Origin of the sequence: Rhizobium rosettiformans (assembly GCF_016806065.1) — a bacterium.
GTDB lineage: Bacteria > Pseudomonadota > Alphaproteobacteria > Rhizobiales > Rhizobiaceae > Allorhizobium.
The window spans coordinates 57,672-115,342 of record NZ_CP032407.1 but is presented as its reverse complement, the minus strand read 5'-3'; the positions used below and the strand labels follow the sequence as shown (position 1 = coordinate 115,342).

The 57,671-nt window shown below is 56.3% G+C and carries 50 protein-coding genes and 4 pseudogenes (2 of these 54 cut by a window edge); 31 read left to right on the top strand and 23 right to left on the bottom strand.

Annotation, left to right across the window (positions count from 1 at the left end; all coding sequences use genetic code 11):
- The 5 genes in view from D4A92_RS24420 to D4A92_RS24400 are tightly spaced (at most 10 nt apart) and all read right to left on the bottom strand, a layout consistent with a single transcriptional unit that may run on beyond the window.
- Positions 1–238: the beginning of a lytic transglycosylase domain-containing protein gene (locus D4A92_RS24420; protein ID WP_037093748.1), read on the bottom strand. Its footprint begins 854 nt before the window's first position; the window shows 238 of its 1,092 coding nt (coding positions 1–238); the start codon lies at positions 236–238; the stop codon falls past the left edge of the window.
- The gene (locus D4A92_RS24415) at positions 235–2,694 is read right to left on the bottom strand and encodes a VirB4 family type IV secretion/conjugal transfer ATPase (protein WP_203021028.1); all 2,460 of its coding nucleotides are present in this window, start codon (positions 2,692–2,694) and stop codon (positions 235–237) included. The genes D4A92_RS24420 and D4A92_RS24415 overlap by 4 nt, the downstream gene beginning before the upstream one ends.
- A gap of 3 nt (positions 2,695–2,697) precedes the next feature.
- Positions 2,698–2,997 (bottom strand): type IV secretion system protein VirB3, encoded by a 300-nt coding sequence (locus tag D4A92_RS24410; protein WP_081950740.1) that lies wholly within the window; start codon positions 2,995–2,997, stop codon positions 2,698–2,700.
- Entirely contained in the window at positions 2,997–3,344 is a 348-nt protein-coding gene (locus D4A92_RS24405) for a TrbC/VirB2 family protein (protein WP_120279301.1), read from the bottom strand. The genes D4A92_RS24410 and D4A92_RS24405 overlap by 1 nt, the downstream gene beginning before the upstream one ends.
- Before the next feature lie 10 nt (positions 3,345–3,354).
- Positions 3,355–4,263 (bottom strand): lytic transglycosylase domain-containing protein, encoded by a 909-nt coding sequence (locus D4A92_RS24400; protein WP_246754173.1) that lies wholly within the window; start codon positions 4,261–4,263, stop codon positions 3,355–3,357.
- A gap of 225 nt (positions 4,264–4,488) precedes the next feature.
- Here D4A92_RS24400 and D4A92_RS24395 point away from each other — a divergent pair, with 225 nt between their 5' ends.
- The 6 genes from D4A92_RS24395 (at position 4,489) to D4A92_RS24370 (ending at position 7,757) form a co-directional block, all read left to right on the top strand.
- Positions 4,489–5,097, top strand: coding sequence for a hypothetical protein (locus D4A92_RS24395; RefSeq protein WP_115672744.1), 609 nt, complete (start codon positions 4,489–4,491; stop codon positions 5,095–5,097).
- The gene (locus D4A92_RS24390) at positions 5,094–5,630 is read left to right on the top strand and encodes a thermonuclease family protein (RefSeq protein ID WP_203021024.1); all 537 of its coding nucleotides are present in this window, start codon (positions 5,094–5,096) and stop codon (positions 5,628–5,630) included. Before D4A92_RS24395 ends, D4A92_RS24390 begins: the two co-directional genes overlap by 4 nt.
- Entirely contained in the window at positions 5,627–6,331 is a 705-nt protein-coding gene (locus tag D4A92_RS24385) for a thermonuclease family protein (protein WP_203021021.1), read from the top strand. The genes D4A92_RS24390 and D4A92_RS24385 overlap by 4 nt, the downstream gene beginning before the upstream one ends.
- Positions 6,332–6,385: 54 nt before the next feature.
- On the top strand, positions 6,386–6,736 hold the full coding sequence (locus D4A92_RS24380) for a hypothetical protein (RefSeq protein WP_246754172.1): 351 nt from the start codon (positions 6,386–6,388) through the stop codon (positions 6,734–6,736).
- A gap of 178 nt (positions 6,737–6,914) precedes the next feature.
- Complete coding sequence (locus D4A92_RS24375) at positions 6,915–7,325, top strand: hypothetical protein (protein ID WP_348649902.1); 411 nt, start codon at positions 6,915–6,917, stop codon at positions 7,323–7,325.
- Positions 7,326–7,334: 9 nt separating this feature from the next.
- On the top strand, positions 7,335–7,757 hold the full coding sequence (locus tag D4A92_RS24370) for a hypothetical protein (protein WP_203021015.1): 423 nt from the start codon (positions 7,335–7,337) through the stop codon (positions 7,755–7,757).
- 26 nt (positions 7,758–7,783) lie between these two features.
- Here the strand turns inward: D4A92_RS24370 and D4A92_RS24365 are convergent, their stop codons facing one another.
- The 5 genes from D4A92_RS24365 to D4A92_RS24345 form a co-directional block, all read right to left on the bottom strand.
- Entirely contained in the window at positions 7,784–8,065 is a 282-nt protein-coding gene (locus tag D4A92_RS24365; RefSeq protein WP_203021013.1) for a hypothetical protein, read from the bottom strand.
- Between the two features lie 359 nt (positions 8,066–8,424).
- Positions 8,425–9,141, bottom strand: a complete 717-nt coding sequence (locus D4A92_RS24360) for a sulfite exporter TauE/SafE family protein (protein ID WP_203021011.1) — start codon at positions 9,139–9,141, stop codon at positions 8,425–8,427.
- Positions 9,142–9,143: 2 nt separating this feature from the next.
- Complete coding sequence (locus D4A92_RS24355) at positions 9,144–9,584, bottom strand: YqaA family protein (protein ID WP_246754171.1); 441 nt, start codon at positions 9,582–9,584, stop codon at positions 9,144–9,146.
- The gene (locus D4A92_RS24350; RefSeq protein ID WP_203021009.1) at positions 9,574–10,893 is read right to left on the bottom strand and encodes an MFS transporter; all 1,320 of its coding nucleotides are present in this window, start codon (positions 10,891–10,893) and stop codon (positions 9,574–9,576) included. Before D4A92_RS24350 ends, D4A92_RS24355 begins: the two co-directional genes overlap by 11 nt.
- Positions 10,894–10,903: 10 nt before the next feature.
- The gene (locus D4A92_RS24345; RefSeq protein ID WP_203021007.1) at positions 10,904–11,179 is read right to left on the bottom strand and encodes a metal-sensing transcriptional repressor; all 276 of its coding nucleotides are present in this window, start codon (positions 11,177–11,179) and stop codon (positions 10,904–10,906) included.
- 127 nt (positions 11,180–11,306) lie between these two features.
- Between D4A92_RS24345 and D4A92_RS24340 the strand changes: the two genes are divergently transcribed.
- The 3 genes from D4A92_RS24340 to D4A92_RS24330 are packed head-to-tail and all read left to right on the top strand — an operon-like array spanning position 11,307 to position 13,095.
- Positions 11,307–11,645 carry a hypothetical protein gene (locus tag D4A92_RS24340; RefSeq protein ID WP_246754170.1) on the top strand — a complete coding sequence of 113 codons (339 nt, stop codon included), beginning with the start codon at positions 11,307–11,309 and terminating at the stop codon, positions 11,643–11,645.
- Between the two features lie 48 nt (positions 11,646–11,693).
- Complete coding sequence (locus tag D4A92_RS24335) at positions 11,694–12,425, top strand: HupE/UreJ family protein (RefSeq protein ID WP_235818330.1); 732 nt, start codon at positions 11,694–11,696, stop codon at positions 12,423–12,425.
- 19 nt (positions 12,426–12,444) lie between these two features.
- Positions 12,445–13,095 carry a transmembrane anchor protein gene (locus D4A92_RS24330; RefSeq protein WP_203021005.1) on the top strand — a complete coding sequence of 217 codons (651 nt, stop codon included), beginning with the start codon at positions 12,445–12,447 and terminating at the stop codon, positions 13,093–13,095.
- A gap of 62 nt (positions 13,096–13,157) precedes the next feature.
- Here D4A92_RS24330 and chrA read toward each other — a convergent pair whose 3' ends face one another.
- The 3 genes from chrA to D4A92_RS24315 form a co-directional block, all read right to left on the bottom strand.
- A complete protein-coding gene (gene chrA / locus D4A92_RS24325) occupies positions 13,158–14,561 on the bottom strand; it encodes a chromate efflux transporter (RefSeq protein ID WP_203021002.1) in 1,404 nt (467 codons plus the stop codon).
- A 1-nt stretch (position 14,562) separates the two neighbouring features.
- Entirely contained in the window at positions 14,563–15,381 is an 819-nt protein-coding gene (locus D4A92_RS24320; protein ID WP_203021000.1) for a chromate resistance protein ChrB domain-containing protein, read from the bottom strand.
- Between the two features lie 288 nt (positions 15,382–15,669).
- Positions 15,670–16,224: a recombinase family protein gene (locus tag D4A92_RS24315; protein WP_203020998.1), complete on the bottom strand. Its 555-nt coding sequence runs from the start codon at positions 16,222–16,224 to the stop codon at positions 15,670–15,672.
- A 310-nt stretch (positions 16,225–16,534) separates the two neighbouring features.
- Between D4A92_RS24315 and D4A92_RS24310 the strand changes: the two genes are divergently transcribed.
- Positions 16,535–16,765, top strand: a complete 231-nt coding sequence (locus D4A92_RS24310; protein WP_203020996.1) for a hypothetical protein — start codon at positions 16,535–16,537, stop codon at positions 16,763–16,765.
- A 486-nt stretch (positions 16,766–17,251) separates the two neighbouring features.
- On the opposite strand, the gene D4A92_RS24305 is transcribed toward D4A92_RS24310, so the two are convergent.
- Together D4A92_RS24305 and D4A92_RS24300 are read right to left on the bottom strand one after the other, a co-directional pair.
- On the bottom strand, positions 17,252–17,455 hold the full coding sequence (locus tag D4A92_RS24305) for a cold-shock protein (protein WP_203020994.1): 204 nt from the start codon (positions 17,453–17,455) through the stop codon (positions 17,252–17,254).
- 881 nt (positions 17,456–18,336) lie between these two features.
- Entirely contained in the window at positions 18,337–18,660 is a 324-nt protein-coding gene (locus D4A92_RS24300; RefSeq protein ID WP_203020992.1) for a hypothetical protein, read from the bottom strand.
- A 207-nt stretch (positions 18,661–18,867) separates the two neighbouring features.
- On the opposite strand from D4A92_RS24300, the gene D4A92_RS24295 reads away from it, so the two are divergent.
- The 7 genes from D4A92_RS24295 to D4A92_RS24265 all read left to right on the top strand — a co-directional run bounded on the left by D4A92_RS24295 (position 18,868) and on the right by D4A92_RS24265 (position 27,808).
- A complete protein-coding gene (locus D4A92_RS24295; RefSeq protein ID WP_203020990.1) occupies positions 18,868–20,715 on the top strand; it encodes a methyl-accepting chemotaxis protein in 1,848 nt (615 codons plus the stop codon).
- Between the two features lie 14 nt (positions 20,716–20,729).
- Complete coding sequence (locus D4A92_RS24290; RefSeq protein ID WP_203020988.1) at positions 20,730–22,637, top strand: diguanylate cyclase; 1,908 nt, start codon at positions 20,730–20,732, stop codon at positions 22,635–22,637.
- Between the two features lie 63 nt (positions 22,638–22,700).
- Positions 22,701–23,024, top strand: coding sequence for an ArsR/SmtB family transcription factor (locus D4A92_RS24285; RefSeq protein WP_246754169.1), 324 nt, complete (start codon positions 22,701–22,703; stop codon positions 23,022–23,024).
- A 14-nt stretch (positions 23,025–23,038) separates the two neighbouring features.
- A complete protein-coding gene (locus tag D4A92_RS24280; protein ID WP_203020986.1) occupies positions 23,039–23,344 on the top strand; it encodes an ArsR/SmtB family transcription factor in 306 nt (101 codons plus the stop codon).
- A 156-nt stretch (positions 23,345–23,500) separates the two neighbouring features.
- Positions 23,501–23,785: an HU family DNA-binding protein gene (locus D4A92_RS24275; protein ID WP_203020984.1), complete on the top strand. Its 285-nt coding sequence runs from the start codon at positions 23,501–23,503 to the stop codon at positions 23,783–23,785.
- 441 nt (positions 23,786–24,226) lie between these two features.
- On the top strand, positions 24,227–25,225 hold the full coding sequence (locus D4A92_RS24270; RefSeq protein WP_203020982.1) for a flagellar motor switch protein FliG: 999 nt from the start codon (positions 24,227–24,229) through the stop codon (positions 25,223–25,225).
- 504 nt (positions 25,226–25,729) lie between these two features.
- Complete coding sequence (locus D4A92_RS24265; protein ID WP_203020980.1) at positions 25,730–27,808, top strand: sensor domain-containing diguanylate cyclase; 2,079 nt, start codon at positions 25,730–25,732, stop codon at positions 27,806–27,808.
- 128 nt (positions 27,809–27,936) lie between these two features.
- On the opposite strand, the gene D4A92_RS24260 is transcribed toward D4A92_RS24265, so the two are convergent.
- Both D4A92_RS24260 and D4A92_RS24255 read right to left on the bottom strand, forming a co-directional pair.
- Positions 27,937–28,605 (bottom strand): helix-turn-helix transcriptional regulator, encoded by a 669-nt coding sequence (locus D4A92_RS24260; protein WP_203020978.1) that lies wholly within the window; start codon positions 28,603–28,605, stop codon positions 27,937–27,939.
- 761 nt (positions 28,606–29,366) lie between these two features.
- Positions 29,367–31,163 carry a methyl-accepting chemotaxis protein gene (locus D4A92_RS24255; RefSeq protein ID WP_203020976.1) on the bottom strand — a complete coding sequence of 599 codons (1,797 nt, stop codon included), beginning with the start codon at positions 31,161–31,163 and terminating at the stop codon, positions 29,367–29,369.
- 297 nt (positions 31,164–31,460) lie between these two features.
- Between D4A92_RS24255 and D4A92_RS25185 the strand changes: the two are divergent.
- Positions 31,461–31,694, top strand: a pseudogene (locus D4A92_RS25185) (methyl-accepting chemotaxis protein); the annotation flags it as partial.
- Here the strand turns inward: D4A92_RS25185 and D4A92_RS25180 are convergent.
- Positions 31,684–31,830: pseudogene (locus D4A92_RS25180) on the bottom strand (IS3 family transposase); the annotation flags it as partial. The pseudogenes D4A92_RS25185 and D4A92_RS25180 sit on opposite strands and share 11 nt — an antisense overlap.
- Before the next feature lie 265 nt (positions 31,831–32,095).
- On the opposite strand from D4A92_RS25180, the gene D4A92_RS24245 reads away from it, so the two are divergent.
- The 7 genes from D4A92_RS24245 to D4A92_RS24215 all read left to right on the top strand — a co-directional run bounded on the left by D4A92_RS24245 (position 32,096) and on the right by D4A92_RS24215 (position 44,043).
- Positions 32,096–36,571 (top strand): PAS domain-containing protein, encoded by a 4,476-nt coding sequence (locus D4A92_RS24245; RefSeq protein ID WP_203020974.1) that lies wholly within the window; start codon positions 32,096–32,098, stop codon positions 36,569–36,571.
- 29 nt (positions 36,572–36,600) lie between these two features.
- Positions 36,601–37,791: a putative bifunctional diguanylate cyclase/phosphodiesterase gene (locus tag D4A92_RS24240; protein WP_348649903.1), complete on the top strand. Its 1,191-nt coding sequence runs from the start codon at positions 36,601–36,603 to the stop codon at positions 37,789–37,791.
- 162 nt (positions 37,792–37,953) lie between these two features.
- On the top strand, positions 37,954–38,676 hold the full coding sequence (locus tag D4A92_RS24235; RefSeq protein WP_246754168.1) for an alpha/beta fold hydrolase: 723 nt from the start codon (positions 37,954–37,956) through the stop codon (positions 38,674–38,676).
- Complete coding sequence (locus D4A92_RS24230) at positions 38,648–40,009, top strand: sensor domain-containing diguanylate cyclase (protein WP_203020967.1); 1,362 nt, start codon at positions 38,648–38,650, stop codon at positions 40,007–40,009. The genes D4A92_RS24235 and D4A92_RS24230 overlap by 29 nt, the downstream gene beginning before the upstream one ends.
- 226 nt (positions 40,010–40,235) lie before the next feature.
- Positions 40,236–40,751: a molybdopterin-dependent oxidoreductase gene (locus D4A92_RS24225; protein ID WP_246754167.1), complete on the top strand. Its 516-nt coding sequence runs from the start codon at positions 40,236–40,238 to the stop codon at positions 40,749–40,751.
- Positions 40,751–42,943 carry an ATP-binding protein gene (locus D4A92_RS24220; RefSeq protein WP_203020965.1) on the top strand — a complete coding sequence of 731 codons (2,193 nt, stop codon included), beginning with the start codon at positions 40,751–40,753 and terminating at the stop codon, positions 42,941–42,943. The genes D4A92_RS24225 and D4A92_RS24220 overlap by 1 nt, the downstream gene beginning before the upstream one ends.
- A 14-nt stretch (positions 42,944–42,957) precedes the next feature.
- Positions 42,958–44,043, top strand: a complete 1,086-nt coding sequence (locus D4A92_RS24215; RefSeq protein WP_203020963.1) for an HD domain-containing phosphohydrolase — start codon at positions 42,958–42,960, stop codon at positions 44,041–44,043.
- Positions 44,044–44,331: 288 nt separating this feature from the next.
- Here the strand turns inward: D4A92_RS24215 and D4A92_RS24210 are convergent, their stop codons facing one another.
- Positions 44,332–45,837: a sensor histidine kinase gene (locus tag D4A92_RS24210; protein ID WP_203020961.1), complete on the bottom strand. Its 1,506-nt coding sequence runs from the start codon at positions 45,835–45,837 to the stop codon at positions 44,332–44,334.
- A 445-nt stretch (positions 45,838–46,282) separates the two neighbouring features.
- Positions 46,283–46,870 (bottom strand): annotated as a pseudogene (locus tag D4A92_RS24205) (site-specific integrase); the annotation flags it as partial.
- 52 nt (positions 46,871–46,922) lie between these two features.
- Between D4A92_RS24205 and D4A92_RS24200 the strand changes: the two are divergent.
- Positions 46,923–47,649 (top strand): annotated as a pseudogene (locus D4A92_RS24200) (IS6 family transposase).
- Between the two features lie 59 nt (positions 47,650–47,708).
- On the opposite strand, the gene D4A92_RS24195 reads toward D4A92_RS24200, so the two are convergent.
- The 3 genes from D4A92_RS24195 to D4A92_RS24185 all read right to left on the bottom strand — a co-directional run bounded on the left by D4A92_RS24195 (position 47,709) and on the right by D4A92_RS24185 (position 50,063).
- On the bottom strand, positions 47,709–48,431 hold the full coding sequence (locus tag D4A92_RS24195; protein ID WP_069044346.1) for an LrgB family protein: 723 nt from the start codon (positions 48,429–48,431) through the stop codon (positions 47,709–47,711).
- Complete coding sequence (locus D4A92_RS24190) at positions 48,428–48,796, bottom strand: CidA/LrgA family protein (protein ID WP_069044347.1); 369 nt, start codon at positions 48,794–48,796, stop codon at positions 48,428–48,430. The genes D4A92_RS24195 and D4A92_RS24190 overlap by 4 nt, the downstream gene beginning before the upstream one ends.
- Before the next feature lie 103 nt (positions 48,797–48,899).
- Positions 48,900–50,063: a site-specific integrase gene (locus tag D4A92_RS24185; RefSeq protein ID WP_153763800.1), complete on the bottom strand. Its 1,164-nt coding sequence runs from the start codon at positions 50,061–50,063 to the stop codon at positions 48,900–48,902.
- Positions 50,064–50,140: 77 nt separating this feature from the next.
- Here D4A92_RS24185 and D4A92_RS24180 point away from each other — a divergent pair, with 77 nt between their 5' ends.
- From D4A92_RS24180 to D4A92_RS24160, 5 genes are all read left to right on the top strand, one after another.
- Entirely contained in the window at positions 50,141–50,419 is a 279-nt protein-coding gene (locus D4A92_RS24180; protein ID WP_069044349.1) for a type II toxin-antitoxin system Phd/YefM family antitoxin, read from the top strand.
- On the top strand, positions 50,406–50,837 hold the full coding sequence (locus tag D4A92_RS24175; RefSeq protein ID WP_203021136.1) for a plasmid maintenance toxin (PemK-like): 432 nt from the start codon (positions 50,406–50,408) through the stop codon (positions 50,835–50,837). Before D4A92_RS24180 ends, D4A92_RS24175 begins: the two co-directional genes overlap by 14 nt.
- Before the next feature lie 213 nt (positions 50,838–51,050).
- Positions 51,051–52,184 carry an RHE_PE00001 family protein gene (locus tag D4A92_RS24170; protein WP_203021134.1) on the top strand — a complete coding sequence of 378 codons (1,134 nt, stop codon included), beginning with the start codon at positions 51,051–51,053 and terminating at the stop codon, positions 52,182–52,184.
- A 265-nt stretch (positions 52,185–52,449) separates the two neighbouring features.
- Positions 52,450–57,312, top strand: a complete 4,863-nt coding sequence (locus tag D4A92_RS24165; protein ID WP_203021132.1) for a hypothetical protein — start codon at positions 52,450–52,452, stop codon at positions 57,310–57,312.
- On the top strand, positions 57,309–57,671 hold the beginning of the coding sequence (locus D4A92_RS24160; protein WP_203021130.1) for a hypothetical protein. The gene runs 1,041 nt beyond the window's last position; only the first 363 of its 1,404 coding nucleotides appear in the window; its start codon is at positions 57,309–57,311; its stop codon lies beyond the right edge, outside the window. Before D4A92_RS24165 ends, D4A92_RS24160 begins: the two co-directional genes overlap by 4 nt.

Sequence of the window (57,671 nt, the reverse complement as noted above, 5' to 3'; positions counted from 1 at the left end):
CTTGTGCTGCCGAGGGGGCGTCACCTCCGCGCCCCGGCCGGTACATCGAGCAGGTGACGCTCTTGCTCACGGAGTGCCGGCGACTGTCTGTTTCCTCGATCTGCTTCGTCGTTTCATTGCGCACTGCATCTGTTGAAGTGAGGGCGCCATCCGTAACAGGAACCTGCGAGGAGGCGGGGGGCGCTGTTCCCCAAGCCAAGGCTGCAACTAGCAGCGTTAGAGTCCGACTGTTCCTCATTCGGCCTTCTCCCATCCGCAGAATTTCGCCAACCAGTTTTCGGGTTCGTCTCCGTACTGCTCGCGAAGTGCCGCGCACTCCTCGATCGTCTCCTTGCGTCCTGAAAGCACCTTCACGAGATCCGGCATTGTCGACAGATCGAGACGCGCAATGACAGAGTCGTTGCCATGCTTAATCAGGAAGGTTCTCTTTTCAGGAGGCGTGTTCTTGATGAACTTGAACTCCTTCACTGTCAGGCCGAAGCGCTTGATGTAGCTCTCTTCGTCAGCCCGTGGGTTCGGGAAGTGGATGTTGGTCGCCGATTGCTCAATGAGCGTGTGCGACGCTTTGGATTTGGTAATGTCAGCAGCCGACTGCGTACCAAAGCCCACGATGCCGTTGAGCTTTCGGATCGTCTTCATCTTGTCGACGATGAAGGCGCTGAAAGTGTCATCCATCAGCAGCTGCCAGCCTTCATCCATGAAGAACATGACGGGGTTACCGTCCAGCAGCTCGTCCAGCCGATGGTAAAGATACATCAGCGCAGGGGTTCTTAGCTCCTCGTTTCCGAGGATGTTGGTCATATCAAAGCCAAAGACGCTGTGACCCGAGAAGGACAGGACGTCATGGGGCGCGTTGAACAGCCAAGCTTTTTCGCCTTCGATCCAAGGGCGAAGCCGCGAGTATAGATCGTTGGCATCGGCCTTGGACCGCCCCATCAAGAGGCCGGCAAGATTGGGGAGGTTCCGCTGAGCTGCCGGCTCCTGCATAATCCGGACGATTGCCTTTTCCAGCGTGTCCTCGTCCTCTTGCGTGAAGTCGGTGCGACGATCGCCGCGCAGCATGGCCTTGAGCAGACGGACCAGAAATTCCCGGTTCTCGCCGGTGTTTTCCAGTTGCAGCGGGTTAAAGCCCGTGGGTGTTCCTGGAGACAGAACCTCGTAGGCTCCGCCGATCGCCCTGACGAAGATCTCAGCCCCCCGGTCCTTGTCGAAGAACACGGCGCGAGGCGTGGGTGATACCCGCATCGCCTGAGCCAGCAGGAAGGTCAAACCTACGGTTTTGCCGGATCCTGTCGGACCAGTCACCGTGAAGTGCCCGATATCGCGACGGTGGAAGTTGAACCAGTAGGGGGTTTGTGAGGTCGTTTCCAGAATGGTGATCGGCAGGCCCCAATGGGTCCGATCCGCTTGTCCAGTCGCGAAATTATGCATCGAGGAAAGGCCGGAGAAGTTGGCGCTTGACAGCATGGCGATGCGGGAGATGTAGGAGCGGTTTCCCGGCAGCTGCGCCCAGAACGCCGCTTCAAGATTGAGATCCTCCCGGAGCCAGTTGATGTTCATGTCGGTGAGGCAAGCGCCAAGTTCCGACACGCAACGGCTCAATCCGTCGAGGTCCCGCGAAATGCACAGCAGCGAGAAGTGATGAAATCCAAAAACAGCCTCCTGATTAAGAAGGCTGTTGAGCGCATAGTCGATCTCGGACTCGACAGAGCTACCCGCTTCGTCGGAGGCCTTGATCTGACGCTGGAGACGGCTGATCCGTTCTTGTGCGATCGGCTTGTCAGCCAGCGTGAACGACTGTGTCAGGATGAACTCATGGTTCACCTGGAGCAATCCATCCAGCATGCCGGGACCAGTGAATGGAGGATATTCTTTGATCGAGAGTAGAGCGGCATAGCGGCTATCTTCTTCCACCGCCGCTTGTGCCTGCATAGTCCGCTTTGAAAAGTGAAGCCGTGAAGTGCCGACGTAGTTCCGAATTCCCATGCGCGGAAGCCGCATCTTTCGCGGCACACCGCAGGTCAGGATCGTGTTGAAGAACTCGCAGGGCTCCGAATACGGATCGCCCTTAGCGTCTTCTCCATCGATGTCCTTTTTCGCGGTATCGTCCGATTTCTTGCGATACGTAATGCCAAGCGGCTTTGCGCCGTACTTGTGCAACTCTTTCACGATGTTCCCAACCAGCTCTTCGAGGTCGGTCACGTCTTCACGGGTCGCTTGGGACCTGGCCTCCTTGTTCGAGCGTTCAAAGATCCGCTTCAGCGAGTCGCCGAGGCCAAGCGCCCCTTTCATGCCCGAACGCACGATCGTCAGGTAGATTTCGTTCGTGAACATCCGCTTCTTGCGAAGTTGGTCCATATAGCGGTCGTTCAGGATCTCGCAGAAGGAGGAATCGAACGAACCGCCGATTTCGGTCTCGACCTCACGACGGATTACAGTCGACCAAAGAGAATAGCGGCTCGAACCTAGAGCTCGGATCATGGTGTTCTGCACAACAGAACGCATGTTCAATTCGGCCTGGTCCTCCGTCTGGAAGAACAGTCCATCAAGCTTGATGACGCTGATCAGGGTTCCATTCTCGAGCCCGATGACCGTGTCAGACACATGCCGCATATAGGGGATGTGAACGGACATAGGCCGCTCGTTGCCGGCGACCACCCCAAACCCAAGCTCTTCCTTGACGACTTTCAGCATCTACTATGGTCCGTATGAGTTGGTGCCCCAAAAGCGTTTGTTGGGGGTCCTTGGCGTCTTGCGGGACGTGACCTGCAGGACGTCGAGAATCTTGCTGTCCCAGGCACAAAGCGAGAAAAGGACAAGATAGGCGGCTGGCGCGATCAGCAGTGCCGCCAGATGGTTCGTCACCAGCCACCCAATGATTGTCACGCCGATGATCAGGACGACCGCCATGTAGGGGACGCCCCATAGCGTCGGAGAACGGGTCAAGCCGATCACCAACGGCGTCAAAGCTGGCTTCTCGTCCTGAAAATCGCTCATCAGCCGCCGCCTACCGACGAAATCATCTGGTCAACGATGGCAGGGGCGCCGAACACGAGACCGATGCCAATGACGACGGCTCCGGCCGTGAACCACGAGAGCCTGCCGGCAAAGGCAAGGAAGCCGAGGCCAATCACGGCGATGATTGCCATCAGACGTCCGAAGGGTCCGGTGATGAAGTCAACGATCATCTGCACGGCTGTCTGAAGGGGGGCGAATGCACCGCCGCCGCCACCGCTAGCCTGTGCAAGCGCTTGATCAGCGCCTGCAACTTGCAGGGCTGCCACCAAGCCAATGACGGCCACTGCCTTCAATGCCCCGGAATGCCGGGAAACGACGTTGTTCATAGTTCTCTCCTTAAAAATGCATCACGCCGCCGACGAACTTGCCGGTCTTCTCCACAGCGATGACTCCGGCATCGCTGGTGTTCTTTGCCGCCATGTCTCGGACGATCCCGTTCGCCTTCCGTTTGCCGGTTGGCATCGGTAGGCCAAGCTGGAAATTCACGACCTTTGCGACATAGCCGACGGTTTCTTGGAATGGCGGAACGCCGCCATATTCGTAGATGCGAGCCTCCCCGCTGTTGTAAGCGGCTGCGACCAGAAGCGGGTTCTGAAACTCATCGAGCAGGAAGCGCAGGTACTTCATCCCGCCCTCGATGTTTTGAGCGGGATCGCAAATGTCCTGAACACCGAAGCGAGCCGCCGTTTCGGGGATAAGCTGCATCGGTCCGCGTGCGCCTTTCGGTGAATTGCGGATCTCATCGAAGCGGCTTTCGGCCCAGGCAATCGCAACCGCGAAGCCCTCGTCGACGCTGTATCGGCGCGCAGTGGATACAACCAGCGCTTTAATCTCATCAGGTGACAGGGGCGACGGCCCGCACTCTTCAACGGGAGTCCGTGCCCCTAGATTTTTGGGGGTATCACTAGATGTAGTATCTAGAGTGGGAGTCTGGACAGGCTCAATGCGGCCGGTGGCGCGCTCCGAGACATCAAAATACGCGCTGATAGACGCATCAATTTGATGCCATTTGGCTCCCGCGTCGTTCGACGCCGTTGCGCCCAAATCCTCGGCTCCGCCCTTCGTGACAACACCGTTTGCACCAAGGACGAATTCCTTCTCTGATGTCTCGACACCGCTCCAGCGATCTTCGAAGTTCGTGACAAGAGATTCCTCGTTGATTGTCACAGAACCGTTGTAATCGCTGGAAATACGCCCTGTTGCGGCTAGGTCTTGTGACGCAGCAGTATTGGCCGCGAGCAGCATGGATAATGCTGCGCTAGTCAGGGTTCGCGGGCCTAGATACCCTGCATAGACAGTGTTTTTATCCATCGCACCCGCCCGTCAAACGGTGTTGTGATCGCCACGAAAACCGACTAGAGTCAATGCACACATGATACCGAACTGATGCACTCTTACAAGTTTTCTGATCGGTGTTAAACCCTATTTTGCAGGGTCAACAATCGCACTACGGATGGTTAGGGCTAGAATATGAAACAGGCCATCATTCCTGCGCTTCTAAGTTGCGCATTGGCAACACAAGCGCTTGCCGCTCCTGCGGTGAACAAGGACTACATCAGGTCACTGGCGGCGCCGGGCAAGACGGTTCTTGTCGTCGAGTATTACGACGGGACCGGCAAAGTCGCTGATCGCAAAGGTTACGCAACTGCCAATGGCTTCAAGGCTATCTCGGCGACTGAGTTTCGCGTCGATGAATCGACAACGTTGCATCTATATGGCGTTCAGCCCTGCAACGGCGATTTGGTCAATCGCGCGGAGGACTATTCCGGGACTTGCGAGGAGTTTGGTACGCAGCAGCTGCAAACGATGCTGCAGAGCCCCAAGGTTCTGTTCTGCAGGGCCTTCATCAGCGAGCAGACTGCCCCCGTTCAAGATGTCACTTGCTACGGCTACTATAACTATCCTGGAGCAATGGACACGGTTGATAATCTTGAGGAGCAGCTTCTGTCGTTGGGAGCGGTTCGCCTGACTAAGAAAGCCGATGGTTCATTCGAACGTCCTGATCTCACGGAGGCTCAGGAAATCGGCCAGAAGGGTTCCTACGGCATGTGGGCAGATCCTCGGGTGAAGGCGCAATGAAGCTTGCTGCTGCACTCGTCGCGACTCTACTGCCCTTTGCAGCCAATGCCGCACCTGAAGGGTACTTCGATCTTGCTCCCGGCATTACCCTGGAAACGGGGGACACCTGGATCTCGAACGGAGAACGGTTTCGTCTCTATGGCATCCAGTCCTGCTTGCGCGGCACTGCCTACACGGATGGTCAGGGCAATAGACAAGATTGCGGCGAGGCATCGCTTGCGATGTTGGCTGCCTACATCAAGGACACCAAACCGATCTGTGCCCCCGTGGCGACGCTTAACGGCATCTCATATGTCGTTTGTTACGCCACGGTTGGCAGTCAAAGGCTCGACCTCGCGCAGATCATGGTGACAAGCGGCTATGCATTCGCCGCCTTGAAGACCGATGGTCTCCCTTATCATGCCCCCTACGCCATAGCCGAGCAGCTTGCTCAGCAAAAAAAGGCCGGCCTTTGGCAATTCTCCGACGTTCAGCATCCTTCCATCCTGCTTAGTCGTGAGGCGAACCAGCGATCGAGGAGCGCCCAGCCATGAGAAACCGCCTTATCCTTGCTATCGCCGCAAGCTCTTTGGCCTTGCCGGCGTTTGCCGCCGATCCGATCTATCAAAACTGGCACGCCCTACGCGGTCAGGCTGCGCCTCCCGTTGCTGCTGCTGTTCGGTTGCCGACGTTCAAAGGCCCGGTAACCGTTCTCGACGGCCGCACGCTATGGTTCGGCACGCTTGGCAATGGCTATAAAGTAAGGTTGGCTGGCATCGACACCTGTGAGCTTCCTCAATGGGCTTTGAACCCAAAGTGGACCAACCGGGACAAGCAACAGGCTCCAACCCCCGTTCCATGCGGTCCCTTCGCCAAGGCCTGGCTGAAAAGGACTGTCGGAAACAGACCCACGACTTGCGTCGGTCTGGCCTACGCGAACGATGGGATACCCGTCGCACAATGCACGACTAACGGTGTGGATCTCGCCGCCGAAATGCTGCGCGTTGGTTGGGCTCGTCTCGATTCCCCTTACATCAACGCCCAGTATTACGCTTATCAGACCAACGCGATGGCCGCCCGGTATGGGATGTGGGGAACCTACGTGTTGGACATGAACGAATGGCGCCGGAAAGCCGTCGACAAGACGCTAGATCGGCATCCGATCGCCGACTTCAATCTATTGGCCGAGAGGAAAAGCGAGATCTCTCCTCCTTTTGCTGATGCGCGAAACAAGCCGAAGAGGACAGACCGATAGTTGCCAGACCTCGCACATATTGCGACCTCTCTCGCAACGGATCCCTTGGCTGGCTTGCTGCTTGCCATCTCCCTCTCGATCGCCCTCATAACCCCGGCGCAGAGACTCTGGTGGATCCACGCGCTACTAGCGGCCTTCCTTCTCATCCTGTCCCTGGCTTTCCACGACAAGCGTCACTTGTCGTTCGACAGCTACCTGGTCGGGCTCTTCGCCTTCGCCGCGGTTTCTCGGGATATTCCCAATCAGCCACTGCTCTATCGCATCGGCATTTCCTGGTTTGCGTGCTTCGCGCTGATCTCGGCCGTCATCTACGCCGCAGGCGAACGCATCCAACACAGGACTCCGCTCGAAAGACCTTTTTCCGAGCCGGCAATTTCAGCAGCATTGATCAAGAGGGACACCTGATATGAAACCAGTGTTTTTTGCCGTAGTCGGGCTCGCGGCTCTTGCCATCTCTCCAGCATCTGCCAAGGCTGAGGATGCCTCATGGGGTTGCCAGATTCTCTTGTGCGCAGCCTCACAAAGCCCCTCCTGGCATGGAGTCCCCTACTGCGTTCCCCCGATGAAAAGGCTCATATCGGCTATGGCGAAGCCCGGCTTCTCCTGGCCGATCTGCCATGAAGCAAAAGCTGGAAAGCCGGGCTATGAACCTTACGAGGAATGCCCTGCCGGCATGACCGCCGTTTCCTCCCGCACCGATGGGGATCGGTCGTTCTTGGGCCGAGACGACAAGGATCAGTGCACGAAAACCGTCAACCAGTGCAGCAACCGTGCCGCCTTCCGTACCCAATTTGGTGACGCCCGAGAAAACGAGCGCAAAGGTGTCACGATCCGGCAGATCAACCAGAACAACGAAAATGATGTTTTCAACCGAGACAATGGCTGCATGGTGCAGATCACTCAGCCCCGCCCTCGCCGCGCGGATCCTTATTATTTCGACATTCCGAACGATAAGGGCGTCAAGCAGCGCGCTTGGTTCAACTTGAATGACTGAGTGGATGACATGAACAGCAACATTCTCGTCGTAGCAGCAGCCGGTATCGGCATTCTCGCCGGTGCAGGAGGTACTTATCTCATCATGCCGGAGCCAGAGCCGGTTGTTCGGGCCCCTACTGATGCGGAGATCGCGGCCCTTATTGCAGCCAATCCCTCCCTAATTCCCGAACCTCCGGCTCCTGTGCTTGAGATACCGACAGAAGAGGAAGCTCTAGCCGCATACCGCAAGGCTTATGCCCGCAATCCTCTGAGGACTGGCCGCGGTGAAGCCGATGTAACCCTGACCTTGGGAGAGTGTGACGAGAACGCCAGCGGTCCAGGCGTAGCATGCGTTGCGGCCATCAAGAGGAATCCGAACGCAGCTCCTCTCGATCGCGTTATTGGATTTGCCAAGTCTGCCTCCGGCGAATGGGTTGCCACCAACTACTGATTTCAGGGCCAGATGCCTGTTGCTCATCAGTGCCCCGGCAGTGAGATGGAGCCTGACAGAAGAAGCTCCATTTCCTCAGGGTTTAGGCTTCCCTTGGAGGCAATTAGATACCCTGCTACGTAAAGCAGCTTCTGATCTCTCTTAACCTGATCTGACGGCGCGTGCCTGATGATTTCCATACGTGCCCTCGCTTCTTGATCCATGTCAGCGCCACCCTCGCCGTTGACGGCCGCCAGGTACACGGCCCGGTGACGTTCGACCTTCACGGACAAAGGCTCGTCGGGTTGCAGCTCAAGCTTTTCTGACATCTTTCCCTCTCCACAAGCGCAAGCGATCACTCCTTGACCTCCCGAAATCGAAGGGAGGGCAGGAGCCCCGCTCCTGCTCCCGAGCTCGTGCGGAACAGCTGGAGAGAGGGGGACAAGCGCTAAACCGGAGGGGGATCACCCACCCGGAGGGCCGAGACGGATTTCATGGAAATGCGGCCGGTGCTGCAGGCCACACAGGCCGAAGCATGGGGAGACCGGTTTAGTGCTTGTGGGGGAGAGAGGGCAGAGCGCCTTTCTCCCCTCTTAGTGCGTTGAATCAATGTAGACGTTCTTGGTAGCAAAGCCGGAAAGTCGCTCGCCATCCGAGTTATAGAGGCTGCCTTTTCTGCGAATGCCGCCTAACTGAGGGTCATTGTTGCAACTGCGACCATGCCGAGGCCGACGGTGATCTCCAGTCCACGAGACAGCTTGAGCCTCTGTTCATTGCGGCTGAACAGCCGGTCGAAGACCTTCCTGAAGGAAACAGCCAGCAGCGCGACGCTAGATAGTGTCAGGGCAACGCCGCCCAACATGAGGACTGCAAACAGCAGTCCTGCAGCGGGCACCCCGCGCGCAGTTGCATAGGTCATGACAAACAGTGTCAGCGGACAAGGGATAAGACCGGCCACGAAGCCAAAGCCTGCGCCCTGGCGGCGCGCATGGTTGTGACTGCTGGCGCGTAGACCCCTCCAGATCATCCAGAGACCGATCAGACCGATGGCACCACGGCTCAGGTGCTCCAGAACTGGCGACGATCCGGGTCCAGAACCGCCGAACATGTAATCGATCAGCGGCAGGGACAGAAGAACGATCAGGACCGAGATGGTGATATGCGTGGTCGCCAGGACAATGGCGGTGAGCAGCGCGCTCCACGGCCCTCCCTTTGAGCCCACAACATAGGTCGCCATCAGCAACTTGCTATGGCCCGGCATCAGCGCATGGACAGCACCCAGCAGGAGACCCATCGGCAGGAAGGCAAGGAACGCGACTGAGCCGCCGCCATTTGCGAAGGTGCTTATGTGCTCGCCGAATGCGAGATAGGTCACTTTCTGATACTCTAAAAGCCAGGTCAGCATGCTCAGGCCACCGTGACCGTCGCCCAGGCCAGCACCAGATAACGGCCGACCTTGGCGATGGTGACAAGCGTGAGGAATATCAGGAACGGAACCCGCAACACACCCGCGATGACGGTGATCGGATCGCCGATGATCGGGACCCAGCTTGCCAGCAGCGACCATTTTCCATAGCGGCGGTACCAGCCTTCGGCCTTGTCGAGCTTTTCCGGCGACACTGGGAACCATCGACGGTCGCGGTAGTGCTCGATCCCCCGTCCGAGCATCCAGTTGACCACGGAGCCGAACACATTGCCCAAGCTTGCGACACCGATCAGGGCGGCAAGCGGATAGCGATCGGCGAGGATCATCAGCGCAAGCACCGCCTCTGACTGTGCCGGCAGGATGGTTGCGGCGAGAAATGCAGCGCTGAACAGGCCGAAATAGGCCGCGAGGTCAGTGCTCACGCGGCCATTCCGGATGCAGGCGATCGATCATGAAGGCGTGGCTGTGTCGATTACCATGGCGGTGATGCCCCTCTATCAGATGCGGATCGTTCTCCGCCAGATCGTCATGGCTGTGCTCGACTTCCACTTCGTCAGAGGCCCGCCAGAGCCAGAATGCACATATAAGGCCAAGCCCGGCGATAATGGCAAGAATGATTGCCGTCAAAGGCAAGCCTATGGTCGCGCCGAGCCATCCTGACAGTGGATAGGTCAGCAACCAGGCGGCATGCGACAAAGCGAAATGGGCGGCGAACAAGGCCGGGCGATCCTCAGCATGAGCAGACCGGCGCAGCAACCTGCCTGAAGGTGTCTGTACGATCGAGTAGCCCAGCCCCATCACCAGCCAGATCGCCAGAAGCACGGTGTAGTTACTGACGAAGGCGGTCAGAACCAGTCCGGCAATGAGGATCGCCGCTCCGGACAGCATCACTGGCCTGTCGGCGACCCGATCCAGAAGATTGGGCAAGGACAGGGCGGCGAGCATCGAGCCGCATCCGAAAGCGGCAAGCGCAAGAGCCGTATCGGTCTGGGTAAGACCCAGCCCCGCTTGGACGAAGACGACGGTGTTGACGATGACCATGGCGCCCGCAGCCGAAACGGTGAGGCAAAGGGCAAGCAGACCGCGCAATCGGGGTGTCGCGAGGTATAGCCGAAGGCCACGGGTCGTGCGCGCGTAGATGCTTCTGCGCTCCTTGGCTGGATGGTTTGGCAGTGCCACGGATACGACCAGTGCCGCAGAGGCCAGAAATCCCACGACGGTGCCGGCAAAGAGCGAATGGAAGGAAATGACCGTCAGCAGGGCTGCCGCCAGCATCGGGCTGACAAGGCTCTCAAGATCGTAGGCGAGCCGCGAAAGTGATAGGGCGCGGGTATAGTCCTTCTCATCCGGCAAAACGTCGGGGATGGTTGCCTGGAATGCCGGGGTAAAGGCGGCGGAGGCCGACTGGAGCACGAAGATCAGCACATAGACCTGCCAAATCTCAGTGACGAAGGGCAGACACAGCGCCACGGCAGCCCGCACCAGATCGAGGCTAACGAGCATGGCACGGCGCGGCAGGACTTCCGCGAATGCGCCGGCGATCGGTGCCACCGTGACATAGGCGATCATCTTGATGGCGAGTGCCGTACCGAGCACAGCACCCGCCCTGTCTCCGGCGAGGTCAAAAGCCAACAATCCGAGCGCCACGGTCGCGAGACCTGTCCCAACCAACGCGATCACCTGCGCCAGGAACAGATGCCGATAGGTTCGATTGGCCAGAACGTCCAGCATGGCGGCTCCCTCAGAGATATTTGGTGATCGCCTTGAACTCATCGATAGACTTGCGCTGCTGGAGATCCAGCGCGCCAACGGTCTCGTCAAGGCAGTGGTCGAGATGATCCTGGATCAGCGTCCGTTTGGCGTTTTCCACCGCCTTCTCCACCGCGTGAAGCTGTTGGGCGATGTCGAGGCATGGCTTGCCTGCCTCAATCATGGCGATCACACTTTTCAGGTGGCCTTCGGCACGCTTGAGGCGCTTGACGATGTCGGGATGGGATTCGTGTCGATGCTCTGTCATGATGAAATTTCCTATCCCCCTGGAGGGGATATTTCAATGTGGATTCTTGTTTTCGTAATCAATGGCGGTTATCTCCTTGAGTATGCTGCTTCGAAAGGGACGAAGATTCGGAACTGGGTTCACGGCCGTGCTGGCCTGCATCGCCATGCTTGTCTTTGCCTTTGTGCCAGCGGGAACCCACGCACTCAGCCTGCATTCGCCTGCCTTTGCCGTCACAAATGACGGGCATTCCCACGATCACGGCGATCATTCGCACGATGATGATCTGGAATTTGCGATCGACGGATCGAACGCTCCCGATCATCACCACGCCGACCATACCCACGAAAAGGCAGGACTGGTCACTGTCGCAGGCGACGTTCTGCGCAACATCTTCCAGACGAGCTATGCCCTCATTGAGGACAAGTTCGACGGCGGTCCCCCGTACGGCATAGACCGGCCTCCGCGTTCCGTGAACCACGTCTGATCCACGCCGCATTCTGCGGTAGGTTCACCTCGTTTACGGATATCATTCATGAATACACCTCTTCCCGGAGGCGTGTGGCACGGGCATTTCACCCGGCACATTGCCACCACACTGGCGCTTGCCGCCCTGTCGCTGCTGTTGCTTGTAAGCACGGCCGCAGCCCATGCCGTTGCTGAAGGCGACAAGGGCTATATCCAGGAGATCACCGGGGTCCACCTGATCCCCTTCGTCTATCTGGGAGCAAAACACATGGTCACCGGTTATGACCATCTGCTGTTCCTGTTCGGCGTGATCTTCTTCCTCTATAGGCTGAAGCACATTGCCATCTATGTCAGCCTGTTTGCCGTCGGTCATTCGACGACGATGCTGCTCGGCGTCTATTTCGGCTGGAATGTCAGCGCCTATCTGATCGATGCCATCATCGGGCTTTCGGTCGTCTACAAGGCGCTGGACAATCTCGGCGCCTTCCAGCGATGGCTGGGTTTCCAGCCGAACACCAAGATCGCCACGCTGATCTTTGGCTTTTTCCACGGCCTCGGTCTCGCGACCAAGATCCTGGAATATGAGATTGCGGCCGATGGCCTCATTCCCAACCTGCTCGCCTTCAATGTCGGCGTCGAGATCGGCCAGCTCATCGCGCTCGCGATCATCCTGATTGCCATGAGCTACTGGCGCAAGACCTCCGGTTTCCTGCGCCATGCCTACACCGCCAATGTGCTGATGATGACCGCCGGCTGGCTGCTGTTTGGCATGCAGATGACCGGCTACTTCGTTTCCTGATTCAACAAGGATAAATCAAATGTTCAATTCCCAAGCTCCCAATCCCGACGACCTGCCGTCCTCGAAGCAGCTCGTCAAATCGACCGTGCTCTCCGTCGTTGCGGCCGCAGCTCTCCTCGTCACCGTCGTGATGCCGTCCGAATACGGGATCGATCCGACCGGTGTCGGCTCTGTCATGGGCCTCACCGAAATGGGTGAGATCAAGACGCAACTCGCCGAAGAGGCGGAACTCGATCGGCAGAACAGTGTCACCACTCCGACACCCATGCAGACCACCCCGCAGCAAGGATCAAACATCCTTGACCGGATCATCCGCGAGTTCGGTGTATCGGCAGCCTATGCCCAAGATGCCATGCGGACAGACGAGATGTCGGTGACACTCCAGCCCGGAGAGGCAACCGAGATCAAGCTGACCATGGTGAAGGGCGCAAAGGCCTCATATGAGTGGACGACTGAAGGCGGCGGCGTGAACTACGACATGCATGCCGATGGAAACAGTGGCGAAACCACGAGCTACAAGAAAGGTCGCGCCGAGCCCACGGACTCCGGCGAGATGGAGGCGGCCTTCGACGGGAAGCACGGATGGTTCTGGCGCAACCGGACCGGTGGTGCCGTGACGATCACCCTGAAGACCAATGGCGCCTATTCCGACATCAAGCGCGTGATGTAACTGCAAAGGCCGGCGGATCTCTCCGCCGGCCTTTCACGTTCTTGCTGTGCCAAACGGATCTGTTAGCGCATGCCAGCCAGTGTCCATGCCATGCCAAGCACGGCAGAGCCGAGAAGCACCGTCATCACCGACATTTTCAGCCGGAAGATCGCAAAGACCGCGAGCAGGGTCAACGTGAACGAGGCCCAGTCGATCGAAGACAGGACAGGCAGTTCGATCGATAGCGGCCCGGCCCGAACGACACTCACTTCAGAGAAAAGTACGTGCAGCCCGAACCAGATGGCAAGGTTCAGGATCACGCCGACCACCGCCGCAGTGATCGCCGCCATGCCGCCGGATATGGCGGCATTTCCCCGCAGCCTTTCGATGAAGGGCGCGCCGAGGAAGATCCAGAGGAAGCAGGGTACGAAGGTCACCCAGGTGGCGAGGACGGCGCCAATGGTCGCTGCCTGAAGAGGTCCAAGGCCGCCGGCATCACGGTAAGCACCCATGAAACCGACGAATTGCAGCACCATGATCAGTGGTCCCGGTGTCGTTTCGGCCATGCCGAGACCGTCGAGCATTTCGCCGGGACGCAGCCATTGATAGTTTTGTACGGCCTCCTGCGCGACATAGGCCAGTACGGCATAGGCGCCTCCGAAGGTGACAACGGCCATCTTGCTGAAGAAGACGCCGATCTGGGTGAACACGTTGTCCGGGCCGAGGGTGACGTAGAGCAGCGCTACAGGCGCAAGCCACAGAAGCAGAAGGACGACGGATACCCGAAGGGACCATCGCAGATTGGGTCTCGCATGCGCTGGCATGCCTTCACCGAGAGCAGAGTCTGCATCCGACAGAATTTTGCCACCCGCAGACTTGTGACCACCGGAGGCCTTAAACAGCGGCGAACCGGCTCTCGTTCCGACATAGCCGACAACGCCCGCCATCAGGATGATCAGGGGAAAGGGTACCCGGAAGGCAAAGATGGCGATGAAGGCAGCCGCTGCGATCACGACCATCGCCGGACCTTTCAACGCCCTGCTGCCGATGCGAATGACGGCCTGGAGAACGATGGCCAGCACCGCGGCCTTCAATCCGAAGAACAGCCCTGCGACCACGGACACCTCGCCGTAGAGGACGTAGATATAGCTGAGCGCAAGGATCGACAGGAAGCCGGGCAGGATGAAGAGGATTCCGGCCATGAGGCCGCCAGCGGTGCGATGCAGCAGCCAGCCAAGATAGACCGCGAGCTGCTGTGCTTCGGGGCCGGGAAGCAGCATGCAGTAATTGAGCGCATGCAGGAAACGGCCTTCGCCGACCCATTTCTTCTCATCAACGACGATCCGGTGCATCACCGCAATCTGTCCGGCTGGACCACCGAAGCTGAGCGCCGCCACCCGCAGCCAGACCTTGAAGGCCTCCATAAAGGAAATTCCATGCTCTGCCGACCCGCGTTGCGGCTCTGTCGATACCACGGTGTCGGACATCTCAGTCACCCTTCTTTCCAGCGGGCCAGTCATGGGTTTCGCCAGTCGCATCACGGCACCAGCGGTAAAACGCGTCGTAGAGCGTCATTCCGGCCTCAAGCTGTTGAAGGTCGTCGTTGAACATGCGCGACAGCCCGAGTGATGCGGCGAGCAGGCCCGCCACCTCGGGTGCGAGATCCGGCCGGGCCGTATCGGCGCCGCGGACGATCGTCGCCAGGCGCAGGAGAGGTGGCGTCGAAAGACCGAATTCCTCGATCATCACATCGAAGGTGCATAGCTCGTCCCGGTGGCTCCAGAAGACATCGTCGACATCGAATGGCGTTGCGCGGAAGCGATCGGCCACGGCGGATACTTCGCCTGGCGCGACGAACAGGAAGACCGCACCCGGATCGATGAAGCGCCGGATCAGCCACGGGCAGGCAATGCGGTCGATCTTCGGTCGCGATCGTGTCACCCAGACGGTTCGCCCTTGCGCGTCGCGTTCGGGCAACTGACTGGCGGGGACCAGAGGGAGGCCTGCGGATACCCATGCCTCGATGCCGTTCTCGAGGACTTCGGCGGACGCGCCCTGCGTTCGCAGATAGGCCGCCACGCCATGGCTGAGCTTCTTGCCTTTCTGGCAGATGGTCACGACCGGCTGCGTCGTGAACTGCCCTGCCCAGACAGCGACCTGATCGTAAGGGCGGCGCAGCGAGCCGGGGATCAGTCGCGGATCTGCCTGGAAGTCTTCGTCAGTGCGCACGTCGATGAGCACCGGGGCGCTGGGCGTGCCGATAAGGCGGTTCAGTTTATCGGGAGAAATTTCGAGAAATGACGGCATGGCGCGTCCTCCGTTAGCCGGGTTGATGGACGCGATTCTCTAGCATGACGCCTCGTGGGGTGATCGCGACCCCATGCGGCATCATTTACAGCAGATGTCTCGGCTGTCAAATCTCAGACATCCATATCCAAATTGCCGAGCAATGATTTCCATGCCCACGAGTAGACTCTGGCGAGCAAGGGATCAGCGTTTATCTGGTTACTCGGGCAGCGCGCACCAAACACTTGCCCGAACGACCGGTTTAGGTTCTGATAGTGTGGAGTGAATAGGCGAACCTTCATCCGCAAATTAGGAACCCGCGCTCTCTCTAAGAGCACGATAGACGCTCGCTCGACCGATTTTGAGCGCCTTTGCGATCTCTGTTGGCCCAATGCCTTCCGCTCGAAGCCGGCGGATTTCACTGACATCGACATGCGGCTTCCTGCCTTTGTAAACGCCTCTGCTTTTCGCTGCGGCGATGCCTTCCATTTGTCGTTCTCTGCGGAGGTTTGTCTCAAACTCAGCGAACACACCGAGCATATCGAGAAAAGCTTTGCCGGCCGCTGAGCTGGTGTCGATCGGCTGTTCCGTCGCCTTCAGCGTCACCCCTTTTTGCTTGAGCAGCCGTACGATGTCCTGCAGATCCCCAACTGACCTCGCCAGCCGATCGACCCGTGTCACGACCAGGCTGTCGCCGTCCCGCATGAATTCCAGAAGCGTGTTAAGCTCCTTCCGATCCTGTTTGGTCGATCCGGATTTCTTTTCCGCCCGGATGACCGTGCACCCGGCCGCCTTCAGAGCCGCCTCTTGAATCGCCAGATCCTGATCGATGGTGCTGACCCGCGCATACCCGTAAATTGCCATGAAACGTCTCATTAGGTTCTAGACGTTCTTTGGGTATCGTCTCATAACTGCAAAATCAACCCAAATGACACACTGATTTGCGTCTCACGGAGGTTGTCTCAGCAGGTATACCTGTGTGACAGCTTATCCTTGGTCATCCATATAGGCACTGGCACCCTATGCCCGTGGAGAGGATGAGGGAACCAAATGTCTGCTCGGTTGAGATGAAACGGGATAGACGTTGAACTTCCTCGAGAATGTGTTGCGAAGCTGATGGACGTGGTGTCATGTCACTATGTGGTCAGGCATGGCTTTGGGAGAGGACCGGCTCATGGGTGGAACCTATTTCGATGATGAGCAGGAAATCGGCCCGCAAGGGTTGGCAGTATTGGGAAACGTGCTTGCGGACCTGTTTCGGGATCAGGCTGACGTGTCGAACAAGGATCAAGAGCTTGACCTGGCGGCGGAACTGGTGGCCCTCTTCAAGTCGGGCTTTCGGAGTGAGGAAGAGCTGAAAGCAATGGCCGGGCGCAGTAGCTTTCTTCACCAACAGAATTCGTAGGTAACTGCAATACTAAGTTACGGTACGCGAGGCTGTCGGCATGATTGAAGATAAAGGACTTAATTGCCTCTCAGGAGAGAATAATTCCCTCCGATGATTCACGACGTGGCCAAGAAACTGAATTCAGTTCTGACAGCTGAAGATCTGGCACTGCTAGAGAAAGCTTTTGTGCGTATGTGCGAACTGCGCGGAGTGTCTCCTGCGTCGCCGTCGGCCCAGGAGAGCGCCAAGGTTCTGATACATCTATATCAGAGTGGGATTCGAAGCCGGTACCAGCTGGTAGCGATGCTGACGGGGCAAAAGTTTCCGTAGTGACGCTTCTGACTCATTGCTTTGCTGTTTGCGCCGATCTTATTGATTAGACCTGTGATCTGAACATCGCGGTCACGCTGCCGATGACCAAATAGTAAGTTTTGCTAACAAAAATAACGCCCGCGACGACTGATACACGATCGGATCGCCGCGCAGCGTTGTTGATATCACGTCTCAGATCACCGAGACATTTTCGGCTTTGGTTTTACCCGTCTTGCGGTCCTGGCCTACTTCATAGCGAACCTTCTGGCCATCCTTCAACGCCTCGCCGAAGCCAACTGCGGAGATGTGCACGAAGACGTCCTGACCGCCATCATCGGGGGTAATGAAGCCAAAGCCCTTGTCTTGCGCGAAGAATTTTACTGTTCCGGTCGCCATATTTGCCTCGTTGGTCGTGGGAGCCGCGAACGTAGAGGCTCGGTAGAGGAGCTGCAAGCCGGTCCACGAAGTTTTTACGGTTCCGTAGGGAAAGTGTGGCGATGGCAGCGCGTTACGAACTTGGGAGTGTGTAGCTTAGCTGGTTCATCTCGTTGACGGATGTGGCCTTTATTCAACAGGGCCTTCACAGGGCCTGCAGATCGAAAAAGTCCGGGCCGGATGCGATTTTGACGATTGGTTCCCAGCGCTGAGGAATGTTGGTTAAGCTGCTCGGCGTGCTGGTGCATGTGTCGCTTTGCAACGAGACAGATAGCGGCGTGAGCCTCGAGCGCATCTCAGATCGGCGGGCATCTGATGGATGCATAGTATGGTAGAAACGGCCGGAGCATGAGGCATGAGCAACTGGCTGGGCTTGGAAGTGCGCCCGCAGGCACCCACTCATGAAATGGTCGAGTTGGAATGTGGCGGCTATTTGCGGTCCTGGCAGAACACCACATTTGATGCGATGGAGACGAACCCAGCGTACAAGTCATACAGAAACTGCGTAAGAGAACTTTTCGAAGAATCACGAAGACAGACTGCGGAGGTCCAACATTGGTGGGACATGGCCGTGGATGTGGTAACGATAGTAGCGGTTTTGGCTTTTATTTTGATGTTATGGACGTGGCGGAACGGATTACGACGCTGATCCCGCTGTACGTGCCGCTCAAATCGTCTGGCGCATAATCCCAACTACTCGACAGTACCTTGAACGGCTGACGCTCATTGTCCGTCGACTGCTATATCTAGTGAGCATGGTGTGGGGGACGAACGTATTCGCAAGCTCCTGGCCCGACATCGCGGCCATGGCGTAGCGGAGGAACCACCTCATCCGTCTGCACTTAGTTGTCGACAGGCGGCTTGTGATGGCCGATCTCAATGAGAGCGCGTCCTTGTCTTAGCACCTGCTCAAAGACTTCGGTAATGGCCTCCGACGAAACGGGAACATCGGTGAATTGACGTGTCCTCAGGGCGATTGCTTCGCCCAAGCCGCCGATTTCGGCTTCCAGTTTGGCGAAATGCTCCAGCGGCTCTTGCTGCGCCAAGGAGACCTCGCGAAGCAATAGGGCGTTGAGATTGATCAAGGCCAGAACTTGCTTCGAGAGCGTCTCGGTATGATCGATAAGCGCAAGAAGTGCTCTTCCGCTGTCGTTGTGATTGGTCACCCTCAACTCCTTCACATCGCCGTATCTAAGTTCCAGTTGTCGTAACAGGGCGGCGAGAGAACATCACTCGCTGACGGGATTAAATCGATGTCATTCCACCAAAGGCTAAGTGATTTTTGATAGGTGCCAATTCTTAAGATAACGAGAAATTAGGTAATCCTGTTTTTAATGGGTCCGACCCATGCTTCCGTTCTCAAAGGAACCTCCATGCCGAGACTCACTATTGCTCGCCTGCTTCTCTCTTTCGCTGTTGTGGTCGTCGTTGGATTGGCGGTTTCGATAGGGCTCCAGAGCTTCACGCTTTCCCAGCTCAAGGTTAACGGCCCAGTTTATGACGGTATCATCGATGGCAAGGACCTCGTCGCCGATATCCTGCCGCCGCCCCTCTATCTGGTTGAGGCCTACATGCTTGCCAGCGAAGCGGTCCTTGATCCGAGTAAGGCAGAGAGTGCGTCCACCAAAATTGCTGCTCTGGCTACGGACTATGAAACGCGACGCCAATACTGGCAGGTATCGCAACTGCCGCAGGCACTCAAGCTCAAGCTTGCCGAGGACGTCTTGGTTAAAGGCGATGCGTTCTGGCTACTCTACAACGAGCGCTTCCCACGGCCCGCTGCGTTCGGTGACGCAGCGTCTGCAGTTACCGCGATCCGGAAGTTGGGCGAGAAGTTCTGGGCTCATGACACCGCCGTGCGCGAACTTGTTCAGATGGCGAACGCTCACCTGGTGCATGAGGAGAGTGGGGCCCAGGCGACTTCTGTTTCGCTGGAGCGTTTGGCATTTGCAGGCAGCGGACTGTCAGTCCTGATGTTCATCGCTGGTATCTGGTACTTCCGTCGGCGTGCGATCACGCCTCTCACTGGTATTTCCAGCTATATGGCTCATCTTGCCAGCGGTGATCTGACCAAGGAAGTGCCGTTTGGCGACCGTACGGATGAAATCGGGGCGATGGCGCACTCGGTTGAGGTCTTCCGCCAGGCAGCACTTGAGCGTCAGCGCATGCGTGAGGAGGCGGAAGGACTGCGTACATTTGCCGCGGCCGAACAGCAACGTCGGGCGTCCGCAATGGCCGAGCAGGCGGAAGCCTTGTCCCATGTGGTGGAGACGCTAGGTGCCGGTTTGGCGCGCCTTGCCCAATGCAACATCCGCTATACGATCGATGAGCCCTTCGTGGCAGATTTCGAGCCGCTGCGAAACGATTTCAACAATGCGCTCGCGTCCTTCCAGACGACGCTTGAGCAGGTACTGGATACAACGCGGGCCATTCACGAAAACGGATTGGAGATGCGCTCGGCTTCCGACAATCTGGCAAAGCGCACAGAACAGCAGGCTGCAGCTCTCGAGGAAACCTCCGCGGCACTGGAAGAAGTTGCCGTTACTGTTGCACAATCCTCAGAGCGAAGCACCGAGACGCGCAAGCTTGTCGCGGAGGCAAAGGTCTGCACAGAAGACTCCGGCCGGGTCGTTAAAAACGCTATCGAGGCCATGAAGAATATCGAGCGGTCGGCCGCGGAAATTGGCCAAATCATTGGTGTGATCGACGAGATTGCGTTTCAGACAAACTTGCTGGCTCTGAACGCCGGTGTTGAGGCTGCAAGGGCAGGGGATGCGGGTAAGGGGTTTGCCGTTGTCGCTCAGGAAGTCCGAGAACTCGCACAGCGATCAGCTGCGGCTGCCAAGGAAATCAAAACGCTGGTCTCGAATTCGGGTCAGCAGGTGAATGTCGGGGTCAAGCTGGTCGATGACACCGGCCACGCGCTCGCACGGATCGACACTTATGTTTCATCCATTGATCGGAACGTCGATGCCATTTCGACGGCGGCTGTCGAACAGTCTGCGGGACTGCGCCAGATCAGTATCGCAGTCAACGAGTTGGATCAGATGACCCAGCAAAACGCTGCCATGGTGGAAGAGACGACGGCGCTGAGTCATACGCTTTCATCCGCTTCGACCCATCTCTCAACCCTGGTCAATAGCTTCGTCCTCAACCGTCGAACAAAAGTCCGAGAAGGCGGCGAAGCATCAGCTATTGCAGCACATAAGTCTGCCGCCTGACAAAGTGATGATGTATGGAACCCGATAGCCTGCTGATCACGTTTCTGGCGCAGCTGGGCGTGATCAGCCTTACGCTCACAATATGCTCGGTTATACGAGATCGGGTCCGAGGGAAACTGACCCTGCCCGGCAAAATCGCTAGTGGTATGCTCTTTGGCGCGACTGCCGTGCTGTTGATGAATATGTCGGGCGAGCTCATTGCAGGTTTTCGCTTCGACTTGCGGATTGTTCCCATCGCTGTGGTCGGGCTTATTTCAGGTCCGGTCGGCGCGGCAATTGCTGCCTGTCTTGCGTCTGCTGCGCGCGTCTGGCTTGGCGGCGCCGGCGTCCTGCTCGGACTGACCGGAGTTTGGCTCGCTTTCGCGGTCGCATTCCTGGGCTATTCATTGGCCAATCGTGGCTTCAACCGATGGCAGGACGTCGTCACGTTCAGCGCCTTGAACGCAGGTATAGCGTTCTTCATTCTCTTGCTGTTACCGCCAAACGTTCGGGATCTCCTCACACAGCAGAACGCACACCTCATTCTTTTGGGCCTCAACTTCCTGGGCACGTTGATCTCAACATCCTTCATCCGCATCGATCTGATCCGTCGCGAGAATGCGCAGCTGAATGAACTAAACAGGCAGATCGTTAGCGCGCTTCCAGATGCATTGAGCGTCAAAGACCTTCAGGGCCGTTTCCTGATCGCCAATGAAGCGACAGCAAGCCTTATGGGAGCAACAAGTGCTGCCGCAATGGTGGGCAAGACCGATTTTGATTACTACAGCCGCGAGGAGGCCTCCCTTTTCTGGGAGCAGGAACAGGCCTTCGTGCGCGAAGCCAAGCCGGTAACACTCGAGCAGCAGTTCGAACGGAACGGCCAGACCGTCTGGCTGAGCACAATAAAAGCCCCGTACTTTGAGGCGGGAAACATCAAAGGCATAGTCAGCCACACCTCTGATATCACCGCTCGCAAGTCACTCCAGGCTGAGCTGATCTCCACGCAGGTTCTGCTGGAAACCGCAATGGCTGAAATGGCCGACGGTCTGGCGATGTTCGATCCGGATGGGCGGCTGGTGATGTGGAACCAGCGCTACCTGGAGTTTTTCCCTTACATCGATGAGCAAAGCTGTTACGGCAGAACCCTGGCGGATCTTCTGACTGCCGGTGTTCTACGCGGGGACATCAAGCTGCCGTTAGGTGCATCACCTCTGTCCTGGGTGCAGGATGAAGTGGAGCGAAGCCAGTCTGCGCAACAGTCCGACTTGAGGCTCAGCGATGGCCGTTGGGTATCGAAAACGACGCGGACTGTGAACGATGGGGGATGGGTGACGCTCTATTCCGATGTCAGCGAGAAGAAGGCGGCGGTTCAGCAACTGGAACAAATGGCGAGCAAAGATGGGCTGACGGACCTGGCAAATCGCCGTATCTTCGACCGACGGCTTGACGATGCTGTTCGCACAGCACAGACGTGTGCGACGCCTCTCTCCCTACTGTTGATAGATGTCGATTACTTCAAGGCATATAATGACACCTACGGGCATCCTGCAGGAGACGAAGTTCTGCGTCAGATATCAGGAGTGCTTCGCTCTGCCTGTCGTGGCGAATTTGATCTCGTCGCCCGCTACGGCGGTGAAGAATTCGCAATCATCTTGCCTGCAACACCTGAAGAGGGGGCGCATGATGTGGCGACCCGCCTCGCAACTGCAGTTCGAATGTTGGATATTCCGCATGTCTCCAGCACCAAGGGCCGCGTCACTGTATCGGTTGGATTGGCATCTCTGAGCGCAACGACAGATGACCCGCAACAATTGCTGAAAAGCTGTGACAAGGCACTCTACGTCGCGAAAGGTGCAGGGCGCGATAAAGTCCGCGCCGCGCCGAGACAGTCGCAACCCGAAAAACTCAAACCAACAAAAAGAACCACACACTCTTCCGATTAACTAATGGTTCATCATGTTTGCCTATGAAAAATTAGACAAGCATAATATTGATGGAGAGTAGGCATGCATGTTGTATCGATGAAGTTCGAACCTCCATCCGGTCTGAGGGATGACGGCTCTCCGCTTGGGAAAGCTGCAAATGTTTTCACGAGTCTTTCTAACACAGTTAGGCTTGCTGTTCTTGTGCGAGTGATTGAGCGGGAATGGTCGGTCAACGAGCTTGCTGCCGAGCTTAAAATCAGTCAGTCCGCCCTCTCGCAGCATCTGGGAAAGCTGCGTCAGGCGCGAATTGTTAAAGTTCGCCGACAAAGCCAGTCTATTTTCTATCGATGCGATGACGACCTGGTACTCCGGTTGTTGGCCGAAGCTGGCCTGCTGAGACGGTAACTGGTCAAATTCAGATGGAACCGCGCGTCGACATCGATAGAGCGCTGAAGGCACTGTCACATCCGGGACGGGTCGACTTTCTGATTTGGCTAAGCCAGCCTGAGAAGTACTTCGGGATAAGTGCTGCGGACGCCAAAGGCGGCGTGCCGGCGGGGCGTTTCGAACTGGAAGGTCTTTCGCAGTCGGCCGTGTCCCAAAACCTTGCAATTCTTCAGAATGCCGGATTGTTGAGCTCCCGTAGAATAGGTAGCTCAATCTTATACCGCCGGAACGAAGAGAACATCGCTCAGTTAAAGCGCTGGATCACCGACGAACTCTGAATTCGCGTTCGCCGGAAAGGTCTGCGCGAAGGCTGGCATCTGGAGCCTTCGAAGAAGCCCGTAATGGTGTCGACTTTCGAGCTGTGCAGACGCTGGAGCATGACAATTTCATGCAGGTAGGGGACAGTTGGTCGTCATTAAAAAGCGGGACCCCATATGACCACCACCACCACCAACGAGATCGCAGCTAAAATCGTGGAAGATCATGGCGTGACGCGTGCTCAGGCCAAAGCAATTGTCGAAGCCGTGTTCGCTGCCATCACAGCTGCGGCAGTATCTGATGACGAGACTTCAATTCCCGGCTTTGGGAAGTTCAAGGTCAAGCACACCCCGGAGCGCGAGGCGCGTAACCCGGGGACGGGCGCCACCATCAAGGTGGCTGCTGCCAAGAAGCTGGCCTTCACACCCGCAAAAGCATTGAAAGACGCATTAAACAGTTGAGCTGCAGCCGGCAGGCAGCTTCATGGGTTCAGCTTCCATACGTTCCGTACCGTAGCGGATGTAACTTCGTGGTAACCTCTTGGAGCTATCGTCTGCTTAAGCAAACTCAGCTCGCCGGTCCAATCTGTTTTGCGTACGGGCCGGCTTTTTTCGTGTAACGACGTCCGCGTTAGCGTCAGAAAAATGAACCGGGCATTGAACCCGCGGAGTTCCTTCGAGGGACGAAACTTCCCTTACAGCCCGCCGTATGGCGGGTTTTTTGTTTCGCAACGCTAATGCACCGGGGGTTTCCTGGTTTAGAGAGGCAGTCACTCCGAACTCTCAAGGCTCGCGCAATCTGCAAGATGTTTCTTGGTAGAGGTATTTTCGCTCTTTGACGTCGTTCGGCAGGCACAATTTTCCGAAGACCTGTTTCGTTGAGACTACTGCGGAGGAACAGATTTGGCGCTCGCGTTTGATGATTTTGACCACTCGCTCACAAGTCAGCCTTTGACACAGGCAGGCAAGGCAGCTGCCATTTTGCTGGCCATGGGCAAGGAAACTGCAGGTCGCCTCCTTAGGTACTTCACCCAGTCCGAGTTGCGGAAAATTATAGCGTCTGCTGAACTGCTTCGTACGATTCCGCCACATGAGCTCGATCAGTTTGTCACCGAATTTTCAGCGCTCTTCACTCAAGGCGCTGGCCTCATGGACAGCGCGAAAGTCATTGAGAGCATACTGGAAGACAGTCTAACGCGTGAAGATGTCGATGAACGGCTCGAAAGCTGCGCGGCGTTCCGCGCATATCAGGCCGCTACGTGTGATCGACTTGAAGACGCTGATCCCAGAATGATCGGGCGGATGTTGTCTCGCGAACACCCAGAGACCGCTGCCTATATTCTTTCCATGCTCCCGTCATCATTTGGCGCCTCGGTTCTAGAGGGATTGTCAGAGTCTCGCCGGGCAGACATCCTAAACCGCGCGATTAACCTGAAGAGCGTAACCCCGAAAGCAGCACTCATTGTTGAGAAACGCCTGGAACAGCTCTTCGCTAAGATCGATGTGCGGCGCTCTTCGGCAGGGGCGTGTGAGGTCGCTGACAAGATCAACAAGCTCGACAAACATATCGGTGAAAGCCTGCAGCAGTCACTTGATACGATCAACAAAAATGCGGCTGAACGCGTTCGATCGCAGATCTTCCTCTTTGATGACATCGTGCTCATGCCGCAGCATAGTCGGGCGCTTCTATTCAATAATATCGCCAGCGACACTCTAACCATGGCTCTGCGCGCGGCGAGCCCGGCGCTGAAGGAATGTGTGCTGAATTCGATTAGTCCAAGGGCTCGACGTTTGGTTGAGGCGGAACTACGAACTGGCGTTGTTGGCATAAAGCCGCGCGATATTGCACTGGCGCGCCGTAGTATCGCCCGACAAGCGATAAGCATGGCAACGAGTGGGTAGTTTCCGGTTATGGAACGCGGTCAGGGATCAGCAGCGGCTTGAACAGTGCTTGGTGTGACGTTTGGTGTGCATCATGCAATTGAGGTTGCGGGATGCCGCTATTCTGCCGTTCGTCCTGCGGTGGGACCTCTGCTCAATCAAGACCCTGAAGATTGCCCGTGAGTTAGAGCCGAACGGGAGGCCAACAGCTTCTGGAGTTTGGTGCGCAACATCGTCACGCTTCTCAAGCCGCACAAGGCCGCCGGCGACTTCAATTTGGTCGGAGACGACCCCGAGTAACCGGCCGTATTCTAGACAATTCGTCGAACAGAGCACGCAAGCCTGAATTCGGTGCCACCGCTTTAATTCATGCTTCACTGCAATATGCCAGTCTGGGGCTCATTCAAATGAGGTCGAAATGAGTGAGCCTACCAGTCAATCCGTCGATAAGTTTTATGGGCAGTGCGCGCGGGCGGGGCTGTAGTCGGCATTTGTGTCTTTGTCACTGCTCTGGCGGGCATCGAGTTGACACGCGGCACTGAACGGATTGCCGCAATATGGATTTCCAATGCGGTGCTGCTTGCCGCCGTGCTCAAAGAAGAGCGATCATCTTGGATTTTCCTGTTCCCGGCAGCGTGGCTTGGAAACATCCTGGCCAATCTCCAATCTGGCGACGGCCTGCTCACAGCCGCAACCCTTTCTGCCGTAAACATGATTGAAGTTCTTATCTGTGCTTTGCTCGTGACCGGCTTGACGAAAGAGCGTGATTTCCGGCGCCCGAGACCAATGTTCATACTCACCGCGGTCTCTATGGGCCCCGCCTGCTTGCTATCGGCTGGAATTGCAGCCTTCGCATTGTATCAGATGACCGGAGCAAGCTTCATTTCGGTCTTTGCGAATTGGTATGCGGCGGATGCGCTCGGCCTGATCACAGTCACACCCTTGCTGTTGATTTTGAACAGGGGGGACTTAGCTGACCTGTTCCACCGACGGGTCCTGCTTCGTACATTATTCGTTCTCGTCGTTCTTGTCACCGCACTTGCAGCGGTCTTTCTACAGTCTACTCTTCCGCTGCTTTTCCTCGCCTTCCCTGCAATTATTCTTGCGACGTTTTGCCTCGGATTTCCTGGAGCGGCTTTCTCCGTGTTTCTTACGGCCATGATCGGACTGTGGTCGACCATGTACGGGCTTGGGCCGATAGCACTGATTCAAGAGTCACTTCGGATCAAACTATATGCCCTGCAGCTCTTTACTGCGACTAGCTCGATCACAAGCTTTGCAATTGCATGTTTGCTTGGAGAACGGACGCTACTTATGTCCGCGCTTTCTCAGGCCCCGGATTTTCACTATATCAAGAACTTGCGAAGTGAAATCGTCTCAGCAAATCTGAATGTCGCAAGGCATGTCGGGCTCCGTACGACGACAGAAGTCCTCGGCAAGACTGACTTTGATTTCACGAACCGCGAGCGCGCCAAGGAGCTTTTCATCGAAGAGCAGGGCGTGATGTTCAGTAACAACCCGGTCAACAACAAGGTTGAACGCGTTCTGGATGCTCGGGGTAATGAACGCTGGTTCGAGACGTCGAAAGTGCCGCTGCACTCAGCAACGGGACGTGTCGTCGGTATGGCAGGCGTCACAAGAGATATCATGGAGCGGAGGTCGCTTGAGCTGGAATTGAAGGCGGGCAAGGAGCGGCTGGATCTAATCCTTTCAGAAATGTCTGGCGGTCTGGCTGTTATAAACTCAGACGGCTTCATCATATTCTGCAATGAGAAATACAAATCCTTATTCCCGCTGACTGGCGAACTCAGGAATCCTGGTGCCTATCTTCCTTCGATACTGGCACTTTCTAAGGAGAAGGGCGAGGCTCCAGGTCTCGATCCAAAGATTGCCATGCGCAAGCTCAAAGAGGGCGCAGACGATGAGCTGGAGTTATACAACGGCACATGGCTACGTATTCGATCAAATCCCGTCGCCAACGGTAATACAACCATTGTGGTTTCTGATGTTACCGATATGAAAAAGGCGTATTTCGAACTGCGTGGTATGGCCAAAAAACTCGAGCTGCTTGCCGACACTGACGGCCTGACAGGACTATTCAACAGGCGGTCTTTCGATGAGAGAATTGAACAAGAGATCTCCAGGTGCAGACGTAACCGCAAACCAATCAGTCTGATCATGATCGATGTCGATCGCTTCAAGGCTTACAACGATCATTATGGACACCAGGCCGGAGACGCTTACCTGCAGAATGTTGCTAGAGTTCTTGAAGCCACCATCAAGCGGCCGGCTGACTTTGTCGCGCGCTACGGCGGAGAAGAGATGTGTATCGTACTGCCCGAGACGGAGCAGTCGGGAGCGTTTGTTTTCGCCGAGCATGTGAGATTGGCCGTCAATCGCCTCGCAATTGCCCACGCTAAGAGCGAAAAAATGCACGTCACTATCAGTGCCGGTGTGGCTGCACTTGTCCATGATGGAAAGGCGTCAACGGCAGCAGAGCTTATATATCGCGCGGACACAGCGCTTTACACTGCGAAGTCAGGCGGACGCGACCGGATTGCATGTTGGAATGGCTCTGGCGATGGGATGCTGCGTAGAATGTAATTAGTCGCAGCATTGTGCCGGGCTATCCGGGATGGTCGAAGCAGACCAGCCGACCCGAAATTCAATAAGCAGTCACGGAGGCAAACTCATCAGCTGTCCAACCATCTCTGCCAGAAGTTTGTAACCCGCTATGCCACGAGCCCTCGGCGTATGGTCTTCGCGATAAAGCTTAGTCGGTTGGTTGCACCCATCTTCTTCATTCCGGAGCGAATGTAGTCGTTGACCGTATGCTCCGACAGGCTCAGGATCACTGCTATCTCAGACGATGTTTTTCCCTCGCAAATCCACCGTGCGATCTCCAGTTCCCGCTTGGTCAAGCTCACGGGCTTAGGATCGATGGAAAATTGTGTGGTCGTCATCGCTGCATCCAGCTCACGGGAGCATTTCGAGGCAGTCTCTGCATCGCTGTGCAAGGAAACCACGACATAAGTGGCGGTGGACATCGATGGATGAGCCACATAGCGGAGCGCTACATTGTCACCCAGACGAACAACCGACGGCCCGTCAAAGATGACTTCCGCATGGCCCAGCAAGCGCCGCCACTGAACGTCGAGTGCAAAACTGGTGGAGGGATCTAGAACAAGACTTGCAGCATCATCCTCTTCGTCCCAGCCGTAGACCAGTCTGTTGTCCTCTCCATCCTCGATCTGGACGTGTTCGTAAACACCCAAAGCCGACGCATTCCATCGCCGGGCTATGACGTCTATTCGCTCGCACAGTTCCAGCATAGCATCCTCTCTTTTTTGAGACGACGCGATAGAAGCAATGCTCCCAGTATCCGAGCCCGAAATGGTCATTTTCTCGCATGCCCCCTAAAAGTCGGTGATGGTATATTTTTGTAGAAGTGTCATGGTGAGCCTGTTCCGAGGGGACAGGGTTTTCAGGATGGTATTTCCCCCAGAAAACAACTGCGGCGGCGAACCTGTCCCCTCGGGCCCAATTGATGGGCGACCTAGCTCGGCGTCACGATGCTTGTTCAGAGACTTGCGGCGGCGATGTCCTGAGTTGAAGCAGAGGTGCGTGACTTTCATCTAAGCTTTGGGAGTGTCAACGTTTTTTTACACGTATGCCACCAACTTGTAGATGAAATGATCAAAATACTTCAATATTTAGAGCCTGGGATATGGATTCACCATCAGCCTTTGGCTTCATTTGCAGCCCAGCCAGCGTTCTTTTCGGTATTGCATTAAAATCATAGAACAATTCGATGGTCGACACCGGCAAAGACCTTTCTCCCGCTTAGTCACAATGACCAAATAATCCTTTCGTGACTTTCACGCTCTGCAACTGAGGAGGGCACTCCACATCGTTTTTGGGGCGCCGGACTTCATTCACCGGGGGCTTACCCAATTAACGGGCTTCAAAAGTAGAATTTTCTCGGCAAGATGCGCTACGAGTCGTGTCGTGTCCCGACACGATATGACCCGAATTCCCTCTCTCCATGCAGCACACTCGCGCCAGTCGAGATCTGCGTCCCATGGACTTTAAACAGGACATGTTCAGTCAGCTATAACAAGCGCTTGGTCCGCCAACTGCGTAATCGTAGTGATTTGATCGCTTAGAATTGCTGCCACTCTTCTTGTTTCAGAGCAGCGTTTCCATACATCGCGGCTGACCGTCCAGACGCTGGCCTGGATTCGATGGTAGGTGCAGTTGGAGCTGGCGCCCGAGCGGGGCTGTGCGGTGACGAGGAAGAGGTCTTCTGCGCAGTATAGTGCCTGCCCAATGTGAACCGTGCGATGAACTGGCGCAGCCGCTGCGTCTCGTTCGCAAGCGTGGCGCTTGCCGCATTCGATTCCTCGACCATCGCGGCATTCTGCTGGGTCACCTGGTCCATCTGGTTGACGGCCGTGTTCACCTCAGAAAGACCGGTTGCCTGCTCCCGTGCCGAGCTCGCAATCGCCTGCATGTGGTCGTTGACCGCAACGATGTTGTTCTGGATCGTCTTCAGTGCCTCACCGGTCTCGCTGACAAGCTTGACGCCGTTCTTGACCTCTTCGGAGGAGTTGCGGATCAGCTCCTTGATCTCCTTCGCAGCACTGGCGGACCGTTGGGCAAGCTCTCGGACTTCCTGGGCAACGACGGCAAAGCCCTTGCCGGCTTCGCCGGCGCGAGCGGCTTCGACGCCAGCATTGAGCGCCAGCAGGTTGGTCTGAAAGGCGATCTCGTCAATCACGCCAATGATATTGGAGATCTGGTTCGAGGACTGCTCGATGCGCGCCATCGCGCCGACAGCTTCGGCCACGATCTGACCGGAGCGCGTCGCGCTTGTGTCGGCGGCCTGGGTGGCGTGACGGGCTTCCTCGGCGCGCTTGGACGCATTTTTGACATTGACCGTGATCTGGTCGAGTGCGGCAGCCGTCTCTTCAAGGGACGCTGCCTGCTGCTCGGTGCGCCTCGAAAGGTCCTCTGCGCTGGAACTGATTTCGCGTGTTCCGCCGTCAATCTGATCAGTAGAGAGGGCAACCGCGGCGAGCGTGCTGGCAAGCTGAGTGACGGCTTCGTTGAGGTTGGTTCTAAGAGGCTCGAAGTCAGCCGCGAAGGGCTTGTCGATCGTAAAACTGACATCGCCTTGAGCAAGTTTGCTCAGGGCTGCACCAACGGTGCTGACCGCATGCACCCGGTCGCTCACGTCGGTCGCGAACTTCACAACCTTGATGACATTGCCCTTTTCATCGGTGATCGGGTTGTAGGACGCGTTGAGGAATAGCTGGCGACCGCCCTTGCCATAGCGAACGATGTCGCCGATGAACGCTTGATTTGCCCTGAGCTGTGGCCACAGGGTCGAAAACGCGATGTCCCCGCTAGCGCCCTGCTCCAGAAACATGCGATGCGACTTGCCCTTGATCTCCGCGAGTGTGTAGCCGGTTGCGTTGAGGAAATTATCGTTCGCCGTGACGACCTCGCCGGAGGGGGTGAACTCGATCGCGGCCTGTGCCTTGCCAATCGCCTGAAGCTGTCCCTTGAAGTCGAGGTTCTGGAGCCTTTCCTTTGCATCCGCCCACTCCACCACGAAGCCAGTGGTTTTTGCGCCTGTTTTCAGAGGCGTCACGATCAGATCGAAGGCTCTGTGGCCGACCCAGATTGTCGCTCTGTGCTGGTTCTTCAGGCTGCTCAGCATATTGCGCTGATGACCTGGGTTCTTGTGGAAGATGTCGATATTGCTACCGATCAGCTTAGAGAACTCGAAACGGGGTAGCTCCTTCTTCAGGTCACTCTCCGCTTCCTTCAGCAGTTCCTTTACCGCCGTATTCATGTAGCGGATGTTGAGCTTCTCATCTGCAATCATGATGTTGGCAGTAACGACTTCCAGAGACTCCAGTTGGGCACGGGTGCCGCTCGAAATTCCAAACATCGTTGTGTCCTTTGATGACGAGAGGTGTGTGAAGTGAGCGAAAAGTATACAGAGAAGTGATCAACAGGGCGAAACTCGGTAATCGTATATCTTATTGTTTTTTCGATTTTTTCTGTTGAAATTAATATCCCATACTTGGTTTCGTATGTGTTAATGCGCTTACATAAGGTGTCTTCTTCAGAACGGATGCCGTCCCGACTGGTTCTAATTGTCGCTGGAGTTGCCCCTTAAAAACCGGACAGGACCAGGTTTCTGAATGGCGGTTTAAGAACTCGCGAGGCGAGCGATGTGCGCCGTGTCGAGGACAGTTCGCCGCAGCTCTTCAATATCATCGGTGTAATTGATGGGATTGCCTTCCAGACCAATCTCCTAGCGCTGAATGCCGGGATTGAGGCAGCGCGTGCCGGTGAAGCCGGCAAAGGCTTTGCCGTCGTTGCCCAGGAAGTGCGCGAACTCGCCCAACGTTCGGCCAGTGCTGCTAAGGAGATCAAGGGGCTGATCCAGAATTCCTCGACCGAGGTCCCTCACGGCGGCAGATCGCGGCGATGCTGTTTTCGCCACGCAGGCCTTCCTCGACGATCCGGATTTTCTCCTCTGGTGAATGATGCTTGTGCGCGGCGCGGCGGATGTCCTTGATCGCCTTCTCGGTCGCGATGTCTGGGCCCAAACTTTTAGCTCATTTTCACTTCCTTTGAATGAGCTACGATGAGCCGAAAATCATCTTTTCTTCCAATTAAGAGATTTCTGTCTCATTTGCGCTGATCCAGAAAGTGAAGTCATCATTCTTGTTATCGCGCCAAGGGACATAGCGTGCTTTCCGTCGCTGCGTTATATTTGGTTTAGAGAAACTCTATCGATGTTAGGGCCCCTGTTCTAAGTCTTGGGACGCGCTAACTTTTCGTCAAGTGTAACGGCAGCTTAGGATTGTAGAATTGACCCAGGTCCCTGCTTTTATGGAAGAGCAAAAGCGGTTGCAGGCACTGCGGGACCTCCAAGTCTTGGATACAAAGCCTGAACCGGAGTTCGATGCGCTAGTCAAGGCGGCAGCACTGGTTTGCTGTACTCCTATTTCATTGATCAGCCTGGTGGAAGAAAACCGACAGTGGTTCAAGGCGAGCGTTGGACTGCCGGGTGTCACTGAGACCCCCCGGGATGTCTCATTCTGTGCGCACGCGATGCAGCAAGGCGCGCTCATGGAAGTAGAGGACGCTACCAAGGACCAGAGGTTCTCCGCTAATCCGCTGGTCAACGGTGATCCTGGAATTCGGTTCTACGCCGGCGTTCCTCTGGCCCTCACCAATGGTCAATACGTCGGGTCCTTATGTGTGATCGATCGCGAACCACGCACTCTGACGCAGCACCAACGAGATGTGCTTAACCATCTTGGTTACGCAGCCGCACGCGCACTTGAAGCCCGCGTTGCGGTTCAATCTGAGAAGGAACTGCGTCTCGTCGAGGCGAGAGCCGCTGCAATACTGAAAAGTAGCCCTGATGCCGTTGTCACGATGGGTCTCGACGGAAGAATCCAGCACTGTAATGACGCGGCAGAGCGCCTGTTCGCTTGCACTGCTGATGATCTCATTGGACAGTCGATTGAACGGATCTTGCCCGCTGTGCTTGAAGACAAAAGGTTGCTCGATGTCACCGCATGGCTGGAAAAGGGGACGGGCAAATTAGTCGAGAGTTCAGGCCTTCGATCGGATGGGACGTCGTTTCCCGTGTCCATATCTTTTGGCCAGGTCGTTTCAGGGTTAGGCAGTTTCCTGGGCATGACGGCAATAATTCGCGATATTGGCGACCTTGTGAAGGCTCGGGCATCAGCGTTCGAAAACCAACAACGTGTTCGAAGACTGTATGAAACGACTCCAGCCATCATGCATTCAATTGATGCGAGCGGGCGCCTTCTCACCGTAAGTGATCGGTGGCTTGAGGTGTTAGGGTATCATCGTGAGGAGGTAATAGGCCGTTTTTCGTCCGAATTCCTGACGGAGGCTTCGCGGCTGAAGGCACGTGCCGTTCTTCCTGAGTTCTTTAGAACCGGTCATTGCGAGCTGGTCGAATATCAGTTGGTCAGCAGCCGGGGAGAGATCATTGACGTGTTGCTGTCGGCGACGCTCGAACGTGATTCTGAACGTCGGCCAGTTCGTACGATGGCAATCATGGAAGATGTCACACTCCGGCGGCTGGCAGAGCGAAGGCTGGCTGAAGAAAAGCGGCGCCTTGGCTACATCATCGAGGGCACGCAGGCTGGCACTTGGGAATGGAACGTTCAGACCGGCGAAACCCGGTTCAACGAGCGGTGGGCCGAAATCATTGGCTACACCCTTTCTGAAATGCAGCCCGTATCGATTGATACATGGATGAAACATGCGCACCCCGACGATTTGCAATCGTCAGGAGAGGCTTTGCATGCGCACTTTGATGGCAAGTCGGATGCCTACGACTTCGAGGCGCGCATGCGCCATAAAGATGGCCACTGGGTTTGGGTACACGATCGCGGCAAAGTTATCACCAGGACACCCGACGGCAAACCGCAGTGGATGTTTGGTACGCATCAGGACATCACGCTTCGGAAAATTCAGGAAGATGCACTTCGCAAAAGCCGCATTTTCCTTGAACGTACCGGAAAGGTCGCGGGCGTTGGCGGTTGGGAGGTCGATCTGGCAACAGGTGATATCATCTGGTCCGACGAGACTTGCCAAATACATGGCGTCGAACCGGGCTATAGGCCGACGATGGATGAAGCAATTGCCTATTATGCGCCAGAAGCCCGTCCAATCATTCAGAATGCGGTAGAAAAGGGTATGGCCACCGGCGAAGGCTGGGATCTTGAACTCCCTTTCATCAAGGCGAGTGGGGAGCGAATTTGGGTCCGCGCCGTTGGTGCGGTTGAATTCGACGGCGAAAAGCCAGTCCGTATAAGCGGTGCATTTCAAGATATCTCCGAGCGTATTGAACAACGTGCCAGATTGGAACGGCTCAACGAGCAGATGGCTGCTGCAACCGAGAACGGGGGTATCGGTATCTGGGATGCTGACTTGCGGACCGGTCGAACTTATTATTCTGACATATGGTGTGAGCTTCTCGGTTACTCGCGGGAAGAGTTTGGTAACGCAATCGACAATTGGCTGGCGCTGGTCCACCCGGACGATCGGGAACGGGCACAAGCTGCCGATCGCGATCATATTGCGGGCGAGACCCCGTATTTCGAGGAAGAGTTTCGCATGCGCCGTAAGGACGGCAGCTGGGTGTGGATTCTTGATCGCGGTAGGGTCGTTGCGCGCAACGATGATGGAAGTCCGGTCCGGATGATCGGCACCCATATTGATGTTTCTCGGCGAAAGGCGGAGGAGGAGGAGCGGCGGCTCCTTGCGGAGCGCATGTCGATTGCCACCGATAGCGGCGGCATAGGCATCTGGGACTATGATCTGGTCATGAATGTCGTGACATGGGATCCTTGGATGTACCGCTTGTTTGGTTTGCCCGAGCGCAGTGGCGAGCGCGTTTCTGATCTGTGGCGCCGGCATATCCACCAGGATGACTATGAGCGAATTGAGCAAGCCGCTCATTTAGCGATCAGAGAAAACCGCCCACTCAACGAAGAATATCGGATCATCAGGCCTGACCATTCGACACACTACATCCGGATCTCGGCGAAGGTAGTCTCGGACGTGTGCGGTCAACCATTGCGATTGATAGGCGCAGCCTGGGATGTGTCGGCTCAACGAAAAATGGCGCTCGAACTTGAAGATCAGCACGAGCTTATGCGCGTAACCCTTCATTCGATCGGTGACGCCGTCATCACGACTGACGCTTTGGGTATCGTCCAGTGGCTGAACCCGGTTGCCGAACGAATGACCGGCTGGTCGGCGGCCGAAGCCAGCGGGCAACCGAGCAGCGTGGTATTTGATATCATCAATGAGGAAACCCGCCAACGCGCGCCAGATCCGATTACTGCGTGTCTGCGGAGCCTTGATATCGTCGGCCTTGACGAAAATACGATGCTGATCGCTCGCGACGGTCAGGAATTTAGCATCGAGGATTCAGCAGCACCGATCAGGAACTCCGAAGGCGACGTGCTTGGCGCAGTTCTGGTTTTTCATGACGTCAGTGAACAACGGCGTCTATCGCGGGAAATGCGTTACCGGGCAAGCCATGATCCGCTGACTGGACTGATTAACAGGGCCGAATTCGATAGAAGGTTGCAAACTGTTTTTGAAAAGTCCCGCTTTGACAGCTCTTCGAACGTCTTGCTTTATATCGATCTCGATCAGTTCAAGATCGTAAATGACTCCTGCGGCCACGCTGTCGGCGACGATCTGCTCAAGCAGGTTGGCAAGTTGCTTGCCGACACAATCCGTTCGGGCGATACCCTTGCCCGCTTGGGAGGAGATGAATTCGGGGTTATTCTCGAAGCCTGCCCCGCCGCGAACGCGACGCGTATCGCACAGGCGATGTGTGACCGAATGCGTGACTTCCGTTTTGTCCACGACGACAAACGGTTTCGAGTCGGCACAAGTATAGGACTTGTGCCGATCGATGGAACGATGCAGAGCCTTGCTTCGATCCTACAGGCCGCGGACAACGCTTGTTACGCCGCAAAGGAAGGCGGTCGGAACCGGGTCCATGTCTGGGTTAACACCGATCAGGCCATAGCTGCCCGTTCCGGCGAGATGCGATGGGCATCGCGCATCGAGCGGGCGCTTGACGATGACCAGTTTGTGCTTTTCGCACAGAATATTCGGCCCATTAGCGGGACGCCGGCTGGTCGTCATGTCGAGCTTTTGATTCGCATGAAAGATGAGGACGGAAGTTTGATTTCACCCTCAGCGTTTTTGCCGTCTGCTGAACGCTTCAATCTTGCGACGCGTCTGGATCAGTGGGTGCTGACACACGCGATCGATTGGATCGCTCGCCTTCCAGAGGCAACCGAAACGGAGACGATTAGCGTCAATCTGTCCGGGCATTCTGTCGGGGATCGGTCTTTTCACAGGCAAGCCATGGAGATCCTGGACGAAGCTGGATATGCCGTGTGTCGGCGGCTGTGTTTTGAAATTACCGAGACGGCAGCCATTACCAATTTGGCGGATGCTACGACATTTATCGATCAGGTTCGAAGCAGAGGCGTCCGAGTCGCGCTCGACGACTTTGGTGCGGGCGCGTCTTCCTTCGGCTATCTGAAGCGCTTCCCCGTTGATTTCCTGAAGATCGATGGACAGTTTATTCGTGACCTGACGAATGATCCGCTTAACGATGTGGCGGTTCGTTGTTTTGTAGATGTTGCGCGCGTTCTGGGTATTAAGACTGTGGCGGAATACGTTGAGAGTGCCGAGATACTCTCAAAACTCGCTTCCATTGGCGTGGACTACGCGCAAGGCTTCCACATTCACAAGCCAGAGGCGATTTAGCACAAGTTGGGAAATACCAGAAGCCATCTCTGCTACTGATCGATATTGATGGCTTCAAAAAAATCAATGATACCTTTGGGCATGAAGTCGGCGATCAGTTAGTAAAGATCGTTGCTGATCGATTGAAAGAGATCCCGACTGCCAAGGGCGAGCTCTTCAGGCTGGGCGGAGATGAATTCGCGCTTCTTCTTCCCTTCAACGATCAGTTTCGACTGGCGCGGCTCTGCGAGAGGATCCTTAAGACCGTTAAGCGTCCCGCGGGCTTCAGCGGCCACAATCTTTCTGTCACCTGTTCAATTGGATGTTGTACATCTGCGGCAGAAGGCTGGACCGTCAACGACCTCCTCAAGTCCGCAGATGTTGCTCTGCGTGAAGTCAAGAGATCTGTTCGAGGTACATACGAGTTTTTTGGAGAGCGAAGTGAGAGCGGTCTGACACTTAGATTGGCTGCAATTGCTAGGGTTCTCAATGCGGTCGCGGCCAACCGTCTTTTTCCTTTCTTCCAGGAAGAGATCGACTTGATCACTGGGCGCCGGTGTGGATTTGAGGCCCTGGCAAGGATTGTTGACCCAGACGGCTTGACTGTGATGCCCGCGGAGTTCTGGCCCGCGTTTTCAGACCCTGACTGTGCCAGGGCAATCAGCGAACAAATTTTGACCAAGACACTGATGCAAATGCAGCAGTGGACCGAGCTAGGTCTCGACTATGGTGTCGTCGGCATCAACGTGTCTGAGGTCTGTATTCGTGAACGATCCTACGCCGACCACATATTGACGGAGCTAGATCGCTACGACATTGCGCCAGGTTCTTTGATGATCGAGATTACTGAGACCGTAATCCTTGCTGAGGGCGAAGATGTCGTTCTCGAAAACATCCGGGCCCTAAAAAGGGCAGGTTGTAAGATTGCCCTAGATGATTTCGGCACTGGGTATGCGTCCCTGTCTCATCTCCGGGACTATCCCATCGACTACGTAAAGATTGATCGTTCATTCATTAAATGCCTACCAGAACACCCGGAAAATCGTACCATCGTCATCGCGTTGGTGCAGCTCTGCAAGAGCCTTGGATTGAAGGTCATCGCTGAAGGTATCGAGGATACACAGACGGCGTCAGTTCTGCGCGAGATGAACTGTGACGTTGGCCAAGGTTTCTTGTTTGGTTCCCCAAAAAGCGCCTCCGAATATGATGTTCGTCAATCCCCGATTGTGAGTTCAGGGTGAGCCTTTACTCTTCCTAAACAATGAACATCCATAATTTCAGATATGTGAAAATACGAGATATCTATGCGACAGCGAGATCCAACCTACAAGTATGCGATAAAGTCCTTCGGTACGGCTCGTAGCCCGATAATCTTCGCTCATGGGTTGGGTTGCGATCAGACGATGTGGAAGGATGTTGCGCCTGCATTCCAGAACAAGCACCAGATCGTCCTGTTTGATCTCATGGGTTTCGGCAACTCAGATGCTAGCCATTTCTCGTACAAGCACTATCAGGCCCTCACAGACTATGCAGATGATTGCATTGAAGTAATTGAACATTGTTGCACTGAACCGGCAGCTTTCGTTGGTCATTCCGTCAGTTCGATGATCGGGGTCCTGGCAGCAGCCAAACGGCCTGAACTGTTCAGTCAGCTAGTTCTTATTGGGCCATCCGCTTGTTACCTCAACGATGGTGATCGCTATCGCGGGGGATTCGAGAAACAGGATATCGAAGGGCTGATCGACGCCATGCAGTCCAACTATCTCGGTTGGGCAGGGCAAATGGCACCCGCAATCATGGGTAACTCCGACCGTCCAGAACTGACGGACACGCTGCGCGAAAGTTTCTGCAGAACCAACCCTGAGATCGCCAGGCATTTCGCGGCTTTGACCTTCTGGAGCGACAACCGATCAGACCTGGCAAAGGCTTACACACCGGCGCTGGTCTTGCAGTGCGCCGAGGACGTCATCGCTCCGGTCGAGGTTGGCAAATATGTAGCCGACCAAATGCCGAATGCGACCTTTGTTCAACTCAAGGCAACGGGACATTGCCCACACGTCAGTCATCCGGCCGAGGTCATCCAAGAGATCGAACGATATGTCGGGTCAGCAAACTCTCATCTCTGAGGCCTACAATGGCGAGGTTGATTGGAACGATGCCCCGTGTGCGTTGGTGGTCGTTGACGCCAACTTTTGTATCCTGCGCGCCAACGCCTGTTTCGGCGGACTGACCGGCGCGTCCGAACGCGAGATAATGGGCGAGCGAATTAGCCGGAAGTTTACGACCGCAAGTCGGCTCTATCTTGAGAGTGTTCTCATTCCGCTTCTGCATATTGAAGGCCGCTGCCACGAGGTCGCACTAACGGTGCAGGGAAATGCCGAGCCATCGCCGGTTCTGGTCAATATCTCGATGCGCAACCACCTGGGTCCTCGAGTTTACGATGTGGCGCTTTTTCGAGCCTCCGCTCGGCGCTCGTTTGAAGAGCAACTCGTAGCCCTGAGACAAGACTCCGAACGACGCGCAGCATGGCTCGCACAGCTTGAAGAGCTGTCTGGCGTTGGTGCCTGGACTTATGAAGTTAGAACCGGCCGACTGTTGTGGTCAGATCGGGTGTACGACCTCTACGGGGTGCCGCACGGCGCTCCAGTGACATTGGAAATGGCACTGGAGCCCCTTTCCGCGGATGTCCGCCACGGTATCGAAGCTATCACGAAGAATCCTGAGCTGTGTGTTGAGCCCATGGTGCAGGAGTTTGATTTTCGCCATCCCTCTGGACAGGTGCGCCGCTTTAAAAGCGCTGGGCAGTACAGCCTGAACCATCAAGGCGAGCCCGTGATACAGGGTGTCCTCCAAGATGTGACAGAAGCTCATAATCGCCAGCTTGATCTGTGGAACGCCGCCCACATCGACCAGATGACAGGTCTTGGAAATCGATACCTGTTCAACGCAGAGCTGGGACGCAGAGCAGATGTTACGCAAGCGGTTAAACCATTCAGCTTGATGGTACTCGATCTCGACGGCTTCAAGGCCGTCAATGATACGTTTGGTCATCATGCCGGCGACGCAGTCCTTCGGACAATCGGTCGAAGGATAAGCAAGCTGGATTCGTTGATGGCCTTTCGGCTCGGCGGCGACGAGTTTGCCATGATCCTCGAACGCCATCAGGGCGCGGATACCGCTGACAATTTTGCACGCCGGTTGCTGTCGGAAATATGTCGACCGATCGACATTGGCAGACAGGACGTCACTGTAAGTGCGTCGATTGGCATCTCGGCATATCCATCGGATGGCAAGGACAGTGACGCTATTCTTCGCGCCGCCGATTTCGCCATGTATGCAGCAAAGAATTCCGGCAAGAACAGGTACGCTCGCTACCGCCAGCAACTGGGCGAGGGAACACAGCTGGTTGCCGCATCGGCCGATCATGAAGATCTGCCTGCACCACCAACTGGTAAATGACTGATTTTACTCCCGTTGTGGGGAGGGGGCTCCAATGCACTTCATGTCGACAAAACTCGAACGCGCGAAACTTGCGTCTCTCGAAACGATCTCTGCGAATAGCCGTATTTGGCGAAGGTTCTCGTAGCATGTGCCGTTTTGCAAATGCTCTGCCGCGGCCAGACACTTTTAACCCTAACAGCGTGACACAGCGCGTTCGTTCAACGTTCAGACTGGAGGATACGAGATGAACACCATGGCCTTGAAACTGCTCATCACCGCCGCCGCTTTTATCAGCCTGGCGGCAGCTCCTACAATGGCACTGGATGCACCCAAGGGCGAAGTAATACTGACGATCAAAGGATCGGACCTCGCCAATCCCAATGCTGGAGAGACAGCACAATTTGATCTTGCCATGCTTGAGGCACTCGCCGGTCGTTCGGGCAAGATGGAGACGCCATGGACAAAAGGCGAGATCGAGTTTTCGGGACCCTTTCTTCGAACGGTACTGGAAGCGGCTGGCGCTAAGGGAACGACCCTTAATGTGAAGGCGCTCAACGACTACGTCGCGGTGGTTCCAATGGAGGATGCCGCAACGATCGACACAATCCTTGCCACCCGTATGAATGGTGAGCTGATGTCTATTCGAGACAAGGGGCCGCTCTTCCTCATCTATCCATTCGACACTGACAGCTCTCTCTACAATGAGAAGTATTTCTCTCGATCGGTCTGGCAGATCAAGGAAATCGAGGTCACTCAGTGATGCAGACCATTCAGCCAGTCAGCATTGAGGCTCTTCGCACGGCCAGCAAGGTGACGGTCGCCCTGCAGATCTTTGCAGCCTTGCTGCTGATTGGACTGGTCGCAATATTTCTGATGATTGCCCACAGGTATACCTCCCTACAGGATGGCATTCGTGAAAACGCATTGTGGTCAATTTATCAGCTCGACCGAGAGACACGGAAGTTGCACGAGGCCGTTCATCTATCTGCCATGGCACCGGAGGTGTCGGCCGAAACGCTTAAAGGTTTATCGAACGGATATGATATTCTTTACTCGCGAATGAAGATCCTGGAGGAGGGGGCGTTCGATCGGAAGTTCGGCGGTGATCAGGATGCAGGTCCAGCGATTGCGAAAATCTTTGACACAATCCGCAGTCTTGAGCCGATTCTTGATCGCTATTTAGCCAGTGGAACTCTCGGACCGGAAGATCTGGCGCGAATGGATGCGTCTCTTGAGCCGTTGCTTACCAACACTGAAAGCCTCCTGATTTACGCCAACAATGCAGTGAGCTCAGACCGGGCTGACGCTCGTGCCGCGCTTCTGTCGCTTCAACTGAGATCGGCAGTACTTGTCGCCCTTCTCGTTGCCTGCGTCGGTTTCCTGATCTTTTCCCTGCGCCGTCAACTGTCGTCGGTGCGCACAGCAGGTCTTGGTTTGGAGGCCATGGCGCAAGACCTTCAGAAGTCCTATTTTGCCGCCGAAGCTGGTAATCGTTCCAAGTCGCAGTTCATGGCGACTATGGGGCATGAAATCAGGACGCCGCTGAACGCGATACTCGGGACAACCGAACTCTTGCAGCTTTCTGGACCGGACCGGGCCGTTGCCCAAGGTCTAACAACAATTCAAAAGTCCGGCGAGGCTCTGCTCGAGGTGATCAACGAGATCCTCGATTATGCCAAGCTCGACCATGGCAAGCTGACCACGGAGATGCGGCCACTGGTGGTCGCAGAGCTCGTCGGGTCTGTTGTTGATATTCTTGAAGATCGCGCTGGTGAAAACGGCAATTTGATGCGCGCGATCTATCCGGAGGCGCCCGCATTCCCTGCGATTGAATCTGATCCCACTCGACTACGGCAGGTCCTGCTTAATCTTCTCAGCAACGCTTTGAAGTTTACTCAAAACGGTGTTGTGACGCTCAAGGTGAGCGAGCAGGTGGTTGAAGGCCGGTCGTATGTCAGGTTCGATGTGACCGACACTGGCATCGGCATTGACCCTGAGGGCATCGGCAAGCTGTTCAAGCCATTCTCACAGGTAGATGCAACGATAAGCCGCAAATACGGAGGCACGGGCCTCGGACTGACGATTTGCAAGGAAATCATCGAGCAACTCGGCGGACGTATTGGTGTTACAAGCGCCAAGGGGGTGGGCAGCACGTTCTGGTTTGAGGTGCCGGCCAAGCCAGCCGAAATGCCGATCTCCGTCGCGCGGTCTGGTGGACGCGATGTGATCCTTGAGAGGCGGCGGGTGCTCCTTGTGGAGGACAACAAGATTAATCAGCAAGTGGCTATCGGCTTTTTGCGTCATCTTGGGCAGTCAGTTGTTGTCGCCAACGATGGCCTTGAGGCAGTGGAACTCGCCAGGGCAGAAGACTTCGACCTCATCTTTATGGATATGCAGATGCCGAATATGGACGGCATCGAGGCCACACAGCACATCCGCAAGCTTGAGGGGCGACGGGGTCAGGTGCCGATCGTCGCCATGACAGCAAATGCCTCCGAGGATGATCGCCAACGTTGCGACACAGCGGGGATGAATGCATTTCAGTCAAAGCCCGTGACCTTGGCGAAACTGCGCGAAAGCCTGCAGACACATGTATCCGTAGGCGACTCCGCTATCGCGCCCCTCTTTGTGTCTCCCAGATTGGACGATAGCTTCGAGGAAAGGCGCAAGGAGATGGTCGACGCCCTCGGCGAGGAGGTGTTTATGGAATTGGTCGCGAGCTTCTTCAACGATGCCGACGTCTTGCTGCAAAAACTGCAGCGTTGCTCAGAGGACGGTGAGGATGCAGAGCAGGATCATCTGCTGCACACCCTCAAAGGTGCTGCCAGCAGTATCGGCCTGCAAGCCTTCGCCGCGAATTGTCAGGAACTTCGAACTCGGCCCCTGACCCGCCAAAGCGTGTCGGATCTAGAAAGGAACATCGAATCCTATAGATCCCTTTTGGCCGCCTGACCGAGTGTGTGAATATGCGTATTCTTCTTGTCGATGATAATCCGACCAATCTGACATTCCTCACAAAGCTTGTCGAAAAGCTGGATTGTGTCGCGCTAGCCTATGCTGCGCCGAACGACGTGTTGGATGAGCTGCCATCTCTCGATTACGACGTGGCTGTCATTGATTATCAAATGCCGGCTTTGAACGGCATTGAACTGCTCAACGAGATAATGCGGTTCGAGAAATACCGCGGCAAGCCAGCGGTATTCGTTACGGCTGACAACGACCAGATGGTGCGCATGGCAGCCTTAGAGGCGGGAGCTATTGATTTCCTCACCAAACCAATCAATCCGCTGGAATTCCTTGCACGCGTCCGAAACCTCCTATCGCTTGTCATCGCGCAGAACAAGCTTGCGGACACAGCCGAGTGGCTACGGGCCGAGGTCGACAAAGCAGTAGCCGCGCTGCGATCTCGTGAAGAAGAGATCATTGATCGCCTCACGTTGGCTGCCAGTTACAAGGACTCAGAGACCGCCAAACATACAAGAAGGGTGGCAGATTACTCTGAAGCGATCGCTCGGGAGTACGGATTGCCTCCCGAATACTGTGCCGATATTCGACTGGCCGCTCCGATGCACGACATCGGCAAAGTCGCGATACCCGACGCTGTCCTGCTGAAAAAGGGCAGTTTGACAAAGCAGGAATATGCGGAGATGCAGAAGCACACTCTTGTCGGCTGTGAAATCCTGCGAGAATCCCAGTCCAGCCTGATGCAGCTGGCAGCAGAAATCGCTGGCAACCATCATGAAAGGTGGGATGGAAAGGGGTATCCGCGGCAACTTTCTGCGCAGGAGATTCCCTTATCTGCTCGCATCGTGGCGCTCGCTGACAATTTCGACGCCTTGACCACGGTACGGCCCTACAAGGAAGCTTGGCCGGTTGAACGAGCAGTCGCTCACATCATCGCTGGAGCTGGCAGCCAATTCGATCCCGCTTGCGTGCAAGCCTTCCAAATGGCACTGCCGGAGATCACGAATATCATGCTGGACCACGCTGACGATGCTGGTGCCAAGGCCCTATTGCATTCTCACGACGCAAACTCGATGCGCACTGCATAGGTGAGGTTTCAATCAAATCGGCGGGATAAGGAGACGATGCGCGATCGACGTCTCTGTCTCGCTTGTTTCAAAAAGGAATGAGGCACGATCATCATCGTGAGGGGCCTGTGCCACAGGGGACAACAAGAGTTGGAGTTCCAAGGAAGAGCGCATGGACATCGCGCTCGCAGTGCTGGTGTACCGGCGTATCCGATTTCAGTGGTAGGTTGACGAGAGCGTTAAAAAGCGGCTCGGCCGTCCCACGCCCAACGAGCGGAGACCATATACCCGCGTATTCAAACCGTTGCTTCAATCCAGAGTGACGGTTGCCGAAAACTGCGTGCCAGCTTGCGACTGGATTTCGTATGTTCCATCCAGTTGGCGAACTGATCCGTCTATCAGACGCGTACCCGTTCCAGACGAAACGGCGCTGACGTCGAAGCCCACGCCGTAGTCCGTGATGGTCAGGATGCTTTTTCCCAACTCTTCTGATGCCGCTAGAGCAACGAGCAGGCGACCCTCTTTTCCGTCAGGGTAAGCGTACTTGATAGCGTTGGTCACAACTTCATTCACCAGCAAGGCCAGAGCTGTCGCCTTCTCTGCTGAGACTGGCGTAGATTGCAGATCGAAGTCGACACGAAGCTTTGCATCATGCGCCGCAACTGCGCTGCAGACGACTGCCCGGGTAAGCTCGGCTGCATCGATCTGTGCATACGTATCGTGCTTGTAGATCTGCTCGTGAACCGCGATCATCGATTTGATCCGGCTGTTGAGAGCCTCGAATCCTTCTGAACCACGCAGCTGGAGCCGGACCAGTGACATCACGGATTGCAGGTTGTTCTTCACCCGGTGATGGATTTCCCGCAACAACATCTCGTTGGATTCGAGCGCCTTGGCGAGTTGGGCCGATTGCTGCTCCTGGGCTCTCAGGAGATGCCGGATCCACCATCCAGCAATGGTAGCGCCGCCGATGATTATGACAGCGACTACACCCAGCATCAGCAGCGTCTGCCGAAACGGTTGAATGAGGAATTCATAGTCTGCGGCGGCCACGGCTATGAAAGGTGTCCCTTCCACCCGACGATAGGCAACTACACGACGCACTCCGTCCATTGGCGATGTCTCTGCACGATAGGTTCCTGCCGGCGCTTCCTTTAGATACTTTGTGAAGAGAATGTAGCCCGACATGTCCAATGTCGTTTCGGGCAACGGATATCGCGCAACCAGCATGCCGTCATCGCGAATAAAGCTGACGGCATAATCCCCGCCCAGATCGACCGTTTCCCAGATCGGTCGCGTGATCTCTGCGGGAACGGACACCATTATGGCACCCATGAACCTGCCTTCTCGCACGATACGCCGACTGAAGACAAAAATTTGGTCACCGTTCAGGCGGCTGATTAAGAGAGAGGAAACATACTCTATCTGTCCATTCCTTACGGCCGTAAAGTAGTCGCGATCCGTGATGTCGACAGGCTTGATCTCGGGGTCGGTCGAATAAAGGGTTCGGCCTTCAGCATCGACAACGTAGGCCTGGACGCCAATCGGCAAGCCTTGGGTTGCGACATCCATGTCACGGATGTTCCCGTCGAACCTCAGGTCCGTGAGGCGAAGTGCATCATCAATCCGGCGCACCGTCTGGGTTCCCATCTGATGGATCCAGGACACATGGCTTGCGACGATCTTGACAGAAGCTACCGCGCGCTCTTCGGCACGGTTGATGGTCGCGAAATAGGATTGTGCGGCCCAAGTGCCGAGTATCGACAAGAGCGCGACAAGAGCTGCAGCAGTCGCAGCCGCTGCGACCTTCGACACCGATCGGGTAGATCCGCCTGATATCACCGCCCATCCTCCCGATGATGTCCGGTTGCTGTTGTGAACACAGCTAAAGAGACGGGACACAAAGATCAACGGAAATCCAAACAGCTCAGTCGGACAGCGAGATCGGCGTGCTATCAATCCAGTTGTAGGCCGCCTGGACTAGGTCGAGGTCGGATGCGTAACTGACTGCAGCAGTTGCGACGACCATTTGGGCCACGGCATCTGCCACGTTGCCGCGGTTATGTTCGTTCGCCTTAAGGACGATTTCCCTCAGTTCATCGCCATCCCGCCGGTAGCGTGGAACAGGCCGATCGCTGCCGTCATAAGCTTCTCCCGCTTGTCCGGGTCAAGTCCACCTGCTGCAAAAGGTCCAGCGCTGCCAAGCGTTCTACTATGCGGTTTTGCAGCTCACTCATCGGATGTTCCGTTGCTCCCTATGTTAGTCCATCAACCGGGCAGCGCGGCCGCTGCGCTTTTGGGCACTATTGTAGTATTGCGATGCCTGCTGAACGGAACGGTGCCTTGACTGCTCCATCGCTTCAGGAAGAGGAATGCCACGATTGGCAGCTTCTGTCAGGTAGCCAGATCGTAGACCATTGGCCGAAAACTCCGCAGGATTTAGCTCGGCCAGTTCGACCCGGTGCTTGACGATGTCATTGATGGCCGTTGGGTCTAAGGGCCGGGGCGATAGATTCCCCCAACGATCAATCGCCCGGAAGATACTGCCCTTGTCGATCTTTCCCGCTTCAAGCCACGCATTGAGGACGTCTACCGGCCGACCGGTGAGGTAGACGACTTCATCGTTCTCGGCGCCACTGGTCTTGGTGCGGCCAAGATGAATGGATAGCGATTGGAGGGGAGGGGCCCCGTCGATCCGGACCGACTCTTCCGACTGCAGTTGCTCTTTCCGGAGACCAGCGATCTCGCTGCGGCGCCGCCCACCGGACGCGAAAGCCACCATAAGGATGGCCTTGTCTCTGACGTCGCGCGGGCTATCTGTGCGGCACGTACCGATCAGCTTCGCCAAGGGTAGCGTCGCCTTAACTGACTGGTGCCGATCGGAGTTGTATGCGTGTTACATGACAAAGCTTGCGACCGACCACATTGAACACCGCTACAAGCGCCATCGGTTTCCTGCCGAGATCATCGCGCACGCCGTATGGCTCTATTACCGCCTCCCGCTGAGCCTGCGGGAGGTCGGGGACCTACTTGCCGAGCGCGGGATCGATGTCTCATTTCAAACAGTGTCGGAATGGGCCGTGAAGTTCGGGCGTAAATTTGCCGACCATCTTCGCCGACGATCGCGAGGGAAATTTGCCGACAAATGTCATCTTGACGAGATGGTCGTTTCCATCAAAGGAAAGAAATACTGGCTGTGGCGCGCCATTGATGCCAACGGCTATGTTCTCGACGCCCTCCTGCAAAGCCGTCGAAACAAGAAAGCCGCTTTCCGACTGATGCGAAAGCTGCTGAAAAGCCAAGGTTTCACACCGCGTGTGATGGTGACCGACAAGCTGGGGTCATACTCCGCCGCAAAGGCCGAGTTGATACCCGGCATTGAACATCGTTCACATAAGGGCCTTTAACAATCGAGCGGAGAACTCCCATCTGGCTGTGCGCCGACGAGAGCGGCGCATGATGCGGTTCAAATCGGTTAGACAATGCCAGTCTTTCGTTTCAGCTCACGGCCAGATTGGCAACCTCTTCCTTCTCCATCGAAAGCATCTGACTGCCGCCGATCACCGCGAACTTCGTGGCGATGCCTACACGGCATGGCGCGAAATCTCCTTGTCGATCAATGCGTGAAAGCCTAACCGAGACCTCTCATCAAACGGCGTTCGGTTAAAGCGACGCCGTCGGTGCGCTCATGGAAGTAGGTACCGCGCCGCAAATGGGGCTAAGACCGATGTTGCCACAGCGTTAAGCGCCATTGCAATGCCGGCGAACAGTCCTGCTGTGGCGTTTACCTCGTAGGCGCGAGCCGTACCGATCCCGTGGGACGTCAACCCTACAGCAAATCCACGAGCGGCGTAGTCGTTTATTCGCATCATGGTCATGAAGGGCGTAACGATCAGCGCGCCGAAGATGCCGGTCAGAATGACTAGTACAGCCGTCAATGAGGGATCGCCGCCAAGCGATTGTGAAACCGCCATCGCCACGCCGGCTGTTGCCGATTTTGGAAGAAAAGACAGCAGTATGTCCCGCGGGAGGTCAAAGACTTGGCCGAGCGCGATCACAGAGGCCATAGCCACGATTGAACCGACCAGGAGCGCCACAGAGATCGGCAGCAGTAAGGCCCTGACTTCGTTCCATTTCCTATACAAAGGTACGGCGATTGCCACTGTAGCTGGGCCCAGCAAGAAGTGGATGAATTGGGCTCCCGCGAAGTAACGCTCATATGGCACTTCGGCCGCGATCATCATGACGGAAAGTGCAAGTATGGAGATGAGCACTGGATTAACCAGGGGATGCCGTCCCAGTCTTTTTGAAAGCTCGGAAGCCAAGATCCAGGTAAATAGGGTCAATGTGAGCCATAAGAGAGGGGAGGCTGAAAGGTAGACCCAGAGCTCAATCGGCGATCGGTTCATGACCGACGCCGTACAGAGATCAGCTTTCTGACCAGGATGAATGCCCAAACCGTGAGCATCAATGTGATAATCGCGGACAAAATGAGCACGGCACCGAGTGCCCATATCTGAGCACTCAGAATGCTGGCCAGCGCTACGACGCCGACACCTGCCGGTACAAAAAACAGCCCCAGATTTGACAGTAGGGTTTCGGCGGCCTCATCGATACTTGCTGCTTCCTGCGTCCATAGGCGATCCAGTACCGGAAGAGCTGCAAACAAGAGCACAAGCCCCGCCACGGGACCTGGTATGGATACTCCCAGCAAGAACACAAGGCTCTCGCCCACCAACTGGAACAGCAGAAGGACGGCAAGTCCACGAAGCATCGGGCTCTCCTAGAATCGCATTTGGGCCAACAGCCCCGGCATTTGAGTGTGTCGTCAAAGACTGCGCAGTTAAATTCTCAACCCCTTCGATCGATGGACAAATTTAGCTTAGAAGGCGGGATGCACGGCCGCTGCGTCTCTGTGCGTGGTTATAGTACTCCGCAGCCTGCTGCACGGATCGGTGACGCGACTGCTCCATGGCCTCAGGCAGGGGAATGCCGCGATTCGCTGCTTCGGTCAGATAACCAGAGCGTAGGCCATGGGCGGAAAACTCCGTCGGATCGAGCCCGGCCAGTTCCGCCCGGTGCTTTAGAATGTCATTGATGGCCTTCGGATCCAAGGGCCGGCGCGAAACATTGCCCCAGCGATCGATCGCCCGGAAGACGCTACCCTTGTCGATCTTCGCTGCGTTGAGCCAGGCGTTCAGAGTGTTGACAGGGCGGCCGGTGAGATAAACAAATTCGTCGTTGTCGGCACCGCTGGTCTTGGTGCGGCCCAGATGGATGGAAAGAGAGGGCAGGGGAGGGCCGCTATCGACCTCGATAGGATCCTCCTGCTGTAACTGTTCTTTCCGGAGGCCCGCGATCTCGCTGCGACGTCGGCCCCCAGAAGCAAATGCTACCATCAGAATGGCCCTATCTCTCAAGTCACGCAGACTGCCGGTGGCACAGGTCGCGAGGAGCTTTGCAAGTATGTCTCCGGTGACCGCCTTCGCGCTCTTTCGCCTCCTCGGTCGCGGCGTTGCTCGGATAGCAAGTCTGATGGCGGACCGGAGGGCGGGCGAGCCGAAAGCCCCCTGAAGCCCGCGCCATTTGGTCAGCGTCGACCAGGTCGCAAGCCGTCGGCGTACGGTATCAGGCGCATGCGGCCCGAGAGTACGTAGAAATCCCTGGATCCGCAGCTTGTCCTCGACTTCTGCCGGCATTCCATGTTCCGGATCCGCCAGGCGCTTTTCCGCATCCCAAAGATGATGAGCGACGAACTTCAGCAGCATCGCTTCAGGAGTAGGCCAAGGAAGAGAGCGTCCAGTGGCTGCGAGTGACCAGGCCTGCAAGTAGGCCAGATCGGAGGTGAGTGCGCGCAGCGTGTTTGTGCCCATGCCCTCGTTGACGAGATGACGGAGTGTCTCGACATCCTGATCCGTCAGCAGCTCGGCGAGTTCGTCACGCCGCTCCATCGGCAAGACGGACGCGATAGTATCGAGTTCTTCCACGCGGCGCGCGAGTGTGTCGCTGCTGGAAGGGGCGTTTGGAGCTTTCCTTGTCATCTTGTGCTTCCAGATTCCTTGGAGCGTTTGCAAAAGTTCCGGAAACCCCGTATATCCCGTAACAAAGGGGATCTGCCATGACATCGATTGTGACAGCAGCTGCGGTTTCGAAGAATTTCGGCGCCTACCAGGATGCGGCCGTGCGAGAGCCGGTCATCATCACCAAGAATGGCCGGCCGCGCACAGTGCTCTTGGCCTATGAAGATTATCTCCGGCTGGCCAAGCGCGATCGGAAGGTCAATCTGACGGCTGCGATCAGTGACGACGAGCTTGCCGCGATCGAGGCTTCGACAATGGAGCCAGGCCTGGATCATCTCAATTCCGAACTGCTGATGGACAAGAATGCTGCCGACTGAACCCAAGGTCGGCTGGGTCTTCCGTTATTCCTATCTCTGGCACTGGCAGCATCTGGAAGGACGAGAGGAGGGGGACAAGGATCGTCCTGCTCTTGTGCTGGCGTTTGTTTCTTTGCTCGAAGATGGGACACCTGCGGTTCGTGTCCTGCCGATCACCCATTCCCCGCCGTCCGATCCCAGCGACGCAATCGAAATACCGCCGGCTACCAAGCGCCGCCTCGGTCTCGACGACGAACGGTCGTGGATCGTACTGACTGAAAGCAACCGCTTCGTCTGGCCGGGGCCTGACGTTCGCCCTGTTGACAGCGAGAGCGGATATCACGGGCCACTGCCTCCAGCACTCTTCGAAGAGGTGAAGCGCCGGTTTGTCGAGCTTGCCAGAAGCCAACGGCACAAAGCGACCATTCGTAGCGACTGAGCTCTTCATCCTGTTGTTAGCCCTCTAGTTCTGCGCGTCCAGCTGTGGTTTTCGCCGTGATTTGCCACGACTTTAGGCGCCGAACGCCGTCAAATCAATCACTTTCGATAAGGGTTACTTATCGGGGGTCAGCCATCGCGGGCACGTTATGGAAAGTACAGAACCGTAATGCGCATATAGCTTTCGCTTAACGAATCATTTACCATAATTTCAATGTCTTACGATCTCGCGAAATTGCCCATCCAGAGCTTGCTGCGGCCCACTTCCGAGGCAGCGGTCGCGCTTGCGCGTCTCGACGAGCGCATCGCCCGTTCTCCCGTCGGTGAAGGCTTCCTTGAGCGCTCGCATTTCCTTGAGGCGCATGCCTCGCTCTGGGTCGACGGTGAACTCGTCCATCTCGAAGACCTCGTCCTGCATGATGCGCTTCGCGACATCCGTGCTCCCACCCACGAACTCACCATCGCCCGCGACATACTGAAAACCCGACGTCGCATCGCCGCCCATCCAGCTGGTTGGGCGCTCTCAAGCCCCGGCCTCGCCTCGCTGCGCGGGCGGGCGTGGCCCGCGGCATCATCAGTAGGAGACGGGGAGGGGGTGTCTGATGGCAATGTTGAGGTGGGTGGCACTGGGGCTGGGGTAGGGGAGGCCGAAAATCTTGACAATGATGGTTTGGGTGATGCGCTTGCAGCGATCGATGCAGTACTCGCCCGATCCGGGGCCGTGATCGACGAGGCGAAGAAGCCGGGGCGCGCCAAAAACGCTCCGGACAAGGATCCCTTCGTCTACGATCTCGACTGGGATGAGGACGAGCGGCTGGAGGAGTGGCGGGCTGTACTGGCGCGCGCCCAGGATCTGCCGCCTGTCCTGCAGGCCATCGTGGCGCTCGATGCCTGGAATGAGATCGCCGTGCTCCAGCATGCGCCCTGGCTCGGTCGGCTCCTGGCCGCCTCGGTCCTGCGCGAGGGTGGCGTCACCACCGGCACCCATCTCGCAGCGATCAATGTCGGGCTCAAGGCTATTCCCGTCGATCGGCGCCGGCATCGTGATCGCGAGACGCGGTTGCTGGCGATTTCAAGGGCGTTGGTGATTGCCGCCGAGACCGGGCTGAAGGAGCATGATCGCCTGGTGCTGGCGCGGCAGATGATGATGCGCAAACTTGAGGGACGCCGGACGTCATCGAGGCTGCCGGAGCTCGTGGAGCTCGTCATGTCGCGGCCGTTGATCTCGGCCGGCATGGTGGCGAAGACACTTGAGGTGACGCCTCAGGGCGCGCGGCGGATCGTGCAGGAGCTCGGTCTTCGCGAGATGACGGGCAGGGGGAGGTTTCGGGCGTGGGGAGTGATTTGATATCAGTTGGTGTGACGAGGAATCCGCATCAGCTTAAATCGGGCCTTGCGGTTGGATGCCAGCGTGGTCGGTTCGATCTAGAAGGGCGCGAAAAGGTGTCCGCATATTGGATCCAATAGTTGACGTCGAATTACACCGGACGACCTACTATGTGATTTCATGTGGGTTTGAAGTGCCGTTTGAACGAGTCTGCTAGAGGGCGCAACCCATAGCTGATAAATCGAGGGATGGTAAAAATCCAACGACCGATTGAGGCGATAGCGTTTTGACCGATACACCGCAGGCCGACCCGAGTTCAGACCGTATTGGCGGCGGAGGCGCTGCCACGACTGCGGGTATCCGATTCCAGCAGCAGCTTGGCGCTTTGATTGCATCCTGGATACTGGCGGGCGATCGTTTCGATCCTGCTTTCGATCTGGGCGCTGCGCGGCCCCTCTGGATCAGATTTGAGACAGAGGCGCCGGTCGATGATCTCCTCATGGAGACGAGTGACGGAGGCTTCGTTGCCATTCAAGCAAAAACCAGCGTTGATCTCTCTCCCAACCCGAACTCGGCTCTTGGCAATACTGTTCGGCAGTTCGTGCGACATTGGTTCGAAGCCAGGCGCGGCGATGCTTCAAGACGCTGGAACCGTCCGCTCAATCCCGAAGTTGATCGTTTGGTGCTCGCGGTCAGTCCGCAAGCATCCGAGCGCGTGCGCATTGCGTTGCCTGAGGCGCTAGCAATTTGGCGGCAGCCTGGAGGCGGGGAGCTTAATGATGAGCAGCGTCGGGCCATAGATGTGTTCAAAGCGCTCATCGAAGATGCCTGGACGAGGACAACGAGCGAGCCGATGGCTCCGGCCCTATTGCATGATCTTGCAAAATTCGTACGCGTCTACACCTTCGACGATGGGCAAGGACATGCCCTTGCCGCCGGGTCACTTTTGAAGGCTTGCGGGGCTACGACCGATGCCGTTTCTGTTTACTCCGCGCTCTCAAATATTTGTGGGCAGATGATGCAGGACCGCGGTGGGGGGGACGACACCACCTTGCGTCAGCAGTTGGCAAGTAGCGGGATCCACTTGCCGCCGCCGAGGCGTTTTGCTGACGACATAGAAGTTTTGAAAAAGCACTCCAAGGAGGTATCCGAGGCCCTTACGCGCTACGAAAGGATAGAGGTCCCCGGTGGAAAGTCTCTGACGATCACGCGCGATTGTCAGTTTGCGGTCGAACAGGCGATACACACTGGCCCCCTTCTGATTATCGGAGAACCCGGCGCCGGCAAAAGCGGCGTGATGAGCCTCGTTGCAAAGTCACTTTTGAAACAGCGCGCCGACGTCCTGGAACTCGCTATCGACCGATATTCCATCGCGACGCTTGGAGACTTGCAGGCGGAACTCGGTTTGGAGCACCCGCTTTTAGATGTGCTTGAAGCCTGGGATGGGGTTGGTCCCGCCTATCTCATGATCGATGCATTAGATGCCACGCGCGGAAGTCCTGGCGAGAGCGTCTTCAGGTTGTTGATCGAACGCGTGCTTGAGCTCAAGGGAAGATGGACGGTTGTCGCCTCTATTCGAAGTTTCGATCTTCGAATGGGGCATCAATACAGGGAGCTGTTCAAGGGCTCGCCGCCTGATACGGATCTTTCAGATCCTGAATTTGCGCGGGTGCGACATTTGGTTGTTCCAGCCTGGCAGGAGTCGGAGTTCGCCCAGCTGCTTGCGGGTTCTCCTCAGCTAAAGGTCTGTCTCGACGGTGCTGGTGAAAGGCTCCGGGACCTTGTCAGCGTTCCTTTCAATACCCGTATGGTCAGCGAACTGCTCTTGCAAGGCCATACGGAGACCCTGAGGTCCGTCCAATCGCAGTCAGAGCTTCTTAAGTTGTACTGGGAGCGCCGGGTCGAATCTCTCGGGTTCGAGGCGCGGGCCTGCCTAACGAACATCGTCGGCGCGATGATCAGAGAACGGACGCTCCGGGTGCCATTCGCCTCGGCTGCTTCCGATCATCCACTGGTTCTTCAAGGACTTTGCAAAGAGGGGGTGCTCATTGAGGACAGCCGGAAACGCTGGATACAATTCCGGCATCATCTGTTGTTCGACTATGCGACTGCCCGTTTGTACCTCGACTACGAGGCGATCAAGGCCGGAACGATTGGCTTTCGGAAAGGCGACGCCCTAGGGCTCGTGATCGCACCAGCCGTAGGTTTCATTCTACACGAGATTTGGGAGGATGACACAAACCGGTCCGCTTTCTGGTCTGCCATATGGACGCTGGTCTGCGATACGGAGGCGGATCCCGTCATTCGCATCATGGCCAGCAGGCTGGCTGCCGAACTCCCTGAAGATCCAGAGGATTGCGGTGCGCTGGGCCGGGTTTCGGCCGAAAGTGGCGCATCAGCAGCGAACGGGCTCTCGCAGATTGTCGGAGCGCTTGCGATCCGGATTGAAGATGTGGGGGAAGTGCCAATCGAGCCATGGGTGCGTCTGGCGCGCCATCTGGCAGAGCGTCCTGCTGATGTGTGGCGATCCGTGGCCAGATTGCTGGATAATCTCCTGAAGGAGGTCAAGGAAGACAGGCTGCGGCTCGCTCTCGGTGAGGCCGCGAGACAGTTGCTAAAATTCGGATTCGAACAGGCTGACGATGACGCAGTCCGGTGGAGCCTCGAATTCGTGATTGACACCTTCGAGACCAACTCGACTGCTTCGCGAGGGCTACTAACGCGGCTGTTCGCCGAAGATCGTCTGGCTCGGCTTGGCCATGTTGAAGTTCCTGCTGTCTGCTACAAGATCGAAAAGATCGGCAATGCCGATCCCGAATTTGCGGCTGAAATCTATCGCATCGTGTTCGGGCACGAGGTCGTCGACGATCACAAAACCAGTCTTGGCAACAGCCGAATCTTGCCGCTGATCTCTTCTGCACGACAAGACTATCAAATGGCCCACTGGTCGCTGGGCGAATACTTTCCGAAATTTCTTGAGAGACATCCCCGCGAGGCGGTTTCCGCTCTGGTCAGCGCTGTCGATGGACATGTCTTAAGGAAAGGACATCGGGATAGCGATCGGACAGACAAGACTGCCGTGATTGGCGGGCGAACAATCAGGGTACGCGAAGATTACAGCTACATCTGGGCAAGTAATCCCGACGAAGAGAGGCATGAAGGCGCGGAAAAACTGATCTGGCAATTCCGGAAGCATCTGCTGACCACGTCCGAGTCAAACGCTACACTGCTATTCGAATGCCTTGTCGGGTCGGCAAGCTGGGCGGTTATTTGGTCTCGCATTTTTCTTTGCGCTGCTGAGCGCAAAGGAGACTTACTGTCTGCCGTTTGGCCCTTCGCCACGAGCGAGATTTTTCTTTTGCTTTCCGACACCCAGAAGGATGCCATCGATGCGGTAGTGGCCGGGATCTCGTTGCGCTCGGAGACTGAACGCCAGACGCTTGAACAGTCTGCACTGGCGTTCAACTTCGACCAATATGTCAAGCCGAGCGCGGCCCGGCGGAATTTTCTCCTGCGCTTATTTGGTCGCATTGGTCGGGAAGATTTGGTCAACGATGAGGCAAGGCAGTTTCTGGATGAAAACCAGGTTGAGCCTGTCTCTGACAACGACCGACGTTACAAGATCACGGTTCGTAGCCACGAGTTTGGAGATTTTGACCACATCCCTGACCTCGATCGGGACGTCGAGCAAAACACGTCTTTAATGGCGGCGATCAATGCGGTCAGGGTCCGGTTGCGCAAGAGCGGTGAAGCTGGCAGTTCTCCGGAGCTTGGGCTGGAGGGCTGGCTTCAGCTGCTGGACACACTTAGATCCAGCCTCACAGATCCCGCCGTCAATTCTTCACTGAAGCGATCCGCGGAAGGTCTCGTCGGGCAAGGCTGCGCCGAGCTCGTCTCGCGCCGTCTTCTTGGGTCTGGCAGTGAGCCAGTGTCAACGGAGGATGACGAGACTTTCGTATCCCTGCTCGACATTGCTAGCAGGTCTGACAATCCAGAAGTTCATCCTGATACGGAATCCAATTTTGAGACTTCGTCATCCTGGGGCTCGCCCGCAGCCCGGGTTGAAGCCGCAGATGCGATATGGGACTTGTTTCTCCAGCGACCGGATCTCTATCCCAGGCTTATCGGAGCCGCTGAGAAGCTGACTGCGGACCCGCATCCCGCAGTCCGGATGAATGCCTTACTGCGCGTCCGAAGCATTTGGTCGGTCGACCAGGAAAAATTCTGGTCAATCATGCGCGATCGACTGGAGATTGAAACTAATATTGCCGTTATCACGCACGTCCTGGGCCACTTGGGCACAGCAATGGTGCATAGCGACCAAGACCGTTCATTGGCACTGCTCAGTTACCTCGCGGAGCGAGAAGCGCCCGGGAGCGAGCGGGAGCAGCGCCTTCTGGTTGGCATCGTGCCTCTGCTGACGATCCTCTGGGTTCGGTACGCTCGGGAGGATGTCCGGAAACTGCTCGACAGATGGCTGACCAGACCATGGGAGCATGGCGAAGTTATAAAGGCAGTCCTTTTTTCGCTTCGCCCAGCTCTCATTTCTGGAATTAGCGGGGTCGGAGCGGACGAACACGACATACGCTTGCGCACGAAGCGGATATTCGAAACTGTCGTCAGGGCGGCACAGGAGCAGTTGGCAGGGCGGGAAGCGGATGACCAATCCATAGAGGTCAAGAGGAACTGCTTTCAGCTGCTCGATACCGCCGGCAGCCAGCTTTATTTCGCGCTGAACAGTGTGACCAAGGAAAAAGCGGACAAGGATCCGGGCAGCGAGCCGCTTCTGCGCGCTTTCGAGCGTGAATATTCCCAATTGATTAGGGACATTGGCGGGAATGCCGATCCGCATACCATTTATCACCTCTTGCAGCTTGTTGAAAAACTGGCTCCCGCCGTGCCCGAGGCCGCCTTTGCGATGATGGTGGATCTGCTGCGGTCCGGGAAGACGTTTGGATATCAGTTCGAGTCGCTGGGGGCCGGACTGGTTGTGCGCATGCTCGGCGTCTTTCTTGCCGACTATAAAGTGCTTTTCACAGGTCGCCCGGAGCGTCGTGGCGAGCTTATCGAATGCCTTGAGATATTTCTGCAGGCTGGCTGGCCGCAGGCGCGCAGGCTGATGTATCGGTTGCCGGAGTTGCTCCAGTGAATCCTTGGAGTGATGCAAATGACTTTGAGCTTGGCCTTAGGGCTTTACTCGTGCGGGTGGATCTGGAACTCGAGAAGCAGGACCGAGACACATTTAGTGATCTGGATCCTAACCGGGTTCCGCATGAGCACGACACGCGTCTACTGTTCATTGATGAATTGCTGGCACTCCTTGGTTGGGACCGCGGCATCGACGGGAATGTGCGTGAAGAGGTGCGCCTAAAGGGCGAGACGACCAGGTTTATGGATTATCTCGGTGTAAGTGCGCTCAGTAACAAGGCTCATTTACTGGTGGAGGCCAAGGCGTGGGACGTACCGGCCATAACTGCGAGGAATCCTTCTGAGGCATCCGAACCGGTT

Coding starts and splice junctions, on each gene's coding strand:
- D4A92_RS24220 (WP_203020965.1), top strand. CDS start 40,751: ATGCAGACCATTCAGCCAGTCAGCATTGAGGCTCTTCGCACGGCCAGC.
- D4A92_RS24365 (WP_203021013.1), bottom strand. CDS start 8,065: ATGTCAGAAAAGCTTGAGCTGCAACCCGACGAGCCTTTGTCCGTGAAG.
- D4A92_RS24310 (WP_203020996.1), top strand. CDS start 16,535: ATGGGTGGAACCTATTTCGATGATGAGCAGGAAATCGGCCCGCAAGGG.
- D4A92_RS24345 (WP_203021007.1), bottom strand. CDS start 11,179: ATGACAGAGCATCGACACGAATCCCATCCCGACATCGTCAAGCGCCTC.
- D4A92_RS24215 (WP_203020963.1), top strand. CDS start 42,958: ATGCGTATTCTTCTTGTCGATGATAATCCGACCAATCTGACATTCCTC.
- D4A92_RS24315 (WP_203020998.1), bottom strand. CDS start 16,224: ATGGCAATTTACGGGTATGCGCGGGTCAGCACCATCGATCAGGATCTG.
- D4A92_RS24255 (WP_203020976.1), bottom strand. CDS start 31,163: ATGTTTGGAATTTCGAGCGGCACCCGTGCCCAACTGGAGTCTCTGGAA.
- D4A92_RS24230 (WP_203020967.1), top strand. CDS start 38,648: ATGTCGGGTCAGCAAACTCTCATCTCTGAGGCCTACAATGGCGAGGTT.
- D4A92_RS24370 (WP_203021015.1), top strand. CDS start 7,335: ATGAACAGCAACATTCTCGTCGTAGCAGCAGCCGGTATCGGCATTCTC.
- D4A92_RS24350 (WP_203021009.1), bottom strand. CDS start 10,893: ATGCTGGACGTTCTGGCCAATCGAACCTATCGGCATCTGTTCCTGGCG.
- D4A92_RS24360 (WP_203021011.1), bottom strand. CDS start 9,141: ATGCTGACCTGGCTTTTAGAGTATCAGAAAGTGACCTATCTCGCATTC.
- D4A92_RS24330 (WP_203021005.1), top strand. CDS start 12,445: ATGTTCAATTCCCAAGCTCCCAATCCCGACGACCTGCCGTCCTCGAAG.
- D4A92_RS24195 (WP_069044346.1), bottom strand. CDS start 48,431: ATGAACCGATCGCCGATTGAGCTCTGGGTCTACCTTTCAGCCTCCCCT.
- D4A92_RS24405 (WP_120279301.1), bottom strand. CDS start 3,344: ATGAACAACGTCGTTTCCCGGCATTCCGGGGCATTGAAGGCAGTGGCC.
- D4A92_RS24170 (WP_203021134.1), top strand. CDS start 51,051: ATGTCTTACGATCTCGCGAAATTGCCCATCCAGAGCTTGCTGCGGCCC.
- D4A92_RS24400 (WP_246754173.1), bottom strand. CDS start 4,263: ATGCTGCTCGCGGCCAATACTGCTGCGTCACAAGACCTAGCCGCAACA.
- D4A92_RS24410 (WP_081950740.1), bottom strand. CDS start 2,997: ATGAGCGATTTTCAGGACGAGAAGCCAGCTTTGACGCCGTTGGTGATC.
- D4A92_RS24305 (WP_203020994.1), bottom strand. CDS start 17,455: ATGGCGACCGGAACAGTAAAATTCTTCGCGCAAGACAAGGGCTTTGGC.
- D4A92_RS24190 (WP_069044347.1), bottom strand. CDS start 48,796: ATGCTTCGTGGACTTGCCGTCCTTCTGCTGTTCCAGTTGGTGGGCGAG.
- D4A92_RS24320 (WP_203021000.1), bottom strand. CDS start 15,381: ATGCCGTCATTTCTCGAAATTTCTCCCGATAAACTGAACCGCCTTATC.
- D4A92_RS24390 (WP_203021024.1), top strand. CDS start 5,094: ATGAAGCTTGCTGCTGCACTCGTCGCGACTCTACTGCCCTTTGCAGCC.
- D4A92_RS24375 (WP_348649902.1), top strand. CDS start 6,915: ATGGCGAAGCCCGGCTTCTCCTGGCCGATCTGCCATGAAGCAAAAGCT.
- D4A92_RS24280 (WP_203020986.1), top strand. CDS start 23,039: ATGGAACCGCGCGTCGACATCGATAGAGCGCTGAAGGCACTGTCACAT.
- D4A92_RS24275 (WP_203020984.1), top strand. CDS start 23,501: ATGACCACCACCACCACCAACGAGATCGCAGCTAAAATCGTGGAAGAT.
- D4A92_RS24395 (WP_115672744.1), top strand. CDS start 4,489: ATGAAACAGGCCATCATTCCTGCGCTTCTAAGTTGCGCATTGGCAACA.
- D4A92_RS24235 (WP_246754168.1), top strand. CDS start 37,954: ATGTGGAAGGATGTTGCGCCTGCATTCCAGAACAAGCACCAGATCGTC.
- D4A92_RS24415 (WP_203021028.1), bottom strand. CDS start 2,694: ATGCTGAAAGTCGTCAAGGAAGAGCTTGGGTTTGGGGTGGTCGCCGGC.
- D4A92_RS24225 (WP_246754167.1), top strand. CDS start 40,236: ATGAACACCATGGCCTTGAAACTGCTCATCACCGCCGCCGCTTTTATC.
- D4A92_RS24385 (WP_203021021.1), top strand. CDS start 5,627: ATGAGAAACCGCCTTATCCTTGCTATCGCCGCAAGCTCTTTGGCCTTG.
- D4A92_RS24260 (WP_203020978.1), bottom strand. CDS start 28,605: ATGACCATTTCGGGCTCGGATACTGGGAGCATTGCTTCTATCGCGTCG.
- chrA (WP_203021002.1), bottom strand. CDS start 14,561: ATGTCCGACACCGTGGTATCGACAGAGCCGCAACGCGGGTCGGCAGAG.
- D4A92_RS24295 (WP_203020990.1), top strand. CDS start 18,868: ATGCCGAGACTCACTATTGCTCGCCTGCTTCTCTCTTTCGCTGTTGTG.
- D4A92_RS24335 (WP_235818330.1), top strand. CDS start 11,694: ATGAATACACCTCTTCCCGGAGGCGTGTGGCACGGGCATTTCACCCGG.
- D4A92_RS24175 (WP_203021136.1), top strand. CDS start 50,406: ATGCTGCCGACTGAACCCAAGGTCGGCTGGGTCTTCCGTTATTCCTAT.
- D4A92_RS24290 (WP_203020988.1), top strand. CDS start 20,730: ATGGAACCCGATAGCCTGCTGATCACGTTTCTGGCGCAGCTGGGCGTG.
- D4A92_RS24285 (WP_246754169.1), top strand. CDS start 22,701: ATGCATGTTGTATCGATGAAGTTCGAACCTCCATCCGGTCTGAGGGAT.
- D4A92_RS24180 (WP_069044349.1), top strand. CDS start 50,141: ATGACATCGATTGTGACAGCAGCTGCGGTTTCGAAGAATTTCGGCGCC.
- D4A92_RS24185 (WP_153763800.1), bottom strand. CDS start 50,063: ATGACAAGGAAAGCTCCAAACGCCCCTTCCAGCAGCGACACACTCGCG.